The 57,671-nt window shown below is 49.3% G+C and carries 39 protein-coding genes and 3 pseudogenes (2 of these 42 cut by a window edge); 17 read left to right on the plus strand and 25 right to left on the minus strand.

Going from position 1 to position 57,671, the window contains the following annotated elements; all coding sequences use genetic code 11:
* Positions 1 to 163, minus strand: partial view of a hypothetical protein gene (locus ABXS88_RS00910; RefSeq protein WP_353673331.1) — the beginning only. 374 nt of this gene lie to the left of the window's left edge; only the first 163 of its 537 coding nucleotides appear in the window; it begins with the start codon at positions 161 to 163; the stop codon falls past the left edge of the window.
* A 33-nt stretch (positions 164 to 196) separates the two neighbouring features.
* Between ABXS88_RS00910 and ABXS88_RS00915 the strand changes: the two genes are divergently transcribed.
* A complete protein-coding gene (locus ABXS88_RS00915; protein ID WP_353674847.1) occupies positions 197 to 1,372 on the plus strand; it encodes an IS256 family transposase in 1,176 nt (391 codons plus the stop codon).
* A 46-nt stretch (positions 1,373 to 1,418) separates the two neighbouring features.
* Here the strand turns inward: ABXS88_RS00915 and ABXS88_RS00920 are convergent, their stop codons facing one another.
* Entirely contained in the window at positions 1,419 to 1,601 is a 183-nt protein-coding gene (locus tag ABXS88_RS00920) for a hypothetical protein (RefSeq protein WP_353673332.1), read from the minus strand.
* Positions 1,601 to 3,304: a protein adenylyltransferase SelO family protein gene (locus tag ABXS88_RS00925; protein ID WP_353673333.1), complete on the minus strand. Its 1,704-nt coding sequence runs from the start codon at positions 3,302 to 3,304 to the stop codon at positions 1,601 to 1,603. Before ABXS88_RS00925 ends, ABXS88_RS00920 begins: the two co-directional genes overlap by 1 nt.
* A 213-nt stretch (positions 3,305 to 3,517) precedes the next feature.
* On the opposite strand from ABXS88_RS00925, the gene ABXS88_RS00930 reads away from it, so the two are divergent.
* Together ABXS88_RS00930 and ABXS88_RS00935 are read left to right on the plus strand one after the other, a co-directional pair.
* Positions 3,518 to 3,826 carry a hypothetical protein gene (locus ABXS88_RS00930; protein WP_353673334.1) on the plus strand — a complete coding sequence of 103 codons (309 nt, stop codon included), beginning with the start codon at positions 3,518 to 3,520 and terminating at the stop codon, positions 3,824 to 3,826.
* A 21-nt stretch (positions 3,827 to 3,847) separates the two neighbouring features.
* Positions 3,848 to 4,804, plus strand: coding sequence for a nucleotide disphospho-sugar-binding domain-containing protein (locus tag ABXS88_RS00935; RefSeq protein WP_353673335.1), 957 nt, complete (start codon positions 3,848 to 3,850; stop codon positions 4,802 to 4,804).
* A 59-nt stretch (positions 4,805 to 4,863) separates the two neighbouring features.
* Here the strand turns inward: ABXS88_RS00935 and ABXS88_RS00940 are convergent.
* Both ABXS88_RS00940 and ABXS88_RS00945 read right to left on the minus strand, forming a co-directional pair.
* Positions 4,864 to 5,157: pseudogene (locus tag ABXS88_RS00940) on the minus strand (transposase); the annotation flags it as partial.
* 336 nt (positions 5,158 to 5,493) lie between these two features.
* Positions 5,494 to 6,339, minus strand: coding sequence for a M48 family metallopeptidase (locus ABXS88_RS00945; RefSeq protein WP_353674848.1), 846 nt, complete (start codon positions 6,337 to 6,339; stop codon positions 5,494 to 5,496).
* On the opposite strand from ABXS88_RS00945, the gene ABXS88_RS00950 reads away from it, so the two are divergent.
* The 3 genes from ABXS88_RS00950 (at position 6,262) to ABXS88_RS00960 (ending at position 11,656) form a co-directional block, all read left to right on the plus strand.
* Positions 6,262 to 6,465, plus strand: coding sequence for a hypothetical protein (locus ABXS88_RS00950; protein ID WP_353674849.1), 204 nt, complete (start codon positions 6,262 to 6,264; stop codon positions 6,463 to 6,465). The two genes, ABXS88_RS00945 and ABXS88_RS00950, sit on opposite strands and share 78 nt — an antisense overlap.
* 893 nt (positions 6,466 to 7,358) lie before the next feature.
* A complete protein-coding gene (locus tag ABXS88_RS00955; RefSeq protein WP_353673336.1) occupies positions 7,359 to 10,370 on the plus strand; it encodes a UvrD-helicase domain-containing protein in 3,012 nt (1,003 codons plus the stop codon).
* Between the two features lie 113 nt (positions 10,371 to 10,483).
* Positions 10,484 to 11,656, plus strand: a complete 1,173-nt coding sequence (locus ABXS88_RS00960; RefSeq protein ID WP_353673337.1) for a cysteine desulfurase family protein — start codon at positions 10,484 to 10,486, stop codon at positions 11,654 to 11,656.
* Between the two features lie 285 nt (positions 11,657 to 11,941).
* Here the strand turns inward: ABXS88_RS00960 and ABXS88_RS00965 are convergent, their stop codons facing one another.
* The 5 genes from ABXS88_RS00965 to ABXS88_RS00985 all read right to left on the minus strand — a co-directional run bounded on the left by ABXS88_RS00965 (position 11,942) and on the right by ABXS88_RS00985 (position 27,430).
* Positions 11,942 to 12,466: a YqeG family HAD IIIA-type phosphatase gene (locus tag ABXS88_RS00965; protein ID WP_353673338.1), complete on the minus strand. Its 525-nt coding sequence runs from the start codon at positions 12,464 to 12,466 to the stop codon at positions 11,942 to 11,944.
* Positions 12,467 to 12,469: 3 nt separating this feature from the next.
* Entirely contained in the window at positions 12,470 to 16,015 is a 3,546-nt protein-coding gene (gene smc / locus ABXS88_RS00970; RefSeq protein WP_353673339.1) for a chromosome segregation protein SMC, read from the minus strand.
* Between the two features lie 256 nt (positions 16,016 to 16,271).
* On the minus strand, positions 16,272 to 19,436 hold the full coding sequence (locus ABXS88_RS00975; RefSeq protein ID WP_353673340.1) for a choice-of-anchor I family protein: 3,165 nt from the start codon (positions 19,434 to 19,436) through the stop codon (positions 16,272 to 16,274).
* Between the two features lie 120 nt (positions 19,437 to 19,556).
* Positions 19,557 to 25,583, minus strand: coding sequence for an esterase-like activity of phytase family protein (locus tag ABXS88_RS00980; protein ID WP_353673341.1), 6,027 nt, complete (start codon positions 25,581 to 25,583; stop codon positions 19,557 to 19,559).
* A 167-nt stretch (positions 25,584 to 25,750) separates the two neighbouring features.
* Positions 25,751 to 27,430: an ABC transporter substrate-binding protein gene (locus tag ABXS88_RS00985; protein ID WP_353673342.1), complete on the minus strand. Its 1,680-nt coding sequence runs from the start codon at positions 27,428 to 27,430 to the stop codon at positions 25,751 to 25,753.
* A 133-nt stretch (positions 27,431 to 27,563) separates the two neighbouring features.
* Here ABXS88_RS00985 and ileS point away from each other — a divergent pair, with 133 nt between their 5' ends.
* The 8 genes and pseudogenes from ileS (at position 27,564) to ABXS88_RS01025 (ending at position 36,306) form a co-directional block, all read left to right on the plus strand.
* Positions 27,564 to 30,533 carry an isoleucine--tRNA ligase gene (gene ileS, locus ABXS88_RS00990; protein WP_353673343.1) on the plus strand — a complete coding sequence of 990 codons (2,970 nt, stop codon included), beginning with the start codon at positions 27,564 to 27,566 and terminating at the stop codon, positions 30,531 to 30,533.
* An 8-nt stretch (positions 30,534 to 30,541) separates the two neighbouring features.
* Positions 30,542 to 31,012, plus strand: a complete 471-nt coding sequence (locus ABXS88_RS00995) for a hypothetical protein (protein ID WP_353673344.1) — start codon at positions 30,542 to 30,544, stop codon at positions 31,010 to 31,012.
* 89 nt (positions 31,013 to 31,101) lie between these two features.
* Positions 31,102 to 31,218: pseudogene (locus ABXS88_RS01000) on the plus strand (IS5/IS1182 family transposase); the annotation flags it as partial.
* Positions 31,219 to 31,277: 59 nt separating this feature from the next.
* Complete coding sequence (locus ABXS88_RS01005; protein ID WP_353673345.1) at positions 31,278 to 32,201, plus strand: class I SAM-dependent methyltransferase; 924 nt, start codon at positions 31,278 to 31,280, stop codon at positions 32,199 to 32,201.
* A gap of 153 nt (positions 32,202 to 32,354) precedes the next feature.
* Positions 32,355 to 32,492: a hypothetical protein gene (locus ABXS88_RS01010; RefSeq protein WP_353673346.1), complete on the plus strand. Its 138-nt coding sequence runs from the start codon at positions 32,355 to 32,357 to the stop codon at positions 32,490 to 32,492.
* A 598-nt stretch (positions 32,493 to 33,090) separates the two neighbouring features.
* Positions 33,091 to 33,228, plus strand: coding sequence for a hypothetical protein (locus ABXS88_RS01015; RefSeq protein WP_353673347.1), 138 nt, complete (start codon positions 33,091 to 33,093; stop codon positions 33,226 to 33,228).
* Between the two features lie 290 nt (positions 33,229 to 33,518).
* The gene (locus tag ABXS88_RS01020; RefSeq protein WP_353673348.1) at positions 33,519 to 34,514 is read left to right on the plus strand and encodes an HEXXH motif-containing putative peptide modification protein; all 996 of its coding nucleotides are present in this window, start codon (positions 33,519 to 33,521) and stop codon (positions 34,512 to 34,514) included.
* A gap of 7 nt (positions 34,515 to 34,521) precedes the next feature.
* Complete coding sequence (locus ABXS88_RS01025) at positions 34,522 to 36,306, plus strand: hypothetical protein (RefSeq protein ID WP_353673349.1); 1,785 nt, start codon at positions 34,522 to 34,524, stop codon at positions 36,304 to 36,306.
* A gap of 152 nt (positions 36,307 to 36,458) precedes the next feature.
* Here ABXS88_RS01025 and ppc read toward each other — a convergent pair whose 3' ends face one another.
* Positions 36,459 to 39,485: a phosphoenolpyruvate carboxylase gene (gene ppc, locus ABXS88_RS01030; protein WP_353674850.1), complete on the minus strand. Its 3,027-nt coding sequence runs from the start codon at positions 39,483 to 39,485 to the stop codon at positions 36,459 to 36,461.
* Positions 39,486 to 39,962: 477 nt separating this feature from the next.
* Between ppc and ABXS88_RS01035 the strand changes: the two genes are divergently transcribed.
* Together ABXS88_RS01035 and ABXS88_RS01040 are read left to right on the plus strand one after the other, a co-directional pair.
* Positions 39,963 to 40,442 carry a TspO/MBR family protein gene (locus tag ABXS88_RS01035; protein WP_353674851.1) on the plus strand — a complete coding sequence of 160 codons (480 nt, stop codon included), beginning with the start codon at positions 39,963 to 39,965 and terminating at the stop codon, positions 40,440 to 40,442.
* 89 nt (positions 40,443 to 40,531) lie between these two features.
* Positions 40,532 to 41,506, plus strand: a complete 975-nt coding sequence (locus ABXS88_RS01040) for a LysR family transcriptional regulator (RefSeq protein ID WP_353673350.1) — start codon at positions 40,532 to 40,534, stop codon at positions 41,504 to 41,506.
* A gap of 1 nt (position 41,507) precedes the next feature.
* Here the strand turns inward: ABXS88_RS01040 and ABXS88_RS01045 are convergent, their stop codons facing one another.
* The 14 genes and pseudogenes from ABXS88_RS01045 to ABXS88_RS01110 form a co-directional block, all read right to left on the minus strand.
* A complete protein-coding gene (locus ABXS88_RS01045) occupies positions 41,508 to 42,935 on the minus strand; it encodes a Ni/Fe hydrogenase subunit alpha (protein ID WP_353673351.1) in 1,428 nt (475 codons plus the stop codon).
* A 39-nt stretch (positions 42,936 to 42,974) separates the two neighbouring features.
* Positions 42,975 to 43,598 carry a CBS domain-containing protein gene (locus tag ABXS88_RS01050; RefSeq protein WP_353673352.1) on the minus strand — a complete coding sequence of 208 codons (624 nt, stop codon included), beginning with the start codon at positions 43,596 to 43,598 and terminating at the stop codon, positions 42,975 to 42,977.
* A gap of 42 nt (positions 43,599 to 43,640) precedes the next feature.
* Positions 43,641 to 44,189 (minus strand): oxidoreductase, encoded by a 549-nt coding sequence (locus ABXS88_RS01055; RefSeq protein ID WP_353673353.1) that lies wholly within the window; start codon positions 44,187 to 44,189, stop codon positions 43,641 to 43,643.
* Positions 44,190 to 44,303: 114 nt separating this feature from the next.
* Positions 44,304 to 45,020 carry a bidirectional hydrogenase complex protein HoxU gene (gene hoxU, locus ABXS88_RS01060; RefSeq protein WP_353673354.1) on the minus strand — a complete coding sequence of 239 codons (717 nt, stop codon included), beginning with the start codon at positions 45,018 to 45,020 and terminating at the stop codon, positions 44,304 to 44,306.
* Positions 45,021 to 45,045: 25 nt separating this feature from the next.
* Positions 45,046 to 45,753, minus strand: a complete 708-nt coding sequence (locus ABXS88_RS01065; RefSeq protein ID WP_353673355.1) for a Uma2 family endonuclease — start codon at positions 45,751 to 45,753, stop codon at positions 45,046 to 45,048.
* A 32-nt stretch (positions 45,754 to 45,785) separates the two neighbouring features.
* Positions 45,786 to 47,390 (minus strand): NuoF family protein, encoded by a 1,605-nt coding sequence (locus tag ABXS88_RS01070; protein WP_353673356.1) that lies wholly within the window; start codon positions 47,388 to 47,390, stop codon positions 45,786 to 45,788.
* A gap of 22 nt (positions 47,391 to 47,412) precedes the next feature.
* Complete coding sequence (gene hoxE / locus ABXS88_RS01075; RefSeq protein WP_353673357.1) at positions 47,413 to 47,946, minus strand: bidirectional hydrogenase complex protein HoxE; 534 nt, start codon at positions 47,944 to 47,946, stop codon at positions 47,413 to 47,415.
* A 338-nt stretch (positions 47,947 to 48,284) separates the two neighbouring features.
* Positions 48,285 to 50,297 carry a magnesium chelatase ATPase subunit D gene (gene bchD, locus ABXS88_RS01080; protein WP_353673358.1) on the minus strand — a complete coding sequence of 671 codons (2,013 nt, stop codon included), beginning with the start codon at positions 50,295 to 50,297 and terminating at the stop codon, positions 48,285 to 48,287.
* 62 nt (positions 50,298 to 50,359) lie between these two features.
* Positions 50,360 to 50,530: a chlorophyll a/b-binding protein gene (locus ABXS88_RS01085; RefSeq protein ID WP_353674852.1), complete on the minus strand. Its 171-nt coding sequence runs from the start codon at positions 50,528 to 50,530 to the stop codon at positions 50,360 to 50,362.
* Between the two features lie 444 nt (positions 50,531 to 50,974).
* Positions 50,975 to 52,099, minus strand: a pseudogene (locus ABXS88_RS01090) (glycosyltransferase); the annotation flags it as partial.
* Positions 52,021 to 53,310, minus strand: a complete 1,290-nt coding sequence (locus tag ABXS88_RS01095; RefSeq protein ID WP_353673359.1) for a glycosyltransferase — start codon at positions 53,308 to 53,310, stop codon at positions 52,021 to 52,023. The gene ABXS88_RS01095 and the pseudogene ABXS88_RS01090, both read right to left, overlap by 79 nt.
* Positions 53,307 to 54,353 carry a glycosyltransferase family 4 protein gene (locus ABXS88_RS01100; protein ID WP_353673360.1) on the minus strand — a complete coding sequence of 349 codons (1,047 nt, stop codon included), beginning with the start codon at positions 54,351 to 54,353 and terminating at the stop codon, positions 53,307 to 53,309. Before ABXS88_RS01100 ends, ABXS88_RS01095 begins: the two co-directional genes overlap by 4 nt.
* Positions 54,354 to 54,369: 16 nt before the next feature.
* On the minus strand, positions 54,370 to 55,905 hold the full coding sequence (locus ABXS88_RS01105) for a methyltransferase domain-containing protein (protein ID WP_353673361.1): 1,536 nt from the start codon (positions 55,903 to 55,905) through the stop codon (positions 54,370 to 54,372).
* Between the two features lie 74 nt (positions 55,906 to 55,979).
* On the minus strand, positions 55,980 to 57,473 hold the full coding sequence (locus ABXS88_RS01110; RefSeq protein ID WP_353673362.1) for an FAD-dependent oxidoreductase: 1,494 nt from the start codon (positions 57,471 to 57,473) through the stop codon (positions 55,980 to 55,982).
* A 123-nt stretch (positions 57,474 to 57,596) separates the two neighbouring features.
* Between ABXS88_RS01110 and ABXS88_RS01115 the strand changes: the two genes are divergently transcribed.
* Positions 57,597 to 57,671 carry the beginning of a ferritin-like domain-containing protein gene (locus tag ABXS88_RS01115; RefSeq protein ID WP_353673363.1) on the plus strand. It continues 780 nt past the right edge of the window, so the window shows 75 of its 855 coding nt (coding positions 1-75); it begins with the start codon at positions 57,597 to 57,599; its stop codon lies off the right edge, out of view.

Genomic DNA, 57,671 nt, shown 5'->3' on the forward strand with positions numbered 1-57,671 from the left:
AAGCTGTGTTACTGCCTAACTGGAGATTGCTGGCATCGGTGAGGGGGGCCGAGTCAGTGGAAGCCAGCTTAAAGAAACCGCATTCATTAGCAGACTTTTTGACAATCTTGGGCAGGCCAGGGTAGGCGGCCTCTAGGGTTTGATAGCTACCGAGACCACTCAAGAACCGAATCGCGTCGATACTCTACTTGACGAGTTGCTAGAAGAACATCAAACCCCGGAAGAAATCCTGGGAGAATCAGGACTGCTAAAACAACTAACAAAACGCTTGATAGAGCGGGCCTTAGCCGGGGAACTGAGCCATCACTTAAAGCAGGAGGTGGAGGAAGAAAAAGGCAACAGTCGCAACGGCTATTCAAAGAAAACAGTGCAGTCCAACCATGGGGAAATGGAGCTATCCATCCCCCGAGACCGACAGGGAAATTTTGAGCCAGTGTTAGTGCCCAAACATGAACGTCGTATCGCGGGATTGGATGAGAAAATCCTAGCCCTGTACGCGAGGGGGATGAGTACTCGGGATATCAGCGCTCAACTAGAGGAACTCTATGGGGCGAAGGTGTCAGCGAGCTTGATTAGTGAAGTAACCGACGCAGTAATGGAGGAAGTCAAAGCCTGGCAAGCCCGTCCCTTGGAGGAAATCTATCCCATCGTTTACCTGGATGCGTTGTACGTCAACATCAAAGTCTCAGGACGAATCAGTAAACGAGCAGTCTATCTTGCATTGGGGGTGGACCGAGAGGGGGACAAACAACTCCTGGGTCTTTGGATTGGGGAAGCGGAAGCCGAGGGGGCCAAATTCTGGCTGCGTGTGCTGACGGAGCTGAAGAATCGGGGACTCAAGGATATCCTGATAGCCTGTTGTGATGGCTTGACGGGCTTTCCTGAGGCGATTGGGGCTGTTTACCCCCAAACCCAGGTTCAGTTGTGTATTGTCCATTTGATGCGTAATTGCCTGAATTATGTGCCTTGGAAAGATAAAAAGGCGGTGGCGGCGGATTTGAAGCCGATTTATCAAGCTACTACTATTGAGGAAGCGGAAACGGCTCTGGATGCTTGTTCCCAGAAATGGGATGGTTTATACCCGGCTATTAGCCAGATCTGGTTACGTCATTGGGAGCATATCATGCCGATTTTTGACTATCCCATGGAGATACGCCGCGTAATTTACACGACCAATGCGATTGAGTCATTGAATCGTTCTTTGCGTAAGGTTATAAAAACCAAAGCCGTTTTTACAGACGAAGATTCTGTTTTTAAGCTAATATATTTAGCAATGAGAAATATCACTCGGAAATGGCAACGTCCCATACGGGATTGGCGAGCCGCCGCATCTCATTTTACTATTCTTTTTCCCGACCGCTTTTCCCTTTAATTTTCCTCTTTACACAAAATTTAGATCACTCTCCTGATTGCTCAGCTCACTCAGCTTGATACTTGGATTCAGCAACCAATAGACACGGTTCCCGAATCGTAGCGAGTACTCGTGACGACCCACAATGCCCTGGATTGTCGATGCTGGAGTGGAGGCTATCATTACCACTAGGGGTACGAGGAGGGCTGGCAATCATGCGTTGGTCGGCAACCCAAGCCGGCGTCGTCATCAAGATGAACAGCTATAGTACGACACGCCACCAACGTTAGAAAACGCCTTGGGTTTTAGACGATAGTATTTATCTTCTACTTCTTGCGATTGCTCATCATAGGGATAGCTCAGTACTTCTTGCAACTCTTTAACTAACGTGTAGTTACCCTGCATAGCTTGTTGATAGGCAGGTACAATCAACCACTCTCGCCATGCGTATTTTGGGTTAGTCTGTTTCATATTTGTTGATATCTCAGCCAAATTGCCGTCGTTAATGACGAGGTCGCGCCAGCTTTTTAGCCAAGATTGCCATTGTTCATCGAGTTGGTGTGAAGTTTTAATATAGAAGCTCTTTTTCAATGCTGAGACATCGTCTGGTATATGGGATAACTCGCGAAAGAAAATGGTGTAATCTGCCTCTGAGTGGTTCATTAACTGCATTAATTTCGTAAATAGCTTTGGGTCAAATTCAGGCAAGCCAAGTTTGGCCGCCCACATTTGTTGGACTTGTTTCTGCATTGCTTCTGCAAAGCCACGGCGTACTTGGTCGAAATCTTCTAAAGCTTCAGTATCTTCTGCCAGTAGTGGTCTCACAGATTTCCAAAACATATGATAATTCGCTTCTGCTGCGATGGGCTGATTGAAGAATGAAAAGTGTTCGCCGCCGCCAGTCCAGGGTTGAAACCAAGGGTCAAAAATTTCACAAAACCCAAATGGTCCATAGTCGAGAGTAAAGCCACCAGCCGCGCAGTTGTCACTATTAAAATTGCCCTGGCAGTAACCAATACGTTGCCAATTGGCCACCAGTGAAGTGAGACGCTGACGAAATAACTTAGCCAACTCAACCAATTGCTCTGCAAAACCAAGGTTTTGATTAATGTCGCTTTTGTATTCTCGCTCAATTAAATATGAAACTATCATACTCAATTCTTCCAATGCTCTTGGATGAGCATGACTGCGAGCGCGGCGGGCAAATAACTCTAGCTGACCCACGCGCAAAAAGGATGGTGCGACGCGAGTTGAAATGGCCACAGGATTATCCACCAAAATATCAGGTTCGATGGAGTGGGAATCTTGAGAATACCAAGGCCGGGTAACGGTCTCAGATTTAGAAACATACAGTGTTAAAGAACGCGATGTCGGAACCCCTAAAGCCTGCATATATTCTTGCGCTAGAAACTCACGCACACTTGAACGTAGTACTGCGCGCCCGTCGGCACCACGGCAATAGGGCGTTGGGCCACCACCTTTTAATTGCATTTCCCAGCGCTGGCCATTGATGATTCCTTCAAACACAGATATTGCCCGACCATCGCCATAACCATTACCAGTACCGAATGGACATTGTTGGGTATATTCGGTGCCATAAATCGACAGGGCATAGCCCGTCGCCCAGCCGACCTGTCGCATTGGCTCATACGCGGCAGAGATATCACCAGAAAATACTTGGCGAAATTTTTCATTGAGCGCCAGCTCATCGCTCAACCCAAGTTCCTTAAAAAAAGTTCTGCTATGGGTTACATATTCTGGTTCTGCAAGCGGTGTGGGTGTCACAGGTACAAAATGACCAGAAAATACCTGGCGGGCACGGTGGTCATCACCATCGACCGTGGCATCAGGATCGGCATTTAAAGTATCCATCAGAGAATAATCCGCCAATTGCACAAACTCATCGAATGTTGTTACGCAGGGCTCAGTAGATGGTTTAGATGAATATGACATTGTTACTAGCGCCCGTATTGTCGGGAAAGATTCATGTTTAATTGAAGACCCTATAGAGGCTAACATATTCAATATCTAAAATATAGAGTCTATTTTAGATATTGAATATACTATTTTCCTCACTCTATAGACCTTTTCTCTTCTACTCGTTTTGACCCAACCATCGAGATCACCTCGACAAAATTAATAAGCCTATAGAAGCTTTAATTTATTATGACTCACTACGGTTTAATTTGTCCGGCAACAACTGGGCACCTGAATACAATGCTTCCCCTCGGTAAGGCGCTTCAGGAGCGGGGTCATACAGTCACCTCGATTGGAGTGGCAGATGCCCAGGGCAAAACCCTAGCGACGGGCTTGAATTTCCAGGCAACTGCCGAGGCAGAAATGCCTGCTGGCACTATGGCAGAATCTTTAGCCCAGTTAGGACGCTTAAGCGGTCGTGAAGCAATCAACTATACTGTCGATCTAGTCAGAAAAAGTACGGAAATTCTCTTAAAGGCAGCCCCGGCGTACATCTAGACCCTCGGCATTAACGCTTTGATGGTGGATCAAGTCTCGCCAGCGGGGGGAACGGTTGCGGACTATTTACAGCTTCCCTTTGTCAGTCTTTGTAGTGCCCTGGTCTTGAATCGAGAGATTAATATTCTACCCTATTTCACCACCTGGCCCTATCAGCCGAATCTATGGGGCCGACCCAGCAATCGCCTGGGTTATCGGGCTCAAGCCAAGATCGTCAAACCTGTCACCGAGGTTATTAATCGCTATCGCCAAGAGTGGCATCTCCCTGTACAAACCAGTCCTAATGATCGTTACTCTCGCCTCGCTCAAATTAGCCAACAGCCCTACAGTTTTGAATTTCCCCGTCAGGAATTGCCTGCTTGGTTTCATTTCACTGGCCCTTACCACAATGCCAGCAGCCGACCAACGACGGATTTTCCCTGGGAACAGTTAACGGGTCAACCGCTTATTTACGCTTCTTTGGGAACCATTCAACATGGCTTAATCGAGATTTTTCAACAAATTGCTGAGGCCTGTGTTAGCTTGGATGCTCAATTAGTCCTCTCTCTCGGCAGTGCGACGGGCATTGACCCTCTGCCCACCTTTCCAAGCGATCCTCTGGTTTGTTGGTATGTGCCCCAGCTAGAAATCCTCAAAAAAGCTTCCCTGGTGATCACCCATGCGGGACTGAAGACCACCCTCGAAGCCATCAGTAATGGTGTTCCGTTGGTAGCTTTACCCATTGCCAATGATCAACCAGGGGTTGCCGCTCGTATTGCCTGGTCGGGTTGTGGAGAATTCATTCCTGTCAAACAGGTGACGGTGGCCAAGCTCAAGGCGACTATCCACCAAGTCCTCACCAATCCCAGCTATCGACACCAGGCCCGAGGCCTCCAACAGGACATTCAACACAGTGGGTGCCTTTCCCAAGTCGTAGATATTATTGAGCAAGCTGTCAATACTCGCCAACCCGTGCTCAATCCACTTCTTCAGCCTTGATAGCAGATGAAAATAACCGTTTAGCTCTTTAAAGCAGACATGCTACCTATCACTTGTCGGCTCACCAGACCAATTCCCCGAATCACACGATGCTCATTACCGCTGTACTGTCGTCGGGTTAGCTCAATCGAATGGGAAAATCGCTTGTCCAGTACGGTGTCATCAAAGATAAGGTAAGCTCTAGCATCAGACACGACAGAGGACTTGACATTGTCCCACAGCAAACGCGGAGTTAGTTTCTCGCCCCGTAGATAACGATTGATAGTGTCGTGACTAACCCCAGCCAAATGCTCTGACAAGTTCGTCAGAGTGTAATTTACAGGACTGCTCAATAGGTATTGGCAATAGTCTATCTCATCCCTTCACCATATACCAACTTTGCGTAAGTCCTGACAGTGATGCTGCTGTTACTTCGTTCTGTAATTCCCAGCAGTGCTCTGTTGGGTTCCTTGATTATCTATCGAGCTGTGTATTATCTATTGCCACGTGGCATTAGAGTACTATTAATTGCAGGATATGAAGTTCATTCTCGTCAGATGAATTAATGGAAAGCGGCGATTTCCAAGAAAAAAAGTGCCTTCTTCACATCCCCCAATACTGGGGACTTACTGGTATAAACTTTGTGAGCAATCGCCTTAGAAATATTCATGGGCATAGAACAAGCATAAACAACTGAGGGGGTTCGTGCTCTAGAACATTTTGTCGATGGTGTTGGCCGTAGAGCCGCCGTAGCGAGAATTCACCCGCAGGGATTGGTCATCTCGAGAAACGGAATAGGTCAGAGGTTTACTCGTATCGAGCAAGAGTTTTCCTTCCTGGGCCAAGCTGGTAGCCGGTTTTTCCACCATCAGGGTTTCTAGTTGGCTAATTCGTTTGCGGGTAGCTGGATGGGTAGAATCCATCTCTGATCCGGGGAGACGGGCCATGACTTGCATCAAACGCAGACAGCCTTTTGGGTCAAAACCGGCCCGAGCCATATAGACGTAACCATGTTGATCCGCTTCAAATTCTTGGCGTCGGTCGTTTTCCGCCTGTTGTTGCTCAAAGGCCAATTGCTTTTCCTTAACAATTTGGGCCATGCGGATCTGGGCCTGTTCGATGCGTTGCTGGCCACTAATCGCCACGACTCCACCGACGGCTTCTGTTGCACTGCCCCCAATTCCTCCAATGACCCGGCCTAATCCCCCAAAAAGAGTGGCCCCGATGGCGGCCCCCACGGCATCGTTTTGGGCCGCTTGTTGTTCTTGTTCAACTTCAATGCGGGCCTCTTCCGTAAATTTTTGCAACAGGGCCTGTTTTTCCGCCTCGCCCATCGCAACATGACGCTGGGTATGGTGGGCCATCTCATGGCCGACGACGCAGGCCACCGCCGAGGGATCGCCTTCCACTTGGTCTAGTAGGCCAGTATAGAGGGCAATTAAATTGGTATCCGTCGCAAAGGCATTGACATCGTATTTATTGATAGTGACGACCCGCCAGGGCGTTTGATCCAAATTATTGGCCCGAGCAATGCGATCCACAATGCGATAGACCACATAAAAATCTTCGGGCAGTTCCCGTTTGGCCTTGTCGTAAATGCTTTCTGTTTTGGGGGGTGTTTTCGGTTTTTTCGGGGTCGCCTTAACAGCGGTCAACATCTGGCCGAGAAACAGAACTGTTAACAGGCCCGTTAGGAATAGTTTCGGTGTACGGAAGGCGTGTTTCAACATAGCGTTCAAGGATCGATAGATGGTGTGTCAGTCAAAGAGGTATGCTTCAAAATTCCCCAATTATTAGCGCATCTCCCGAGGTTATGAATGGTATACCCGTTTTTATTAGCACGAGAGGTTCTGTACAGATATTTTGAGATTATCTCAAGGCCGGAGAATCGATTGACGATTTTTTAGATGGATTCCCTACCGTGATCACAGAACAGGTTATTGCTCTTTTGGAAGAAATGGGAAAACAGCTTGTTGGACGATTGCATTGATCGCCATGGGTTAAAAGTGGAGTTATTTGAGGTGGTCGAGGGCTTGGGGAACCGAAGTCTGGCCGCAGGCCCTACTTTAAAAGCTTCCTGGAACGGAAACAGTCTTTCATAACTGTAGCGGATGTCCTGAAGCATTAGAGAGACTTAATGAAGCTAGATACCAGCCCCAAAATGAACAAAACTCAAAGTCTCATCATAAGAGCTGATGCTATACTTATGGCAAGCGCTTACCCAAAACTTCTATATGATTGCCAACAACTGGATAGCGTATGACAGAAAGTACTAATGCTCAAGAGAGATGTATTAAGGAAATCAAAATTTCTTCGAACTTCTTAAAAAATTATTTATCAAGAAGCCTAACCCAATGTGCAATTATTTGTTTGACATTAATTTATAAGACCTTCAGAAATCAGCAGGTTTAGATTTTAGATTGTCGCCTGAAAGCATTATTCTGCTGTTGTTCGTTATATATTTCGTCAACTCAAGTCTTCTATTCTTGTTTTATTTTCAAGCTAAAAATCCTATTTGCTGATGAATAAAATAGCTAGAAAAAAGATTTAATATACCTAAAGTTACAGAAGACTTTTGGCGGGTCAATGGTATCAACAAACAGGAGAAAATGAGATGCAGGAAGAAGAGCAAAAAAGAGAAGCTATTGACACATTTGAAAGGATTTTTGAAATTGTAGACCAACGATGGGGAACTGGAGATACATTCAGCGCCATAGAAACATTCCTTGTTGGTCGTAAAATTATTTTAAGATCTGATAACAAACAATATAAAATAGAAAAGTATTTCGGCTTTGGTAAATTTAATATTTGCAAAGATCATCGCCTTCCAAGATATTGTGTTTCAAAGGAATTTTTAATAAATGAGGTCAAGATCTTTTTCCCGCCAATTCCAATTAATATTGTTGAAAATTATAACAAAATTCCTGGAGAAGAAATACAGTGCAAACAAGAGAGAGAAAAAGGTATCTCTACCATTAACTATTTTCTTCGAAATAAGTATATATTGTCATTTGATTTGTATTTACAAAGCCTAAGAAAAGTTATTGATTACAATGAGTTTTTAAATGCAAGAATAAAGTTTGTAGAAGAATGGTTTATTGAGAGTCAAGGTGTCTCTCCTGATCAATTACAATTACATGCAATTAGTGAAGTCAATCACCATATTCAAGTTATTTCGAGGGCTGGAAGTGGTAAAACCTCAACTATTGTTAATCGTGCGTTATTTTTGCAAAAACATTGCGGTATTGAGCCTCAGGAGATGTTATTACTGGCATTTAACCGCAAGGCTGCCAATGAGATTCAGTCTAGGCTATCTGACAAATTAGGAAAACAACAAACACCTCATGTAATGACCTTCCATGCCCTGGCCTATGCATTAGTTCACCCAGAAGAAGAGCTACTTATCGATCAGTCTGATGGTCTGCAAAATAAGAGTCAAGTTTTACATTCTATTATTAATAATTACCTTGAAGATCCTATTTTTTATGACAAAATAAAATGGTTAATGCTAGACCGTTATCGCCAGGACTGGGAAAAAATTGAAGCAATTGGATTTAATAAAACGCCTGAAGAGCGCTTAAATTTAAAGCGTTCATTACCTCGGGAGGGGTTAGATGGTAATCGCTATAAATCCTACGGTGAAAAAATAATTGCCAATTTTCTGTTTGAAAGAGATATTCCCTATCGATATGAACGTAATTATGACTGGAATGGCATCAATTATCGACCTGATTTTACCATTTTTACAAATAAAAATTCTGGGATCATTATAGAGTATTTTGGGTTGGAAGGAGATCCGGATTATGATAAAATGTCTGATAAAAAGCGCGAATTCTGGAGGAATAAATCAGGGTGGAATTTTCTTGAATTTTCTCCCCAGGATATACTTAATGATAACCTTTTAACGGAACTCCAATATTGCCTTGAAGATCTTGGCGTAAGTTGCCAAAAGCTTTCTGAAGAAGAAATTTGGAAAAAGGTCAAGGATCGTGCAATTGATAACTTTACTAAGGCGATGGTTCAGTTTATCCAACGCTGTCGAAAACTATCTTTGACAACCGATGAACTGTCTAGAAAGATCCATAATCATCAATATGATAATGAAATCGAGAAACGGTTTCATGATTTAGGGCAAACTTTCTATAACTCATATTTAAAACGTCTAGTAGAAACGGGAGAAGATGATTTTGACGGGCTGATGCAACGAGCCGCAGATTCTATTCGAGCAGGCAATACTATTTTTAGACGTAAGTCAGGGGCGGGAGATCTCAAAGAATTAAAATATATATTCATAGATGAATATCAAGACTTCTCCCAACTGTTCTACAACTTAATTGATGCGATTCGCCAGTTTAATTCTAATGCTTTATTTTTCTGTGTCGGAGATGATTGGCAAGCAATTAATAGCTTTGCTGGCTCTGATTTAGTATTTTTTGAAAAATTTACTGACTATTTTCCAGATGCCAAGAAATTGTATCTTTCCAATAACTACCGCTCTAAGCAGTCAATCGTCAAAATTAGTAATTCTTTGATGCAAGGACGAGGTGTAGAAGGGAAGCCGAATACATCTGAGCAAGGAAATGTCCATTTGATTGATCTCAATGATTTTCATCCTGACGTGTTGGAAAACCATGATTACCCTGGGGATAAGATCACCCCTGCTTTGATCAGAATTATCAATACTAAACTACAAGCAGGAAAAGAGGTTGTTATTCTCAGTCGGAAATCAAGCATTCCTTGGTATGTTAATGGAAACAGAGAATTGGACGACTTCGTGAGGGTCGTTCACCAGCATTTTAAGCTAGACAATAAGCAAAAAGGAAAAATAACTATTTCCACAACGCATCAATATAAGGGACTAGAAAAAGCTGTTGTTATCATAATTGACGCAATTCAGGGCTGTTATCCTCTTATACATCCTGATTGGATTTTTATGAAAATCTTTGGTGATACCCAATCCAAGCTAATCGATGATGAGCGTCGTCTTTTTTATGTTGCTTTGAGCCGTGCTGTGGATGAACTATTTATTGTCACAGATACTTTAAACGGAAGATCTGAATTTCTTGAAAATTTAGATAAAAACCATTTTTCTACACTTGATTTCTCAAAATATCCTTATATTTCACACAAGTCTACTATTATTGTCAAGATTAAAAATCGACAAATATCGGGCAGCTCCGATAATGCAGGAACCTTTGCTATCAGAGATCAACTAAGAGCAGATGGCTACCGCTGGAATTCCCAAACTTACCTGTGGTCAAAATCTATCGAACCTCATAAATTCAGACTTTATGATCATTTTTCTAATTCTCCCTGGAAATCTTCTGCTAGCGGGATTGAAATAATTGTTTGTGACTCACAATGTCAAAAGCCTCTGGCCATTTTTCATGTGGATAATGGCAAAATTACACGCTTAAATTTTCAAGAATACCAGAATCAAACGGATCATGAAATACAACGACTGGGCTGGAGTCCGGATCAGTGCAGGGCTTATTTAAAAAACAAGTATGGCCAGAATAAACCCAGTCGCTCTTTACTGTCAGATGAGGAATTACAAGATTTTCTAAACTATTTAAAGTTACAATAAATTGGTACCAAAATCCTGTGATGATTATCATGATGTTTTAGGCTTCCTATTTCCGCTAGTTGTTCTTCAATGAGCCAAACTTATAATAATTCTGTACGTTTTCTCCAGGAGTTATGCCCATTTACCTCGACTACAGCGCCACCACGCCCCCCCGGCCCGAGGCCATCGCCATCGTGCAACAGATCCTACAAGACCAGTGGGGCAATCCCTCCAGTCTCCACTCCTGGGGGAGCCGCGCGGCCCTGGCCCTGGAAACGGCCCGTCTGCAAGTGGCCCAACTCTTAAATGTGGCTAACCCAGACTGCATTATCTTTACCTCCGGGGGAACGGAATCCAATAACCTGGCCATTTTTGGCGTGACCCAGCAATATGCCCAACCGCAACACCTGATCATTTCCAGTGTCGAGCATTCCGCCGTGAGTGAACCGGCCCGCTGGCTAGAAAGTCGGGGTTGGCAGGTGACGCGCTTAGCCGTTGACCACCAGGGCCGGATTGATCCCCAGGCCTTGGCCCAGGCGATGCAGGATAATACGGTGCTGGTTTCGATTATTTATGGCCAAAGCGAAGTGGGAACCCTACAACCCATTAGCGAACTGGGACGCATTGCTCAGGAACGAGGGGTTTTATTCCATACCGATGCAGTGCAATGTGCGGGCCGAGTTTCCCTGGATTTAGCCGAGTTGCCCGTGGATCTGCTTTCCCTTTCTAGCCATAAGCTCTACGGTATCCAAGGCAGTGGGGCCCTGTATCGACGGCAGGGGGTTTCCCTACATCCACTCCTCGGCGGAGGCGGCCAGGAACAGGGGTATCGCTCCGGTACTCAGGCCCTGCCGGCCATTGCGGCCTTTGGGATCGCGGCTGAATTGGCCCAACAGGAATTAAGCCAGGAAGCGGAACGTTTAACCCAACTCCGAGAACAGTTGTTTACAGGACTGGCCGATTGTCCCCTACTACAGCCCACCGGCAGTCGTCGGCACCGCTTGCCCCACCATGTCAGCTTTGTCGTGGTTGATCCCGGTGATCCCGGTCGGTCGTTACCGATCACGGGAAAAACTCTGGTACGGGCCTTAGATCGACGGGGGATCGCCATCAGCGCTGGGGCGGCCTGCCAGAGCGGCAAACTCAACCCCAGTCCCATTCTTTTGGCCCTGGGCTACTCTCCTGACCAGGCCCTGGGGGGCATCCGCTTAACCCTCGGCCGAGACACCACCCCAACAGACATTGAGGCTACAATCCAGGCCCTGCAAGCAGCCCTGGCAGAGGTAAAGATTTGTAAGTCAGTGTAAAGAACTGTAACCGCACTGGAGACTTTATTACAATACAGTCATGAAAAGAAGATATTTCAACGAGCTTTTGTCAAGCTTTGCCCAGGATTAAAAATTTAAAAGGGGCAGAAGACTGGTGATGACTTCTACCCCTGAAAGCTTTTTATGGTTAGGGTCTTTATATCGGCTGACCCCATTTGATTTGATTACTAATATCTCCGAAATTTCGGTGTTTTCCTTGATCCTTAATCTTTTTTTTAGATTTCTTTCTGTGTTCTTCTGTATGGCAATATGTTTTTTTGTAAACTAATGTTGCGAATGGTGTAAGGTTACACCGCAGAAAGAAGAAATCCAGACTTCAAAATTGCGAATCGAAAAACGAGGGTGTTGGACATCCCCCAGTACCATCGGTTCTACCAAGATGGTGAACATACCTAAACGATTACCGGCTAGGACATCGGTAAAGAGGCGATCCCCTACCATGGCCACGCGTGCCACCTCTAGGCCCATTTGGTCAATGGCCTGGCGGAGTTTACGGCGCGAGGGTTTAGCGGCCCCAAACAGAAAGGGTAAATCCAAGCTCTGGGCAATGCGACCAATGCGGGCCTCGCTCAAGTTATTACTCACCAGCCAAATCGGCATTTGGGGCCGGATTTCTGCTACCCACTGCTGAAGCTCTGGAGAAACATCGAGTTCACGAAAGGGAACGAGGGTTTCATCCACGTCCAACACCAGGCCCTTGAGCTGGTAGCGCTGAAGAATTTCAGGGTGTAGATGAGTAATGGTTTTCCCCAGGACAAAATCGGGTTGCAGGAGTTTGGCTTTGGTCATAGGTTAGAGTTTAATCCCCAGCACTTGAGTATGGGCCCCCCGAGCCTGAGTAACCCCAATAGTTCGCTCGGCGGCTTCGATCATCGGACGACGTAAACTTACCACAATAAACTGGGCCTGTTGGGCCTGTTTTTGCACCATCTTCGAGAGTTTTTCTACGTTGGCCCCGTCCAGGAACATATCCACCTCGTCAAAGCCGTAGAAGGGCGAGGGGCGGTAGCGTTGCAGGGCAAAAATAAAGCTCAGGGCCGTCAGGGACTTTTCTCCCCCGGACATGGAACTGAGGCGCTGGACAGGCTTGCCCTTGGGATGGGCCACCAGATTAAGACCGCCGCTAAAGGGGTCTTCGGGATTATCTAATTGTAGATAGCCGTCGCCATCGGAGAGTTCGGCAAAAATGGTCTGGAAATTTTCATTCACGGCCGTAAAGGCCTCCTGGAAGGAGCGCTGACGCAGGGTGGTAAAGTTTTCGATGCGAAGCAGGAGTTCTGTCCGTTCCCCTTCGATCGTCCGCAGTTTTTCCGTCAGTTCATCAAGGCGGGCCTGGGTTTTTTCGTGTTCCTCTAGGGCCAGCATGTTGACGGGTTCCATGGCCTCTAGGCGCTTTTGGGCCTGGCGGATTTCCTTTTGTAATTCTTCCAGTCGGGCCTCGTAGTTGATCGTCAGGGGATCGGTATCGGCCAGGTCGGGCATATCGGGCCAGGGATCGGGGAGTTCCGCCTGCAGGGCCTGGCCCTGGAGGACGAGTTGGGCCAAGGCCTCACGGTTGGCCTGCTGGCTTTGCTGGCGTTTTTCCTGTTGCCACAGTGCTTGCTGGTGCTGGTCTTGCAGGGCCTTGAGTTGGGCTTCCTTTTGGTCGCGGGCCTGCTTGGTACTGCCCAGGCGCTGGGCAATGGCCGCCAATTGTTGCTCGGTATCTTGGATGCGGAGTTGGAGAGCCTGCTGTTCGCTCTGGAGTTGAGCTTGACGTTCTTGGTAGTCATCGCCTTGTTGCTGATACTGGCGCAGAAGAGCCTGGGTTTCGCTGATTTTCTCCTCCAGGCGTTGGGCCTGATTTTGCCAATCCAGTCGTCGGGCCTCGCCGGCGTTTAACTGACTTTCCTTGTGACGGTAGACACCTTCCTGTTCCTGAATTTGGTTTTGTAGGGTCTGCCATTGGCGGTGGGTCTGGGAGGCTTCAAGAGCCGTGAGGTGGGCTTGCTCGACCTGGAGTTGTTGTTCAAGACTGGGAATTTCTGAGCCTAAAATCCGCAACCGGCCCTGGCCCTGGTCTAATTCTGCCTGGTAGCGCTGAATTTGATGACTTAGCTCCTGCTGGCGTTGCTGGAGGCGGGCTTGCTCCCGTTGGCCCTGTTGTTGGGTGAGTTCCCGTTCCCGCAACTGTTGCCGAGCCTCGTTCAAGCGTTGCCCCAGTTCCTTCAGATCCACCTTCAGGGTGAGGAGGCGTTCCTCCTGCCGGGCCAACACCCGTTGAATATCCCCCAATCGTTGTTTTAGGCCCTGTACCTCCGTGGAATCCTCGGCCGTGGTGGCCCCAAATCGTAATTCCGAACGTCGAGGCCGACTACCCCCACTCAAGGCCCCGCTGGTTTCCAACAAATCCCCCTCGAGCGTCACAATCCGTTGCCGACCCAAGTGGGGACGGGCCAAGTCCAGGTCTTCAAAGACAACGGTTTGGCCAAAGATAAAGTTAAAAATACCCTGGTAACGGGGATCGTAGCGGACGAGATTCACCGCCAAGTCAATATAACCGGGAACGTTTTGCAAGGGAGAGGACTGGGGCCGGCCCTGGGAGCGCATTTTAGACAGGGGTAAAAAGGTGGCCCGGCCCGCCCGGGATTGTTTTAACAGGGCAATGGCGGCGGCGGCCACACCATCATCTTCCACCACCACATAGCCCAAGCGGCCCCCGGCGGCAATTTCCAGGGCCAGTTGATAGGAGGTTTCGACCTGGCCCAGTTGGGCCACCAGGCCACAAATACCGGGGAGTTCAGACTGCAAGATCATCTGGGTGGCGTAGGTTCCCTGGGCCTCCTGCTGGGCCTGGCGCGTCGCTTCTAGTTTGTCCAATTGCCGTTGCTTTTCCCGTTGTTCCTGCAATAGCCGTTGCTGGGTTTCTTCCAACAGACTGCGTTCCTGCTCCCGTTGACTGATCTCGCCGGCCAAGGCCTGGACTTGCTGGGTTAGGTCTTGCCGGGCCTGTTCTCCTTGGCTCAGGAGAATCGTTTGCTGGGCCAATTCCCCCTGGACTTGTTGGGTCTGCTGTTCCGCCAGGGTCAGGTTGTTGTGTAATTGCTGGTATCGCTCCTGCAACTGGGCCAATTCACTGCGCTTGGGGGCTAGTTCCGCCTGGAGTTGACTGACGCTTTGGCTGAGGCGGGTTTGTTCTTCCACGCCGGTGGTGGCCCGTTCGGCCATGGCCAGGGATTGCTGGCGTAGGTGTTCCAGGTCGGCCCAGGCCTGGTTGCGCTCGGCCTGGAGTTGGGGCAGGGTCTGACGGCTAAAGTAGGAGGCCTCTTGAGTGAGGTCAAGGAATTGTTGTTGGAGTTGGGCCAGGCCCTGCTGGGCTTGCTGGAGGGCCGTCTGGGCTTGCTGTTCCTGCTGTTCCCATTGCTGTTGTTGTTGGCTTAACTGCTGCCCCTGGGCCCGTTGTTCGGCCAGTTGGGCCGCTACGGCTAAATGTTCTTCTTCCCCCAGGGCCTTGACCTGGGCGTTTAATTGCTCAAATTCTCCCTGCTGGCCCTGGATTTCGATTTGAATCTGCTGGATTTGTTGTCCTAGTTGGGCCAGGGCCGTTGTATCAGCTTCTAATTGCTGTTCTAAGCGTCGTTGCTGGGCCTGGTTGGCCTGGTAGTGCAAGACCTTTTCCCAACGTTGCTTTTCTTGAATCTGGCCCCGCAGCTTCTGATATTTTTCGGCTTTGATGCGGTCAGCAGCTAAACGCTCTAGGGAACGCAGAAGTTCTGTTTCAATGATGCGACAGCGCTCTTCCCGTTCCCGGACTTCCTCTAGGGTTTCCTTGGTTTTAACAATTTTGCGGTCAAATTCCGCCACCCCCGCCAGTTCATCAATAATTTCCCGACGCTCCTTGGGGTTCATGGTAATAATGCGAGTGACATCCCCCTGAAGCACCACGTTATAGCCTTCGGGATAGATGCGCAGTTGGCTCAGCTCTTCGTGGAGTTCCGCCACCGTTGCCGCTTCACCGTTGATGCTGTAGCTCGAAGAATAGTTCCCCCCTTTGGTTACTTTAAGGCGACGGGTGACGGTCCAGTCCTGGCCATTTTCCAAATCAAAGGTGACAGTCACCACGGCCTCAGCACTGCCCCGTTGTTGACTATGGTTATGGTTGACTAAATCCGGGAGACGTTCAGCCCGTAGGCCCTTGGAGGTGGCTAGGCCCAGACAAAATAACAGGGCATCAAGGATATTAGACTTGCCAGAGCCATTGGGCCCAGACACTACGGTAAAGCCAGGAAGCAGGGGGATGGCCGTTGTCCCGCCAAAGGATTTGAAGTGCGAAAGTTCAATACGCTTGATGTAGACCATTGCCCCTGTGGCTGTCCGAGTCCCAGTGAAGTAGCCCGAAGAACATACTCAGTGTATCAAACCTGAACTCAGCTTAACGACACAACTAACCCCACTGTCCCCTTGCCAAGGGGAGGTGCCGCAGGCGGAGGGGTAAAAATCTGTAGCCTTAATTGGGAGCACCGGTATTACTGGCCCCTAACGAAAAAAGCTGGGGAAGTCCCCAGCCGATTCAGCATTTCAGTATCAAAATTGAAAAAGTATCATCGAGGGCCATCTAGACCAAGGGAATATTATTCACCAAGGCATTCAGACCAGAATTCACCTGGATTTGGGTGCTAACCGCCAGTCCAAAGGGATCAAGCCATTGCCGGCTAAAGGGTTCATTGCGAGCCCCTTGATTGGCCGCCAACTCTTCGGGGGTGTCAATGGAGCTAGTAAATAGGCCAGCGCTGGCAATTTTGTTATTCAGCTGGTTGACATCGTCATTTTTGGCGTTGAGAGCAATCTGCAGGGCCAGTTCCGGTCGGGTGAGGTTGCCATTGGCTAACTGTTCCGCCCAGAAGGCCTTGCCCCCCGCTTCTGGAGTCCGATTGAAGGTCGCATTGTAAATGAAGTCAATCACTTCCCCGTCGGTTTTTCCAGCGTAGAGACGATTGGCCTCTTCGGAATTGCCAAAGGAGTTAACAAAATTGTTGTAGGTAGCCGCCTCATTACCCGTGAGAAAGTCGCCATTGACGGGAGCGTAGCTAAAGTTACTCTGGATCAGAATATTATTCCAGAAGTTTAGGCCCTGGACATCGCCGGGACGGCCATAGTAGGCAATATAGGCCACCTGAGCATTCGTGCTAATCGAGATAAACTCGGGTTGGTTATTGAGAGTGATAGAAGCCTGGGCTGGATTCGTGGCATAAACCGTGCCATCAAAACCATTCCAACTAAAGCTTGTCGTTCCCACAAAGTTGGGGCTGGGGGCAAAGGTCAGGGTTTCTACTGCCGCAGACGTAATTTCCTGGCCCACCGCAACATTAGTATCACCGAGGCGCAGAGTGCCATTGTTTGGCAGGCTTACAATTTTGACCTTGGTTAGAGGGTTGCCATCAACGTCCGTAAAACCTGCGGTAAAGTTGGCCAGGCTGAAGGGAATCAGACTATCTTCGTTCCCTGTAATTGCCACGTTGACCACCGTTGGGGGAGTGTTGACGGCGGCAGGGCCAGGAACGGCAATATCATAGAGGGTTGAGGTGCCACTGACTTCATTGGCCACTACCAGCATAGGCTTGCCGGTTGGACTCTCGACGGCGGGAACAAAAATCAGGCCTTCTGGCCCCAGGTCTCCGGCCTGCGAGGTATTAGTCGCGGTATTAAAGTCACGGTTATTGATGTACTGGAGGAATTGAGGAGTCACTGGATTAGTGACATCGTAAACCATCACTCCACCAATCCGCTCTAGGCCAATAAAGGCGTAGGTACGGTCATTGATTTTGCCCAGGACGACGCCCTCCGGCTCAGGGCCTTTGTTGTCACTACGGTCATCAAGGGTATTGTTGGTATTGCTCGCATTAAAGTTAGCGGGAAAATTAGCCGCCGTAATGAGTTCTAAGTCATCTCCGCTGTCAAAGACAAGATTACCATTGGCATCCCAGATTGAAAAAGAGCGAGAACCGAACATGACGATTTGATCAAAATCGCCGTCTCCATCCGTATCCCCGGATTTGTTCGTCACGGTTAAGCGACCAAGGTTTTGATTGAGCTTGAGTTCTGCTGCATTAGGAAAAACCGTCGGGTCAAGCACGTAACTACTGCTACCCACCCGCACTTCTTCGTTGAAAATACCGCCTTCATTAACCCCAGGAATGATGCCGTTGGCCGTTGGCCGAATCCGAGCATCTCCTTCGTTGGCTGTAATGTAATAAACCTGACCATTGACGCTATAACTGGCGATACCATCGGGTTGATACATGCCAAAAACCGGCCAATTCAGCAAATTAATGGCCCCCGTACTGCCTGCCAGGGGGAAGTTAACATCCCGGTCACTAGGGTCGAAAGTATTGCCAAACTGATTAAAGTCCTTTAAACCCAAGGGTTTGATGTTGGTAATTGTACCGGTTGCAAGATTGAGAAAAGCAAGGGCATTATTTTCTTGCAGGGTAATAGTTGCAGTTAAACCATCCGGCGATACCGCAATATATTCCGGTTCCAGGTCTTGGGCAACTGTAGCATTGGGGCCAATAATCCGAACACCTGCGGCTTGCAGGGCTGCTTTTTGGTCGTTGAAGGCCGTGAAACCTGCCGTGGTGACCTGGGCATTATTGACGCCATTACTCAGGTTAATAATACTAACCGAGCCTTCCGGGTCAATGGTGTAGGCTTCATTCGGTTCCCCTTCGTTCGCCGTCAAGACCTTCTTACCATCCGGTGTGAAGGTTAGCATATCGGGCAGGGCCCCGACGGTGACGTTTTTGAGGGGCAGTTGAAAATCCAGGCTACTGGCCTGGTAAAACACCACTTGGCCATTGGCCTGGGGATCTTTTGCCTGAACTGCAATCGCTACTAGACCATTTTTGACGGTCACACTATTGGGAGACCCTCCCTGCGTCACACGACTAATATCAATAGAAGTAATCAGCGTGGGATTGCTGGGGTTACTCGCATCTAGCACATCTATTTTGCTGTTTTGGGCATTTACCACAAACAGGCGGCGAGTCGCTGGGTCATAGGCCGGAATCTCCGCTGCCGATTCATTGTATCGACCCGTAGCATAGGTCCCCAAGACGCTGAGTTGGATGACGCTGTTATCGCTGGGGGTCGTTGGGGCGTTGGGGGTTTCAGGGTTGATTAAAACATTACCCGCATTCAACTGATTGGCATTCACACCTTTTAAGAGCGCCAGCACCTGGCCCCCATTGGTTAAGCTGACTTGGGTATCAGCGCCTTGCTGGCTAAAGGTCAAGTCACTCAGCTGGCTAACTCCCGTCAAGGCGATGGCGAGTTGATCGTTATTGGGGGTGAAATCCACGACGGTATTGAAAGGATTTGGTGCTTCAGCAACGGCCAACCAAAAGCGGTCTAGGCCAGTGCCTCCCCAAAAAGTACTACTTCCCAAGCCCGGAAAGAAGGTATCATTGCCCGGCCCGCCGTAGAGCTTGTCCCCTGTCCCAGCATATAAAACATCATTGCCCAGGCCCCCGTAGAGGGCATTATTGCCACTGCCATCCCCAGCATCGAGGACATCATCGCCCTCGTCACCATAGGCCCGGTCAGTGTTATTTACAAAAATAGTGTCATTACCCGGCCCGCCACTGAGGATATTGCGGCCGGTACCGCTGCCGGCATCGATCTCATCATTGCCACCTAGACCGAGTACTAAGTCCTGAAAGCCATCAAAATTAAGGCCTGCGATCAACAGGTCATTGCCGGGAGTTCCTTGCGTTGTGGTCATGTTTCCTAGATCCTAAAAAACTCAGTATATCTATCGAATTATCGAAAAAAACCTGAACTAAGCTACTCCCCTAGCTCAGGTTAACAGTTTTAATTCTGCATTGCCTTGCCCATTCGGGGATTAGACAAAGACAAAGCTGGCCGCTGTCAGGGTGTTGGTTTGAATACCCGTCAGGGTGGCAAAGGTCACGCCATTGAGGACAATGTTATTGCCAGAGAAGCTGAGGTCGCTAAAGTCAACGCTAGCCCCTTGGTTGGCAATGCCGATCACATCCGTACCGGGCGTAAAGTCAACAATAGTATTGGGGAAACTGGGTAAGCTATCCGTCAGCATCCAGAATTGGTCGGCCCCGGCGCCACCGGAGAGGATATTACCACCACCGGCCTGGACAAAGAAGCGGTCATTACCGTCACCCCCAATGACCTGGCCATTGGTACCGAGGAAAAAGTCATCGTTACCGGCCCCACCGGAGAGACGATAACCCGACGCATCCGTGGCATCTAAGACATCATTACCAGTGCTGCCAAAAGCACGGTCGCCGTTACTAACATCAATAGTATCGGCCCCACTACCAAGGTTGATTCGATTATTGCCCCGGCCTTGGCCACCAATGATCACATCTACCTGATCATTACCGGCCCCGGTAAACAGAATGTCCTTGATACCAACAAGATCTTGGCCAGCCAGAAGGACATCTGCATTGGGAGAGCCCGTGACCAAATTCCCTGTGGGGGCAACCACCGTATCTTCGCGGAAGTTCAAGTTTTGAATCCGTTGGTCTTGGGAAGCAGGGGTGTCAGCAACACCATAGGCAGTTCCTGGTGTTGCATAGAACTCCTGCAAGTAGTCTTGGAAAGATTTCTGTTCACCCAAAGCATTGACAGGCACATTAGCGGGAGCAGTGAAATCAAGCGCTTCATCAAGCGGAGCACTCAATGTTCCGTCTGTCAGTAGATAACGGAAGTTACTGCCATTTTCTTTGATCGGATAGCCATCCCCACCGTTGGCAGTGAAATTGAGAATAACCATTTGAATGGTATTGGGCGCATCTGGATTAAATGCTCCATCTTGATATATCACAGCCGTTTCATTGCCGCTCAGATTTATGAGGGCAATACTCTTAACTTTGCTGCCAGTGGGATTATCCGGATCGTAGGAGACGCGAATCCCTCCAATTTGCATATAGCCACCATTCTGCTGGCTGGGGCCACTGGAGAGGCCTGCGGCAAACTCAAGGATGTTCTTCAGTCCTTGGGGTGTGGTGTCGAACACTATCAGTTTGTTGTCAAATCGCAGAGCGTTTTCAATGTCCAGGGTCGAAATTCCGCCCACCGGTTTTACATTAGTGGCACTCGGTGGAACCTTTGTGCCATCTTCTGCAATGGAGCCAATGGAGGCCCGAATACCACCACCGTTCTTGAGGGAGGTAACAAACCCACCACCAAGGGCCTGTTGAGCGGCATAGAGGTTGGCATCAGCGGTGATGTTCCCCAGGTTGACTTCCTGAGTCCGGCCAAACACCCGATCACCTTCCAGATACACATTGGTATAGCCCCAAATCGTACCATCTTTGGTAATGATGACATTATCGATTGCATCCACAATTTGCTTCACTTGCGAGCCGATCGTACTAGAGGCGATGATCTGGCTAGCGCTATTAGTTGTTCCGTAAGCAGCTTGGAGAGTAGCCTCCGTAGAGGCATAGGCTCCATTGACGACCGGATCCAGGTTGTTAAAAATGATTTCACCATTGCTGTCGAAGTTCACTACTAAACGACCAAGGTAGGTGTATTCGGTGTCGGTGGTGACAATCAGTGTGGGTTTACCGTCAGACCCAGCGGTAACAATCGGGTAGGCATCGGCAATGAAGTCAGCGTCATGGCCGTTGAAGGCAGCAGGGGTATCGGTTGCATCGCCCATGCGCTCGTGGCCGCCACCAGCCACCATCACGTCAATCCCGGAAACCAGGGGAGCCAGGAGCTTATTGCGATCAAGTGTATCTAACTGATCCAGCATGACGATCTTGTTCACACCTTGAGCGGTAAGAGCGTTCACCGCCGCCTGGATGTAAACAGCTACTTCCTGAAGATCATCGGTAGAGGGATTGCCATCATCCTTAGGGACGGTGCCATTGGGAGAACTCTTGCTGAGTAGATCGTAGGTGGTCGCTCCCACAATCCCGATTTTTTCGCCGTTCTGGGTAACAACCGCGTAGGGCGCAATTTTGCCCTTGATGGCACTAGCTTCCTGTCCGGCAAAAGCATTGGTAGACGTACCGCCCAGACTTGCATCCGCTAGACCGCGTAGGGAGGAATCCGCTGCAAAGTTCAGATTGGCGGTGATCAAAGGGAACTGAGCGCCCACCCAAGTACCCGACGAGGCGATCGCGCCCTGCAACACCGGTGAACCGAGGTCAAACTCATGATTTCCCAGGGCCGAAGCATCAGTGCCAAAGATGTTCATGATGGCAATGTCGGGGCGACCTAGGGCCGTGCTACGAATGCTGGGAATTGCATTCAAGGAGGGATCGGCTCCTCCCACTAGCCAGGGGCCAGGAATGTAGCTATCTCCCTCTCCCAAGACAAGAGTGTTTGCGTACTGGTCATCAAATTTATCAATCAAGGCCCCCATAATAGGAGCCGTTTCGACACCGAGCAGCCCGCTCTCGCCGTAGTAGTGCAGGATTTGCAAGGTAAAGGACGAGGCATTATTATCATTGTCGGCAATCGTGATAGTCGCACTGCCAGCGCTACCAACATCGTAGCTTCCGGTATCACCCAGAGAGAGGGTGAGGGTTTCATCACCTTCTTGGAGTGCATCATCTACGGGAGTAATCGTAATGTCTGCAAAGGACTGACCAGCGGGAATCGTAATTACTCCTGTAAGGGCCGGGTTTGCAGTATAGTCATTTGTCGAAACTTGACCAACCCCTGTCCCGATAGTGTAGTTAATACTCAGTGGGGTAAGGGTGTTGAGGGTGCGAGAAACCCGAAACGTAGCGGTGTCGTTACCTGTTTCAGCCGCATCTGCATCGATAGCAATAATCGATACTAGAGGAATAGCACCGGTCCCGACTGTTCCCGGAGAGCCGATTTCGTCGGCAGCGTTTGCTGCCACAAACCCACCCTGAACACCAACACTACTTAACTGGGAGATGGCTTCATTATTCAAACCGATCGCATTATCAAAGGTGGAGAAGGGCCCGGTAGGGGAGGTCCCAAAGGCTACGTTGGCTCTGACTATTCCATTAGCATCGAACAGATTAACTACGTCTCCTCCTGTACTGAGACCAACCCCTGACCCCTGATAGGTTCCAATCTGTAAGTTGGCGGGGGGTGTATTACCAAACCAAACCGATTTAAAGTTAGTGATAGTCGTAGTAGGATCGGAGCTTTCAATAAAGATGACTGACTCCCCTGCTGCAATCGTAGTTACACCATTGAGAAGCACCGCGGAGTTAAAAGAATTGGAATTGTCATCCATCTTCCAACCCGTGATATTGACTGGACTGTTGCCAATATTCGTCACCTCAAACCAATCCGCCCCCACAGGGCTGTTGCCGCTACTCCAGGGAGCTACTTCGGAGATGATTAAAGACCCGCTACCCCCATTAACGTCCGTTAGCTGGAGTGTGAAATCAATACTGGCATCAGGCGTATTCGTTCCCACCGCAGGATCATCTACATTGACCTTGACACCGTAGCTGGATTGTTTGGCATAGTTGAGTTCAGTTCCTGCCTTGAGATACAAACCAGTACCAATAATTTCAAAAACATTGGCATCGGCTCCCGATAAGCTCAGATTATTGCTTCCAACTCCGTCTGCATCTGTAACTGCAATGGTAGCCAGCTTGATACGAGAAGCCACGGAAGTACTCTCTGGTATAGATACAACCGGACTGTTCAAGACTACGGCAGTGGGTGCTGTATTTGCTACGTCGGATGGCGCGTAAACCCAAAGCTGAGGATGATCGCTGTCCCCACCGCCATTTTCACTGACGACATAAAGATTACCATTCTTGTCCATGGTCAGCCCTTCATGGGTCTGATCAGCAATACTTAAGGGGTTATCTGTATCAGAGACAAGGGTTAAAGAACTAAGAATCTTTCCAGAACGGTCGACTTCAACAATTTTGCCTGATTCCTGGCTCAAGATTAAGATATTGCGATAATCAGCTTGACCATTCAAATTGGGCAAATTAGAAAGGGCAAAAACATCAGAGAAGTCTTCCAGATTACCTAAAGCTGGTGTGAACAGATTGGTAGAGTTTTCGACTGTTGCAGATCCATTTGTGGCGGTACCATTATTAAAATCAATGCCCGTCTGGAAAATCCCTTCCGGATCTGCCTCTTTGACAGCAATGTAATCATTTGTTAATGGATCATAAGAAATACCTTCAATACCGATATTGCCGATGTTTGTGCCGAGATCAACGGTTTTAACATCATTTCTGGTCAAGGTATTGCCAGCTACATAGGTAAACAAACTTACCTGCCGATATCGTTCCTCTACCAACACAAACTGACCATTACCCACATAAGTAATGCCCTCAGTGTCGTAAAATTCGGTACCCTGGGGGCTATTACCGAGGGCTAAAGTCATAGAGCTGATAAGTTGACCAGTCTTGCTGACCTCAACAATAGAAGTGCTGCCATCCCCAATGACAAATAACGTATCTGTATCCCAGTTGTAGGTAACAGCAGAAGCTTCTTGGGCCAGGAGACTAGTACTATCCGGTGGTGTGGTGCGAGTAGGTTCCGGTAAGTCATAGCGACCAATTCTTACGTATGTAGATAAATCAATGGATGATACACTGCCATCACTAGGAGTAGTGCTAATCACGCCAAGTAGAGCTGGTTCAGGGGTGTAGTTGTCGTTTAGGGTGAAGGTTCCCGTCGCATTATCAATTGTAATTCCTGCTACCCGGAAGTCGTTATCGTTGAGCACCGCTACTGTATTGGCATCAATGATAGTCAGACCTTCTACCTTCTCGACGGTGTTGTAACCGGCCTGGGCTAAGTCGATGTACAGGGCCTTGTTGACGAGGTTAATATCTTGGCTGGCTAATTCAGCGGGAGTCATCTGGTCGATAGTTTTAAGGGTGCCGCCACCAAGGTCAATGGGGGCGTCTTTACCAAGGATATTGGTAGCGTCGTCTAGGCTAAAGCGATAGACTTTTTTCTCAATGGTGGCAAGAGGATCGCTATCAATGGCATCGTCGTCACGTTCTACCACCAAAAATTGACCATTACCAATGTATACAGCATCACCGATCTTATCGGCCCGAGTATTATCACCGCCCCCTAGGTTGAGGTTATCCATGCGGTAGAGGTATTCTGCTGTCACTGTTTTAGTGGCCACGTCAAATTCGACAATGCGGATATTGTTCAGGCCATTGAGGGTTGCGTTAGAAAGAGTTGCGGGATTACGGAGCGGACTCTGGACAAAGGCGTAGAGCTTGCCGTTATCGGTATTCAGGGCCACGGCCTCAAAACCCCGGTTTTGACGACGCTGGGCTAGGACGGCTGGCAAGACTTCATCCCCAAAATCGCCAGGGGTTTGGCCCACCGCGGCGGCCGTACCGACGGGAACAAAGCGATCGATTAGTTTTCCTTCTGTGTCGAAGTGATAGATAGCAGGACGGTATTCATCCACCATCCAGAAGGTGCCATCCGTGGGATTGACCACAATACCTTCTAGGTCGCCCCCCAGATTGTCTAAGGGGGTAATTACATTACCAAACAGATCCACGGGCACTTCGTCGTTGTAGGGGGTATTACCGTTGCCTCCAGTAACGGATAAATTCGGCAAGCCGCTAATCGGCGTACCATCCGCTTGTTTGAGACTAAGGCGCTGAGTAATGGTAACGACTCCTGTTAAACGATTGAGCTCAAATCGCACAATTTCAGGACTGAAGTCAGGCAATAAAAAGGGTCGATTACTACCCGTTGGTTCCCCGTTGGGGCCCCGGTCAGTGTGGGTGACAAACTTTAGGTTGCCATTGGGGGCCGTCCCCTCATAGAACAGACCGGAAAAACCACCGAGGAAAAGTTCCTGCCCCGCCGTTGTTGTTCCGATGGTGGGCAAATTCTTAAATTCAAAGGTTTCTAAATTGGTAGTAAGGCTAGAACCACTATTAATAGTCATGATGTCCTGTGTGATAGTTGAGCCGGCCCTTATCCTGCCTTCTTGAAGAGCTGAGAATCAGGATAGGCACTAACACATTACAAGACTTTATTGTCAGTAAGATTTAGAGTTGATTAGGACTAGGTTAAGCTTGTCCTAAGCTTTTGTCGTTTTGCAGTGACTGATCTCTATGGAGGGCCTGAAGATGCTTGGGATCGCCGTTCAATCGTCCAAAAGGGGAAGGTTTGGCTAGGATTAATCACCACCCCTTGAATATCATTCTGGGCAAAGGCAAAGTCCTTGCTCTGCCAGAGGGGAATATAGGGGACATCCTCCGCCAAGCGGGTTTGAATTTTAGCAAAAATGGCCTGGCGTTCCGCTGGGTCTAGGGTCTGGCGCTCCTGGTCTAGGAGTTGATTCATTTCCTTGCTGTAGTAAAAAGAACCTTGATTCTGGGAGCCGCCTTCGAGACAGCCTTCCTGGGGAGACCCCTTAGCGCAGGAAAGAAAAGGATAGAGGTAATTATCGGGGTCAAGGAAATCCGGGTACCAATTGGAAATAGCACTTTCGTAGAGGCCACGACTGACGTTTTTAAAGTAAGCGGCGGCGGCAATGCTGTTGGGCTGAAATTCAATCATGCCCTCTAGATCTCGTTTAGCCAGGGCCTTGAGCAGAGCCGCCACAATACTGCTAGTGATGGAGCCGGAGGAATGCCAAATTTCCACCTTGGCGGGTTTTTCGGGGCTATAACCGGCCTGACGCAACCAAGCCTTGGCTTGCGCTAGGTTCTGCTGGGGATACTGTTGTTGGAAAACGGGCTGGTAGGCGGCAAAGCTGGTGGGAACTAAACTATAGACGGGTTCTCCCTGGCCCTGGAGTACCCGTTGGTTGAGAAATTGACGGTCGATCAGGGTCGCAACGGCCTGGCGGACTAGCTTGTTTTGCAAGGTTTCCCCCTGGAGGTTAAGGGTCAAGAAATTGACCACGGAACCCGGTGCTTCGATCACTTGGCCCTGGCCCTGTTGAGCATCAGCCTGGAGTTGCTTGACCTGTTGGGGAACCAGAGATTGGTAGGCCACATCCACGGCCCTGGTGCGAAAGGCATTAAATAGATTGGCCGGATTGCCGGGATAAAGCTGGAGATCAATGCCCTGATTTTTAGCGGGTGTCCCCCAGTAGTCAGCAAAGGCCGCCAGACGCAGACTGTCGTTGGTCATACTCACCAGGCGATAGGGGCCAGTCCCCACCAAGCCATCGGGCTTAAATTTCCCGGCCCCAATTTCGTAGGCCTGGGGGGAAAGGGCCGCCGTTCCCGGAAAGGCCAACAGGGCCGGAAAAGCCGCAAAGGGCTTTTTCAGCGTTATCACTAATTCCCCATCGCTAGTGGCTGCCACCTTGGCCACGGTATCTGTTAATAAAAAGGAGGGTTTGCCGCCATTCTCCATAAAGCGCTGCAGGGAAAAGGCCATGGCCTGGGCATCAAAGGGCGTTCCATCGTGGAATTTAACCCCCTGTCGGAGAGGAATGGTGTAGGTTAGGCCATCTTCACTCAAGCGGGGCAGGGCCTGGGCCAGGAGGGGTTGTAATTCCGTCGTACCGGGCTTGTAGGTATAAAGCGTTTCCCCCAGGTTATAGGCCAGAAGCAGGCTGGCGACCTCGTAGCTATCGGCGGGGTCTAGGGTACGGGGCTTAAGGGTGGTGCCAATGGTAATCATTTCAGGATTACGGGTCAGATTGGCCGGAGCATCGGCAGAACGCCCACAACTCCAGAGGGAAAGCCAAGTCAGTAGAAGGAGGAGAACCAAAAGGGCCCTGACCCCCCAACGGGAGGAGATTAGAGGAACAGCCCGAGACGACAACACAGCCATGGCACACACCCAAGCAAGATAGCCAGACATCTTAGCAAAATTAGGTTGGGGCCAGGGGAGAGGCCAGGGATTTCTGCGAGAGTTTGATAGAATCAGCCTTAATGCCCATCTCATTCAACGCCGCCCTAGACCCGTGACAGAAGCCAAAAGTTACAAAGATACGGTTAACCTGCCCCAGACCCGTTTTGAAATGCGGGCCAATGCCAGTCAACGGGAATTGGAAATTCAACAGTTTTGGCAAACCGCGGCCATTTACGAAACCCTTTCGGAACAGAATCCGGATCAGCTTTTTGTGCTCCACGATGGCCCTCCCTACGCCAATGGGTCTCTGCACATGGGCCATGCTTTGAACAAAATTTTGAAGGACATTATCAATAAGTACAAGCTTTTGCGTGGTTGCTCCGTGCATTATGTGCCGGGGTGGGATTGTCACGGTCTGCCCATTGAATTAAAAGTCCTGCAAAGCCTTAAGCAAGAAGAACGTCAGGCCTTAACCCCCTTGACCCTGCGTCACAAGGCCCGCGATTTTGCCATCAAGGCCCACGAAGAACAGTCCATAGCCTTCCAGCGTTACGGTATCTGGGGCAACTGGCAAGACCCCTATCTCACCCTCAAACCCGAGTACGAAGCGGCCCAGATCGGAGTTTTTGGCCAAATGGCTCTCAAAGGGTACATTTACCGGGGCCTAAAACCCGTCCATTGGAGTCCTAGTTCCCGCACGGCCCTGGCGGAAGCGGAATTGGAGTATCCCGAGGGCCATACCTCCCGCAGTATTTACGTGGCTTTTCCCATTACTCAAGTCGGTGCAAAGGCCCAAGCTGTTTTAGCCCCCTACCAAGCAGATCTCGGCGTCGCCATCTGGACAACCACGCCCTGGACGTTACCGGGCAATCTCGCCGTTGCGTTGAATCCAGAGCTGAATTATGCCGTCGTTGAAGCGGATCACCCCCTTTGTCAACAGCGTTACTTAATTGTGGCGGCGGATCTGGTGGAACGCCTCAGCCAGACCTTCGAGGCGGTTTTGCAAGTGAAAGCGACGATCCGAGGCGAAGACCTAGAACATACTCTCTACCGTCATCCCCTCTTTGAGCGGGAAAGTGCCATTGTCATTGGTGGTGATTACGTCACGACCGAATCCGGGACGGGCCTGGTTCATACGGCCCCCGGCCATGGTCAGGAAGACTTTATTGTAGGTCAACGCTACGGCCTGCCGATCTTGTCTCCAGTGGATGCGGCGGGGAATTTCACCGAAGAAGCGGGCCAATTTGCAGGCCTGAACGTACTTAAAGATGCCAACGAAGCCATTATTCAAGCCTTGGTGGGCGCCCAGGCCCTGCTCAAGGAAGAGGCCTATCAGCACAAATATCCCTACGACTGGCGTACTAAAAAACCAACCATTTTCCGGGCCACAGAACAGTGGTTTGCCTCGGTGGCTGGTTTCCGGGAAGCGGCCCTTGCAGCAATTAAAAGCGTGAAGTGGTTTCCGGCCCAGGGGGAAAATCGGATTACGCCCATGGTGGGAGAACGTAGCGATTGGTGCATTTCTCGGCAACGGGCCTGGGGAGTACCGATCCCCGTCTTCTATGACGAGGAAACGAATGAGCCTCTGCTAACTGCCGAAACTATCGACCACGTCCAGCAGATTATTGCCGAAAAAGGTTCCGATGCCTGGTGGGAACTCTCGGTGGAGGAACTCCTGCCCCCCAGTTACCGCAATAATGGCCGCACCTACCGCAAGGGGGAAGACACCATGGATGTCTGGTTCGACTCCGGTTCCTCCTGGGCCGCCGTGGCCAAGGCCCGGCCAGAATTGAAGTATCCCGTAGATATGTACCTGGAAGGTTCCGACCAGCACCGGGGTTGGTTCCAGTCCAGTCTGCTGACCAGCGTGGCGGTGAATGGTATTGCGCCCTATCAAACCGTTTTGACCCATGGCTTTGTGTTGGATGAAAAGGGCCACAAAATGAGCAAATCCCTGGGCAACGTGGTCGATCCCTACCAAATTATCAACGGTGGCAAGAATCAAAAACAGGAACCGGCCTACGGGGCCGATATTCTGCGGCTTTGGGTGGCGTCCGTGGACTATGCCAACGATGTTCCCATCGGCCAAAATATCCTCAAGCAATTGGTGGATGTCCGCAATAAAATTCGTAATACGGCCCGCTTTTTGTTGGGGAATTTGCACGATTTCAATCCCGAAATTGATGCTGTGGCCTACGAAGATTTACCGGAATTGGATCGCTATCTTTTGCACCGGATGACAGAAGTTTTTGAGGAAGTTACCGAGGCCTACGAGAGTTTCCAATTCTTTAAATTTTTCCAAACTATCCAGAATTTCTGTGTGGTGGATCTCTCCAATTTCTACCTCGATATTGCCAAAGACCGGCTCTATATTTCGGCCCCCAATTCTCCCCGTCGTCGGAGTTGCCAAACGATTTTGCACCTGGCCCTAGAGAACCTCGCCAAGGCCATTGCGCCGGTGTTATCCCACTTAGCAGAAGATATTTGGCAATTTCTGCCCTATCCCACCCCCTACAAATCCGTGTTCCAAGCCGGTTGGGTACATTGTGATGAGAAGTGGAAGCTTGTTCCTGGCACACCAGTAGATGCCGAAAAAGTTACATCAGATTTAGCTCGTCAATGGGAAGCACTCAGGGAACTACGAGATGGTATTAATAAAATCTTGGAAAAGGCTCGTTTGGATAAAATGATTGGTTCGTCACTAGAAGCTAAAGTTCTAATTTATGATTCTCGTGATGGAGATCCTGACTCAGACAACTATGTTGATAAAGGCTTAAGAGCTAGACTAGAGTACTTCAATGAAACAAGTACTGAAATTCAATTACGTTATTTCTTCCTTGTTTCTCAAGTAGAACTCATTACCAATATCGGGCTTTACGAGCAGGCAGTTTACAAGGACATTGTAAAAATTAATTGGCCTCGTGGCTACACAGAACGACCTGTTTCTCTCAAGGTTGCCATCGTCGAAGCTGCTGGCCAGAAGTGTGAACGCTGTTGGAATTATTCCGAGCAAGTAGGAACTTTTTCAGAGGATCCGACTCTATGTGAACGCTGTGAAGCGGCCCTGCAAGGTAATTTTTGAGGTTGACTATGAGCGACTTACGCCCTCTTTTGATAACTACTGTACTTATCAGTTTTAGTCTGAATCCTACTGTCCAAGCAGATACTTGTATTCCCTTGAATTTAGTGGGTGGTCAAGGAAGTTCCGTCACCAAAACCGTCTCTCAACCCACCATTCCTGCCCCCTTTGGCTTTAATATTACGCGCAACAATTGGAATACCGATTGGGCTGTGCCGGGGGATCGTCGTTTCAATCGTTTTGTGGCCACCGTTTCCTCCGATAATGGCGGCACCTTTGACATCCGCATGTACCTCAAATACAGCGATCAAACGGCGGGGGAATTTTTTAATCAGGAGGGCGTCAAAATTGTCCCAAATAAACCTCTGGTGATTACGGCCCAACCCCGCCCCGACGATGAACCCTACCAAGTTAATCTTTTTGTTAATGGCATCGCCAATATTGGTAATACCTACACGGCTAACGTTGTGGGGTGTCAGTAAGAGGCTACTTATAAAGTGTTGTAAAACATAGAAATTGGAAGAAGAAAGGAAAGGGCAATTAAGGGTAAGAGCAGAAGAGGGAAAAGAGTATGAGGAGTCTGACAACCGATGAAACCGACCTGAACGACGCAGAATGGGCAATAATTGAACCTATGATGCCCTCTGCAAAACCCGGAGGCCCTCGAACAATGGATATACGGACTATCCATAAACAATTTTTGTTAAAATTTGCCTCAATACTTCGCTTAATATTCGATTGATTAAAATGACGGCTACTGCCCCTTCCTCCACCGCTACCCTTGCTACCCAAGTCGTTAACGGCCTCCTAGGGATTAAACCCCTCTGGGCTATTGCTAAGGGGCAAGCCCGTACCATGATGATTAAACGAGCCGAACGTCTTGGGATTCCCTGGCGCGAGACGGTACAAAGCCTGGAAAAGCAAGACTGGCAAGCGTCCTGGCAACGTATCCATAATCCCGACCTTCAGTACCCCGACTACTACCAAGCTTCTTTCCATGGCTATGACCAAGGGCATCTCTGTTGGCAGGCGGCCTTTGAGTTTGAAGTAGCAGCCAATGCCGTGCATTCGAGTCTGTATCCCGAGGCAGGTTCCCAAGGGGATGCTAAATTACGCCAGAGTTACCATGATGTCCTCTTGGCCCAACTGCCCCAGTCCCCGCAACGCATTCTGGATCTGCACTGCACGGTAGGCCTGAGTAGCTTTACCTTGCAATCTATCTATCCCCAGACCCAGTTGACCGGTCTGGATTTTTCTCCCTATTATTTAGCTGTAGCTGCCTACAATGGACAGCAAAGACAAAGCAGTATTGATTGGATCCATGCTCTTCCCGAAGCCACAGGACTAGCCGCACAAGGTTTTGATCTGGTTTCTGCCTTTTTGCTCTTCCACGAAATGCCCCAGGATGCCACCCGCAAGATCTTCCGGGAGGCCCGTCGTCTGGTGAAAAGCGGTGGTCATTTTACCTTTATGGATATGAATCCCCGTTCCCAGGCCTATTTGACCATGCCTCCCTACGTTATGACCTTACTCAAAAGCACGGAACCCTATATGGATCAGTATTTCGCGCTGGATATTGAGCAGGAGTTATTGGAAGCCGGCTTTGATGCGGTGAGTATTACCCCCAACAGTCCTCGTCACCGGACGATTATTGCTCAGGTTCAGGCCTAGGCCCAAGAGACGGCACTAAATCATAGTTCGTTTTTATAAACTCTGCATTTTTGTTGAGTCAAGCCAAAAACGAGAAAGCAGTGGGTTGAAATCTTTGTTGTCGAGAAGTATAGTAGAGCGTAATTTGATCCCATTCTCCTGGAGCGTTCTATTATGTTAGACAATCAAAAACTATTGGGCTTTAAAGCTTTAAGCAATCAACAATACAATCAACTGGTTGTCGCAAAGGCCCTGGTCACGGAAGTCCAAGCCAAAATTGGTTCTACTAAACCAAAGCACTCCGCCCAGTAATGAAAGACTACCGCTCAGTCCCGCTAAACCAAGAACTGAGGGCAGCTCAAATAGGCTTTTTTATAGGCTAAAAATCATAATTTGCAACCTTAAGAGCTTTTTTCTATGTTCAATAATCGCAAACTGTTGGGCTTTAATACCTTGAATCCCTGTCAGTACAATTGTCTAGTTTTGGCAAAAAAATTAGCATCAGAAGCTCAGGCAAAAATTGGTATTACTAAGGGAAGTTATCCTACCAAGTAGTGCAGGATTCCTATCGAAGTAATCTAGCAAGGGAACCAAGAAAGATTAAGACCCGTCTTTCCATTCGTTCAACATCTTACTTTAAGAACTTGGAGTTTTTCACTATGTTCAAAAATCATAAATTGCTCGGTTTTCGCTCCCTAACCTCCAAACAATATAGTCAGCTGGTTGCGGAGAAAATCTTGACCACGGAAATCCAAGCCAAAATTGGCGGAGAAAAAAGCGACGCCCCTGCAAAATAGGGAATCAGTCCCCTCTGCTTATACTGAGAGAGCTAGGAACTGAGGCTGATTAAAATTAGCTCTTTCAAAGCCTCCTAGAAAACTTTAGTTTGCAAAATTTGGAGCTTTTCACCATGTTCAACAACCACAAACTACTCGGCTTTAACGCTTTAAGTAATCAGCAATACAATAGACTGGTTTTAGAGAAAACCTTTGCTATGGAAGTTCAAGCCAAAATTGGCAATGGTAAGAGCACTTCTCCTGCCAAGTAGTAAAAGATTCTCGTCAAAGTCTTCTAACAAAGATGATGGCGGGGATAATTTTTTTGCAGTCTCAAAACTAAACTTTGAAACATCAGAACTTTTTTATCTTCAATCACCACAGACTCCTAGGATTTAAAACCCTAAACTTGGGTCAATATCATCAACGGCTTCTAACTCAAGCCCTCACCAGTGAAGTACAAGCTAAAATTAGTAGCCCCAAACCCGTTAGTCCAGCCAATTAGTTAATTAATTGTTCTGATAGTTGGGCCTTTACTAAGGCCTTTATTTTTTATAAATGTATGGATTATATTTTTGTCCCTAATGTCGAGCTAGCAATTCAATTCAATCAAGGTTTTAAGACTGCTTTAGTTTCCAGTTTAGAATATATTGCGGATGAACTGAAAGATAATCCAGAGTTTGGAATAGTTTTACGGACAATAACTAGCAAAATTAAGAAAAGCACCTGGATTCATCCCGCTGTCTATGGTTATTATTATGAACTAGTATTTGCTGCTGAGGCGCAGGCCTGGGATACCTTTGCTAATACCTTACAAGCGTTGCAAAGTCTAAATATTGATCTTGATATTAAACCTCAAGACATTGAAATACTAGATTTATTTGATTCTTCTCTCGACTCCCATAGGCAACTCTATCTTTCCCATTTAAATAACGAGTCTGCAAATCAGATTGACTGTGATCCGCTTACGAAAAATCAGTTCCAACAGTTTCAAGAACTCTGGCAATCATCTCAAGAATCTCTGATCCATTTCTTCCCAGAATTATTAGCAGAAATTCAACAGCTTATCCGGCAACTTGTTTTAGCAGTTCCATCCCAGTCCTCTGGCCTCCATTTCCACGGCGCCTCTTTCTTTTCGTTGTGGGGCTTGCTTTTTCTAAATCCTGAACCTCTTACAACCCAATTTGATCTACTACTTACCCTGGCTCACGAGGCTGGCCACAGTGTTTTGTTTGGCTATTCTATGAATGAGCCTCTTCTACGAAATCAAGATACAGAGTTGTACGAATCACCCCTTAGACAAGAACGAAGACCCATGGCCGGCGTCTATCATGCAACCTTTGTGACAGCTCGGATGCATTTATTAGCAAGCCGAGTTTTAAAAACCGGCTGGGCTGAGTCATTAGGAAGCTCTAACACAGCAGTAAAAGAAACCTGCCAAGACCTATTTCATACTTTTGAAGAGGGTCTTAATACCGTTAAAAGGTTTGCCCAATTAACAGACTCTGGGGCCTCCATTTTGGCTAGAGCTGAATCTTATATGTATCAAAAAAAATAAATTAGTGATGACTGCTCACATCAAAATCCTAAAACAATATCAAGGTTTTATTTTAGGTCTCAAATATCCTTCGGTACTTCTATCAGTATCAACACTTAATATAGCTGAATTTATTTGTACTCAACTCGATCCAGGAATTGATCAATTATTAAGCATATCTACTGCGAATGAACTAAGGTCTTGTAATTTCCAGGAGGTTCATAGCATTAACCGGGCGTTGATTTGGTTACAAAAATTATTAGAGTGGTCACGTATCCCTATTTTTGATAGAGGTAAAGTTTTAGGAGGAAAAGTAAATCCGCAAAAAATTGATTGTAATATTATTTTTCCTGTCTATGATTCTCAGGCTCATGGATTAATTAATTTATTGATTTGGTTTCTAAACAAAATTAATTCCTTAAAACTTAATAATTCTCTAAAAGTAGTCGAAGAAATTTTAAATGAACTCAAAAATGATGTTTATCCCAAGCTCTTGTTAGAACAAGGAATCAATTCTATTCACTTTGCACACGCCGCTTATCAAACTAATATTCCATTTTGTTCCTATCCTCTGGCTCATAAAATAGGCCCCTTTTGGCAATTTGGTTTAGGAAATCAGCAGGTAATTTTTCAAAGTAGTCTCTGTGATAGCGAATCCTATCTCAGTGTTATAAGTGCCTGCGATAAGTCCTTATGTTCTGCAATTCTTCGTCAGGCTGGTTTTCCTGCCCCAACCCATTGCCTAGTCTATAGTTTGCAACAAGCAGAACAGGCTTTTCAAATAATTGGGACTCCCTGTGTGGTTAAGCCCAGTGATTCAGAACGAGGACTTGGTGTCTCTAAAGATATTAATACTTTAGATACCCTGCGTGAGGCTTATAATTTAGCTAATCAATATTCTCGACAAATTCTGGTGGAAAAACAGGTAGAAGGAACGTGTCATCGGTTATTAGTTATTAACCATAAATTAGTCTTGGCGTTTAAGCGCTCTCTCCAGTATCTGAAAGGTAATGGTCATCAAACAATTTCTGAATTAATAGAACAAGAAAATCGCCATCCTTTTCGTTGTCAAATTAGGCCAATTTTAGATACGTTTAAAATTGATGATTTTCTCATCAATATCTTACAAGCTCAAGGCCTTTCGCTTGATTCAGTGCTAGCTCCAGAGCAAACTATTACGATACATCCACCAGGGGGATCTTCTATTCCCGAGCTAGTATTAGAGCAAGTTCATCCAGATAATATCAAACTTGCAGAAGATGTTACTAAGCTCATTAACTTAAAGATAGCAGGCATCGATTTTATTACTACTGATATTAGTCAACCTTGGCATGAAAATGATTCTATTATCAATGAAGTGAACTCTTGTCCACAAATTACGATGCATTTTGGCCGGGAAATTTATAGCACTATACTTAGACAGTTTGTAAAAGGAGACGGACGAATTCCAACCTATGCTTTTATTGGCCATAAGTTAGCGAAACAATCTGCTATTCAGTGGGTTGATCAATTGCAAAAAAGCCAGCCGCATTGCGCTTTTATTTCTGCTGATAACGTCTCTATTCCTCAGCGTTTTTTTAGAAATCTACCCAAAAAAATGATTGATCGTGTGGCCCTGGTTTTAGCAGACAAATCCGTGGGATCATTAGTAGTCCATCTCACGCCAGAGGAACTGATCAATGCTGGTCTGCCTCTAGATCGTTTGACGGAAATGCGCTTGTTTGCATCTGAATTTAAAGCATCGAGTAATCTTTCTATTAGCTCGGCACAATCAACCTTTGCAACAGCCTGTGAATCTCTCATCATTCTTTAGACTGGATGGGTTTCTTTTAGAAACAACCTCAAAACAGTGCCCATGTTCGAATTGAGTTTATTTCCCGTCTATGAGTCCTTGTTTTTTTAAGTATCGAAGAGACCAGGATACTTCCAGTCAGCAACGCTGGTCAGTGGCAATTGGCCCTGACCTCAACCGGTATTGCGCATGCCGGCCGCGATGCCATTGATAGTAAGCAGGGCCCCCCGCAGTAACTCTTCCTTGGAATAACGACGGTAACGAATGCCGCTGGCCTCGGCTTCTTGGGTCACTTGGCGCAGGCGCTTGAGCAGGGATACCTGAAGAAATCCAAGTGGAACAATTGTGCGATTTCGCAGATGAACAGATTGTTGGAGACTGCGGTCACCATCCAAAAGATGTTGGTGGCCGGTGATTTGCAGAGTCAGTTCCCTGGTTAGATTGTATTCATCAGAGATCTGTTGAAAAATGCGGCCGAAACGCTGGCGGTCTTCCGGTTTAGACAATTCTTGGACGTAGTGAGAAGCAATGGTCAAATCTACCTTGGAAAGAGTCATTTCTACCTTGGAGATCACCATATTAAAGAAGGGCCATTTGTAGTAGAAATAGCGCAATAATTTCAGGTTTTTAACCGGGTCTTGGTCAATAAAGCCCTGAAGGGCCGAACCGACACCGTACCAGGCCGGCAACAGAAAGCGGCTTTGAGTCCAACTAAAGACCCAGGGAATGGCCCGCAGAGTACTTAGATCTCGTTTACCGCTACTACGCCGTGCTGGACGAGAGCTAATTTGCAGTTCACTAATTTCGGGAATGGGGGTAACAGAGAGGAAGAAATCCAGAAAATCCGGATCTTCATAGATCAGACTCCGGTAAACCTGGCGAGAGGAGGCGGCTAACTCCTCCATGATGCGGTTCCAGGGTTCGATGTAGTCAAAACTACTCTTGAGCAGGCTGGATTGGATCACAGCAGTGGTGAGAGTTTCTAGGTTGTACAGGGCCAGTTCCGGCAGGGAGTACTTCGAGGCCAGGACTTCCCCCTGCTCCGTAATTTTGATGCGGCCATCTACGGTTCCTGCTGGTTGGGCCAAAATAGCCTTGTAGGCCGGGCCGCCTCCCCGTCCCACGGAGCCACCACGACCATGGAAGAGACGCAGGATCAAACCATACTGCTGGGCCACCTGCTGGAGGGCCTTTTGGGCCTTGTGAATTTCCCAGTTACTGCTTAAAAAGCCCGAATCCTTATTGCTATCGGAGTAGCCCACCATCACTTCCTGGAGATTGGCCGGTTGCAGCAAGGCTACCGGAGGATGAGACGGCCCCGGTTCTAAGGCTCTGTAGCCACCGGCCACCGCTGCCCGATAGAAGAGTCGGTCAAATAAGGCCGCCATGATCCCCGGCGCATTTTTGAGGTCTTCTACCGTTTCAAAGAGAGGCACAATGCGTACAGAGGCAATGCCCGTACCAGGGTCGTAGAGGCCCCCTTCCTTGGCTAGCAGGAGAACTTCTAGCACATCACTAGCATCGTTGGTCATGCTGATAATGTAGGTTTGGCAGATATCTGTCCCAAACTCCTGTTGAAGATGACGCAACGTCCGCAGGGTTTCGATGGTTTCGCGGGTTCGCTCTGAAAAGGGCATTTCCAGGGGAATTAGGGGACGACGGGTTTGTAGTTCCGTTCCCAGCCAGGTCAGTTTTTCGGTCTCCGTTAGTTGGTCGTAGGGCCGGGGCAACACGCCCAGATAATCGGCAATTTCGGTAATGGCCTCGGCATGACGGGAGGACTCTTGGCGGAAATCTAGCTGGGCCAGGTTAAAGCCGTACACTTCAACTTGGGTAATCAAATTCTCTAGCTCTAGACAACTCAGGCCGGTTTCGATCAGGTTGCGTTGAATGAGTTGTAGCTCCTCCAAAAAGGCCTGGCCGGTGCGGTAGTGCTGGAGGGAAGGGGTTTTGGCTAAATTTTGCCGCTCCTCTGGATTGGCCAAGCGTTTATTGCGTTGCAGGGTATTTTCGAGACGCTGTTGAATATAAGCCAGTTTCATGCGGTAGGGTTCCTGGCGGTAGCGCAGGGATACCTCTTCATAGATCTTGGGCAATTCCAGACGGTCTCGCTCTAGGGAATCCAGCAATTCCTGGGAAACCTTACACCAGTGCAGGGAAGGACTCAGAATAGCGGTTAATTCACCGAGAGAATGGAGGTACTTATTAATTACCAGGCCCCGCTGGTAGCAGGCCGTTTGCCAGGTAACTTCAGGGGTCACGGAGGGGTTACCATCCCGGTCACCGCCGACCCAAGAACCAAAGTGGCAAAAGTTGGCACTGGGGGCCTTTAACCAGGGGAAATTATCGCGCAGGGCCTGGCGTAGACGCTTAGAGAGCTCTGGAATGGCATTGAACAGGACTTCATCGAAATAGTGCAGGGAGTAATCTACTTCGTCCAGAACTGTAGGCTTGAACTGGTGCAATTCATCAGTACGCCACCAGAAACGAATCTCCTCCATTAACTGCTCGGTTACAGCCTTGGCCTCCCAGGTATTCAGCCAATCAGGGTTGGGTACGGACACCTGGAGTTGATCCAGTTTCCGCAGAACCCGGTCAATGCGGCGTTGTTTGCGGCGAATGGTGTGGCGGACGATTTCCGTGGGGTGGGCCGTAATCACCAGACGCACATCCAATTGATCCAGTAGGCGCTGGATTTGTTGGGGCGGCACATTTAACCGCTTCAGTTCCCCAAACAACCAGTGAAACGTCCCCACCTGAATGGCCCCGTCTTCCTGCCAAAGGCTCTTTTTCAGGAGGCTGAGTTCCAGGGGCGGAATAATTTCTTCCTCGCTACCGGCTTCATCGTAAAAGGCCGTTTCCTGGGTGGATTCCCAACGATTGCGTTCCTGCTCCCGTTGCTCGTAGTGCTGTTCCACAATATTGATCAGTTGGAAATAGAGCGCAAAGGCCCGAGCGGCACGGATGGCTTCATTCAGTTCTAATTTTTCGATGCGTTCCGTGATTTCTAATTGCAGGGAAGCGGTGATTTCGGCATCCCGGATTTCTGGGGAATTTTGTAGTCGCAGTTCCTTTAATAGATCAACCAGTTCCTGGCCGCACTCACTGCGGAGTACCCGCTCCCAAAGGTCTTCCATCAGGCGGAGGCGGTGGTAAAGGACCGATTCTTCCCCTCCTTGGCTCCCCGGTGTAACCGTCATCCCATCCTGTTGGTTGGGGGGAGTCTGATTAGAAAGATTAGAAGGGGATTGGATGATCGGACTCATAGGAACCTCAGGGTCTATCAACAAGGCACAAGGAGGAGATGGCACCAAACCTGACACCAATGGAGCAGATTTGAGGAGGAAGAATTAAGCCTAGACAATCGCGGCTCATGACAAATTAACGTTTGGCCTAAGTTATTGTATCGGTTCTAGTCAAGCTTGGGCATGTTCCTCCTGTCCAACATCAAGAAATAGGGATATCCCGCCCACCGGCCGAATCCCCCACTTTAAAATCTCTGAAGGACGACACAACTGACCCCACTGTCCCCTTGCTAAGGGGAGGTGCCGAAGGCAGAGGGGTAAAAATCCGTAGCCCTAATTGGGCGGATTGGTAACATGCCAGATGCCATGTTACTAGGCCCTCGACCATCTACCCTAGAATCAGCGCTCAAGCTCCTGTTATTTCTGTGAGGCCTGATGATGATTCCTGCTTGGCTTTGCATTGGTGTGGTCGCTTTTGCCGTGGCCTTTGTGCTCAACCGCCTTTCCCCCAAGGATTTGCGTTGGTTTAATCGCCTCCAGCGGCCGGCCTGGTTAACCTTTGAAGGGGCCATTCCCTGGATCTGGATCACGATTTTTATCTGTGGGGCCCTGTCCGCGACCTTGACTTGGCAAGCGGTTGCGCCTCGCCAATCGGCCTGGCCCTGGATGGCTGGCTACCTGGTCTTGGAAGTAGCGGTGATGGCCTATACGCCGGTGATGTGTAAGCTTCGTAGTCTACGGGTCGGAACTGCCATTGGAGCCTTGGGATTTTTCATTGGCTTGGCCCTGGCCCTAGCGGTGTTTCCCATATCTGCCTCGGCAGGCTTGTTCCTGGTGCCCTACCTCCTCTGGAGTCCTATCGGTACCTACGTCACCTGGGCCATGATTCCCCTCAATCCCTGGGATGCCTAGGGCCCCTGAGCTGTAGCAATCTCTACCGAACCTTCTAGAAAAATTGGGTATCGTCAAAAAACCTTAACGAGAGGGAATGACGATTTTTCATGCGGATTGAGCAGTTACAGGCTTTTTTGGCCGTCGCCGATAGCGGCAATTTTGGCCAGGCCGCCCGTCAATTTGGTATTACCCAATCAACGGTAAGTCGTCAAATCCAATCTTTGGAACAGGCCTTAGGCTTACCTCTCTTCCATCGCACCGCCCAGGCTAAGCTGACTATTGCTGGCGAGAAGTTAGTGCCCCGCGCTCGGCGCATTTGCCAAGAATGGAGTCAGGCCAGTGAAGAAATTGCCGATCTCCAGGCCGGTAAGCAACGAGAATTGTGTGTAGCGGCAGTGCATTCCGTCTGCTCCCATTACCTGCCATCAGTACTGCAACAATTTTGCCAGGATTATCCCCAGGTACAATTGCGGGTGACGGCCCTGGGGAGTGACCGGGCCCTCAAGGTGCTCCGCGATGGCTTGGTGGACATTGCCGTGGTGATGAATAATCGCTATCTAACGTCGAGCGCCGATCTGGTCGTGGAATTACTCTACGAAGAGATGATCGAAGTACTTATGGCCGCTGACCATCCCTTAGCTCAGTATGAGCAAGTGTCGTGGGATAGTTTATTGGCCTATCCCCAGGTGGTTTTTAAAGATGGCTACGGCATGCAACGCCTGGTGCAAGATTGGTTCAACCAACAGAATGCAGAACCCAAGGTGGTGATGGAACTCAATACCCTCGATGCCTTTCGCGGGGTAGTGCGTCAGGGAAAAATGTTGGCCCTGCTCCCGAAAACGGCCCTGCTCGAAGCCCATCACGATCCCAGTCTAGCGGTGCGCCCCCTGGCCCCGATTCCAGGTTCCACACAACAATTGAGTCGCCAAATCGTATTGGTGACAACCGGCGACCGCCTTAAAATTCCGCCCATTGCCCACTTTTGCCAATTAGTGCGGGATTGGAATCAGTCCTTTGTTACCGCTCGTCCTGGCCTCGCGGGAGCAAAAGTTCGCTCCCCTTCAATCCCGGTTCGTCCTTGAGCTAGGGATCGCGCTGGAGGGTGCGCTGGACAGAGCCATCAGCCCCGATGATTTCAATCTGCATAGGCATCTGGCCAATGGCATGGGTAGAACAACTTAAACAGGGGTCATAGCAACGAATCCCGGCCTCTACTCGATTGAGAAAACCTTCCCGAACATCATGGTTGTGGATGTAGTGCTTGGCAATCTGGGCCACGGTTTTATTCATGGCCAGGTTATTGTTCCCCGTGGCAATGATTAAGTTCACCTTTTGGATTAGGCCATTTTCATCCACGTTGTAGTGGTGGAAGAGAGTTCCCCGGGGGGCCTCACTGACGCCAACGGCTTCCAACTGGTTAATGCCTGCTTTCGCTCGACAGTTTTTCGAGAGAATATCGGGGTCATCCATTAATCGTTCAATGGCCTCTAGGCAGGCCAGAATTTCCAGCAACCGCGCATAGTGATAGAAGAAGGAAGAGGTCGCGACCCCACCGGCCCGTTGACGATATTCCGTCAGTTCTCGATTGGCCTCGGGGGTTCCGATATGGCTACAGACATTAAGCCGGGCTAGGGGGCCAACTCGATAGATACCGTCGGGATAGCCCAGGGGTTTGTAGTAGGGAAATTTCAAATAAGACCATTTTTCGACGGATTCGCCAATAAAGTCCCGATAATTGTCTTCACTGAGGTTATCTGCCACAATATGGCCTTCGCTATCGGTAAAGCGGAGATGACCGCCGTAGTGTTCCCATTCTCCTTGTTTTCCCACTAAGCTCATGAAGAGAGATGGGAATTTACCAAACTGCTCTACCTCCGTTGTAAGTTTGTCAAGCAGGCCTTTGAATAGGTTCAGGGCCAGGTAAATGGTTTGTTTCGATTCCGGCAGACGGTCAATGATCCACTGACGGCCTTCTTCGGATAACGGCGATCGAACTCCCCCCGGCACCGACCAAGCGGCATGGATTTTCTTAGCCCCTAGGAGTTCAATCACGGTTTGGCCGAACTGACGCAGACGAATGCCGGCCCGGGCCAGATCCAGATCAGCGGCAATCAGGCCAAAAACATTGCGTTGGGCCGGGTCACTATCCCAACCGAGGAGAAAGTCGGGGCTACTGAGGTGGAAAAAGCTAAGGGCATGGGACTGGGTAATTTGGCCCAGATTCATAAGGCGACGGAGTTTTTCCCCGGCCGGTGGGACTTGAACGGCCAAAATTTTATCCCCGGTTTTGGCGGCACAGAGGAGATGACTCACCGGACAAATGCCGCAGATGCGAGCCGTAATTCCCGCCATTTCCCACATGGGACGGCCCTCGCAGAACTTTTCAAAGCCCCGGTACTCCACCACATGAAAGCGAACATCATCAACTTCGCCTTGGTCATTGAGAAAGACAGAGATTTTAGCGTGGCCCTCAATGCGGGTAACGGGATCAATAACAATGGTTTTAGACATTTTTACTCCAAAATATTTTTAAGTATTTAGATTAATCAGTTAACCACTACACCACTCTTCCAGGTTAATCAGGATTGAGGCTTCGGGATATTCCTCCACATATTCTTCTAGGGCCGTTTTTTCTAGACTTTGAGCCCGTTGGTGGGCGGCTTCGGCTTGGAGTTCTTCGACAATATCCCAAGCGACCCGGCAGTCGGCTGAGGCATGACCTTTTTCTGCACAAATTTGTCGAGCTTCTTGAATGGCTTTTTGAATGGCTTGCTCAAAATATTGTTCCTTAGGGCTTTCTAGAAAATCCCCCTTGAGCAGAATATCTGTGGCAGTAATCATTCCCAATAATTTTTCCCGGATCACTGGAGCACACCGAATCCCCGTATTGGCAAACAAACGGGCTGCATACTCAATCGACAGATCGGGATTCACCACGATACAAGGCTTTTGCATGACTTCATAGACCCGCAGTTTTTTCGGATCGCGACCGTAGGCGGTTACCTTGCTGATAATATCCAATTCAGTAATCATGCCGTAGGCATCTTCGTCGTGGCGGCGTTCTACAATCACCGCAAAGATATGATGCGCTTTCATCAAGCGAACGGCTTCAGCGACGGATTGATGGCCCCTTACCGTGACGACCTGGGTTGTCATAATATCGGCAACTTTCATGGGTTTTCTCCTTGGGAAATGCTAAATGCTTAAAGATAGAAATTAGCCAAACTTGATCATGGCTCGGCCCTGCATTAAGGGATGTTCACCGTTGACGAGGGGTTCTAGGGTGGCTCGAATGCGGTGGGCATCAGGGGGACAACCCGGCATAAAAATATCCACAGGGATGACTTCGTGCAGAGGTATCACTTTATCCAATAGCGGTGGTACGATCCCCGGCTCATCGGGCAGTTGGGGCGTGGTATCTCCCAGTTCTAGGTAGGAACGACGCAAAACCGGATCGGCTCCTTTGAGCATATTGCGCATAGCCGGGACATTGGCGGTGACGGCACAATCACCAAAGGAGATAACGATTTTTGTTTTTTGACGCAGTTCCAGGGCCAATTCAAGATTTTCCTCATTAGCAATGGCCCCTTCTACCAAACAAACATCGACATTATCGGGGTATTCCTTGAGGTCGGAACCAACGGGACTAAAGACCACCTCTACTTTTTGGGCTAAGTCAATTAGCCATTCATCCATATCCAGGAAGGACATGTGGCAACCAGAACAACCAGCCAGCCAAACAGTGGCAAAGCGAATTTTACTCATCGGTTTTTATTAATCCTCAATTAAGAAATTACTAGAGCGGAAGGAGGCAATAGAGGCAGTAAATCAATCCCTTGCCAATCCTTAAGAAAATCACAGATAACTTCAGGGGTTAGATCATCGAGTCCATTGATGATGCTCCCGAGCTTGGGCCAGAAATTCAAGTTTTTCCCGGTCACGGTGTTCTTCAGAAACAGTAACCCCCTTATGGAAAATAGAACCCGTAGGACAGGCATCCACACATTTACCGCAGGAAGTACAGGCTTCGACTTCACCCCAGGGTTGATTTAGGCCGGAGATGATTTTGCAGGTCGTTCCTCGGTAAGAAACATCCCAAACGTGAGCTCCTTCAATTTCATCGCAGACCCGCACACAACGGGTACAGAGAATACAACGGTTGTGGTCAATGCCAAAGAGGGGATGGGACAGATCGACTTCGCGCTTAGGAAATTGGTAAGTAAACCGAGTATGGTCCATGCCGACTTGGATAGCCATATCTTGCAATTCACAGTTGCCATTGGCAACACAGACGGCACAAACGTGATTCCCTTCGGCAAAGAGGAGTTCCACGGTCATGCGTCGGTAATCCTGGAGTTTTTGAGTTTTGGTATGAACTACCATTTCTTCGGTCACGGTGGTGACACAGGCTGGTAAGAGTTTATTAATTCCCTGGATTTCGACAACGCAAAGGCGACAAGCTGCGGCCTCGGAAACGCCTTCGAGATGGCAAAGGGTGGGAATGGCGATACCAGCTTCTTTGGCCGCCTGGAGAATCGTGGCTCCTTCTTCGATGGCAATGGCCTGGTCATCAATGGTTAGGGTAATGACGGACATGGATAAAGCTCCTCAGTCGTGGGCATTAAACAGATGGATTCAATGGATTCAATGTATTCATTAGCCATTTCATAACGTGGCTATGACTTTGGTTTCGGGTCATTCGTAAGGCCTCTTCGAGAATAGATAATTTTAAATTCGGCAATATTTGAGATTCTTGAATACGGTAACTTCCTTGATTTTCCATCCTAAAAGCGAGAATATTTCCCGTTTTGACATTGACAATCCAATATTCCTGAATCCCCAATTCCTCGTAGAGTAATCGTTTGATTTCTTGATCATCAACCAAAGAAGTATTCGCAATTTCAACAACCAAGGAAGGGGCAGGAAATTCTTCTAAATTAACCACTCCTGTACCGTAGGGAATTGCGTTTGTATTCTCTCCTAAATAGCCGGAAATATCGGGTTGGGCTTCCTGATAGCCAGGTTTACGATAACTACAATTATCTTTGAGATTGAGAGGGATGTCTTGGAGACAGGCATAGAGATGCAGGGCACTGATGATAATTGAGTGGTCGCTGGCATGATCGTTTCCAATAGGAGGCATTTCAATTCTGAGATGACTTTGGTAGTAATAAAATTTGCCTTTGCTGTAATCAGACTGCTCCGTTGCTTGCAGGAAGTCAGACCAGCTTGCTTCTACCCAAGTCTCTCCCGGAAAACGATGGGATACCTCTGTTGTTATTCCTATATCTTGAGAAGGGATAGTTTGTGCTTCCAGATTAAGGGTCATCGCTGATGCTCCTGAGGGTGAGGTGGAATCCATTACCGTGTTTGCAAGAGCGATTCATACTCCTGGCGGAAATAGCGCAGGGTACTCAAGACCGGATTCGGCGCACTTTGGCCCAGGCCACAGAGACTGGTTTCCTTGACCATATGACACAGGGCCTCTAATTTTTGTAGATCCTCTGCCGTGGCTTGATGTTCTAAGAGACGAGTCAACAGGCCATGGAGTTGTACTGTTCCCGCCCGACAGGGAACACATTTCCCGCAGGATTCACTCTGGCAAAAGTCCATATAGAACTGGGCCACATCCACCATGTTGGTGTGCTCATCCATCACGATCATGCCACCGGATCCCATCATCGTGCCCAGGGCCAGCAGGGTATCGTACTCAATCGGCGTATCCAGTTTGTCGGCCGGAATACAGCCACCGGAGGGACCACCGGTTTGAACGGCTTTGACCTTCCCACCATCGGGAACGCCACCGCCCATGACTTCCACCACTTGCCGCACAGTTGTTCCCATGGGAACCTCCACCAGACCCGCATTTTCGACCTTGCCGGTGAGGGCAAACACTTTCGTGCCCTTACTCTTGGCTGTACCAATGCTGGCATACCAATCCCCGCCGTTACGAATAATCGGCACAATGTTGGCGTAGGTCTCCACGTTATTAATCAGCGTAGGACAACCCCAGAGACCTGCTTGGGCCGGATAGGGGGGCCGTGGTTTGGGATTACCCCGTTTTCCTTCGATAGAGGCAATCAGGGCTGTTTCTTCTCCGCAGACAAAGGCTCCGGCCCCGACCCGAATATCGATCTTGAAGTCAAAGGGAGATTCAAAGATCTGAGAACCCATAAGACCATATTTTTTGGCCTGTTGGATGGCTTTCTGGAGGCGTTTAATGGCCAAGGGATATTCTGCCCGGACGTAGATAAACCCATGGTTGGCCCCCACGGCCCGAGCCGCGATGGCCATACCTTCAAGAACACGATGGGGATCACTTTCCAGAACACTACGATCCATAAAGGCCCCAGGGTCGCCTTCGTCGGCGTTACAGATTACATACTTTTGTTTGCCGGGCATTTTGGCAACCGTCGCCCACTTCAGGCCTGTAGGATAACCGCCACCGCCCCGGCCCCGCAGACCGCTCTTGGTGATTTCCGCAATCACCCCCTCGGGAGACAGTTCGTATAAACTGCGATGAAGCTGTTCGTAGCCACTGACGGCAATATATTCATCAATGCTATCAGGGTCAATCTGGCCGGAATTTTCCAGCACAATGGGGAGTTGGCCGCTGAAAAAGGGATGATTTAGGTCGCCGATTTGAGGGACATTTTCCGGTAGGGCCTGGGGATTTTGCAGACGTTCAATAATGGCCGGTACCTGTTCCGGCGTAACTAATTCGTAGAGACTTCCCTGGGGATCAACGGCTACCAAGGGGCCCCGACCACAGAACTTCATACAGCCGACCCCGCAGACTTCCACCTGGCCCTGTAATCCCGCCTCGGCAATCGCCGTTTCCAGACTATCCTTAACCTCTTGTCCTTGGGAGGAGAGACATCCCGCCGCATTACAGCAACGAATACGAATTTTAGCTTGCTGTTCCTGGGTTTTTTGGGCAATTTCGCGCAGTTCTAGTAAATCCATCGTCTTAAACCAAAGTAAAGGATTAGCTTTGGGCTGGGGCTGTCAGCCAGGGTTGAATGCCTTCTAATAAACTGTGGGAATCCTGTTTACCCAAGACCTTACCGTCATAGACCACCGCTGGCGCGATACCACAGGCCCCAATACAGCGGGCCGTCACCAAGGATATCTGGCCATCTTCGGTCGTTTCCCCCGGTTGCAAATGAATTTCCTGCTTGAGAGTATCCAATAAGGCCCCGGCCCCCTTCACATAACAAGCGGTTCCCAAACAAACCACACAAGTATGAGCCCCACTCGGTTTGAGAGAGAATAAATGATAAAAGGTCGCTACCCCATAAACTCGACTGAGGGGAAGTTTAAGGGCCCTAGCAACATACTGCAGCACGTCTTCTTCCAAATAGCCAAAGACTTCCTGGGCTTTGTGCAAGATTTCAATCAGTGCATCCTGGCTATACTGATTGCGCTTCATCGTGGCGTCCAATACTTTAAAGCGCTTGTCCTCCTTGCCAGGGGAAGCAAGCCCAGTTTTTGGGGATGTTGGACTGGCTATGGTTTGCATAGAAGCATTTCCTCGGAATTAAGTATTCGATTGCGAGCTTTTTTTGTTATAAATAATTCTTCCCCCAAAATATGGCTAACACCGGTAACTATCCCTACAGGGGCTGACTCTCATATTCTATTTCTCCCACCTAAAAGCGCTCGAAATGCTCCAATTTTATTTAGAATTCTTAATCTAGTTAGCCTGTTAAAGCAACTTGGATATTGTTTATATCCAAGAATAAAAATGAATAGGAGAGTAGTCTGAGACGGAGATCGGGCTTCAACAAAGCTCTGCCCTCAAGCTATCTTTTGAGTCTTCAAGGTGTCTTGCTTGTTATTAATTAAGCTTTTTAGGGCCTATTTCATATCAGCAATGGCCTGACGGGCCATCATGGCAATACCCTGATCCGTGGCCTTGGGTAACTGGTAGTATTTACCCCCCGCTTTTTGGGCCAATTCCCGCCCGAAGCCAGTGGAGACAAATTTTTTCTCGGTATCAATCACCAATAGTTGCATCCCAACACCGCGTATCTTCGTCGCAATGTCTAGCAGCTCGGCTTTGATGTCGGGTTTGTCTCCCTCCGGGTTCGTTTCTCCCAAAGAACGGGCTAGGGGAATGTTCCCTCGGCCATCGGTAATAGCAATAATCACGACTTGGCCAATGTCTCCCGACAGTTTGGCATTCATTCCTACATGGACGGCTTGAGTTAGACCATGGGATAAAGGAGACCCCCCCCCACAGGGGAGAGTTTCTAATCGTTTTTTGGCCATGGCAATGGAGCGTGTGGGCGGGAGAAGAACTTCAGCCTGCTCGCCCCGGAACGGAATTAAGGCTACTTGGTCACGGTTTTCGTAGGCTTCGGTGAGGAGTCGCATGACGGCCCCCTTGGCGGCCTGCATCCGGTTTAAGGCCATGGAACCCGAGGCATCTACCACAAAGACAATCAGGGCCCCGGCCTTGCGCACTAAACGTTTAGAACGAATATCCCCCTGCTCAACAATCACTTTGCGGTCGGGCTGGCGTAAGCGGCGGGCCTTTTGGTAGGGCGAGGCGGCCCGGAGGGTGGCATCCACAGCAATGCGGCGGACTTTACCGCGGGGGAGCATTGGTTTAAGATACCGGCCTCGGTCTTCGGAAAAAATTTTGGCCCGACTGCCCGACTTGCCTTGGCGCTGGGCCATTTGGGCAAAGTAAAGCACACTGGGGTCTAGGCTCACCCCTTCCACGTCAAAAATGAATTCTTCGGGAATACTGGGCGGTTCTTGGTCGGGTTCTTCGGGGTTTTCCTCCTCTTCCTCTTGATCCTGTTCCGTTTCATCCTGCGGGGATTCCGGCGGAGGCGGAGGGGCCGGTTGCTCTGGCGGTGGGGGTTGATCCACCAGCACACTCCGGGGCACGATCACCAACTGCACGGCTTGGCGTAGATCGTCGGCATTGACCACATTACGACCATCCAGGGCCGCAATGGCCCTTGCCACTCGTAGAGCGTAAAGTTCTCCCCGATGGCCCTGGAGGCCACCCCGAATGGCTTCTTCTACGAGGTAGGCGACTTGTTCCGGCGTTAGGCTGACTTCCTTGAGCCATTCTCGGGCCAAAATAATGGTGGTTTTCAGATCATCCAGTTCCGTGTCGTACTGCTGTAGAAAGGCACGGGGGCTATTAGCATAGCTTAAAACTTGTTCCACCGCCGCCACCCGTTGATCCAGGCCCAGAACCCCATCAGCCGAAAGGGCAATGGCAATGCGATCTAGTAGATGGGGCCGGAGGGGGCCTTCCTCAGGATTGTAGGTGGCAATGAGCAGCGGCCGGCAGGGATGCTGAAAACTAATACCTTCCCGTTCAATCTGGTTACGGCCCTCGGTTAGTACCGTGAGGAGTTGGTTGGCAATTTCGTCATCGAGGAGATTGATTTCGTCAATGTAGAGAATCCCTCGGTGGGCCTGGGCCAACAGACCGGGTTGAAAAATAGCTTCCCCCTGCTGGACAGACGCTTCTACATCCACTGAACCCAAGAGTCGGTCTTCCGTCACGCCCAAGGGAATTTGGACAAAGGGGGCAGGAATAACTTCCGTGGGTAGGGTGTCTAAGGCCTGGCCCGCAGATTGGGCCAAGGTCTGGTCATCCCACTGGTCAGGGTGTTGGGGATCACAGTGGAAACGATTGCCCTTGAGAATTTCAATGGGGGGGAGCAGAGCATGAAGGGCCCGGGCCATCACAGATTTTGCCGTTCCCCGTCGTCCGGCAATCACAACGCCCCCTAGGCCGGGATCAATGGCCCCCAGGAGTAGAGCTAGCTTAATAGCTTCCTGGCCAATAATCGCCGTCAGGGGAAAATTTAGGGGAGCGAGGGACGACAATTGAGAGGCCATGGGAGCGACGAAGAAAGAGGGGTTAGGGCGTTCCTGATTGTATCATTGCGCCTTGTCCTTGACTATTTCAGGCCCAGCCAGGCTAAAACGCCTTTGCCAGTGAGATACTCAATCACTAAAATCAGCAAAAAGCCGATCATCGCCGCCCGACCATTCAGGCGCTCAGCATAATCATTAAAGCCAAACTTGGGGTCTTCGGTTTGGGGAACTTTGGTCGGTTGCAGGTCAGCCATGGTTGTGGAGGGTTTGTAAAAGATAGGTTTACATTTCTTTACTATAGTCACTCCCGTCCCTACGTCAATGCCAGCGTCACTTCTGGCCCCCAAGCATCGGGTCTTAATTTGCCCGTAGGCCTCACGCAGTTGCCACCAGCGACTCTCTTTAATCGCCGTCAACTCTCCTTGGGCTTGTTGGCATTGAGCCTGGAGTTGTTGGCATTGGGTCTGGACTTGCTGGAGGGCCTGTTCGCTTTGCTGGAGGCGGGCCTGGCTCTGGGCCAATTGCTGGGTCAAGCTCTGGAGATGGTGTTGTTGTTGACGAAAAGCGGGCCAAAATTGAGGTGGAGCAGAAAATTGGCCTTGTTTAAGGCCCTGGTGGGTTTCAAGCAAACAGTGACTAATGCTATCAGCCATGGCAACCCAACTAAATTTTTGGGACTGGCGAAAACCTGCTTGAATTAAGGCCTGACGGACTTCCGTCTTTTGAATATCTGTAAGGGCCTGGCACCAAGCCTGCGGATTGAGGACATCAAGATAGTACACAGCGGCTCCCCCGGCCTCAGGAATCGAGGAATGACAACCCGCAATGACCGGACAGCCGCAGGCCATCGCTTCTAAGATCGGCAGGCCAAAGCCTTCGTAGCAAGAAGGATAAATCAGGGCCAAGGCGGCCGAATAGGCAATGCCAAGCTCTGCATCAGCAAGGGCTAGAACTTGTACTGGCAGATGGGGAACTAACGCCGCCAATTCCGGCTCCAATTCCGGCTTCCCCCCCACACAAACGATCCCGACAGGAAAGTCAAAGCCTGGCGTGGCCAGGGCCGAAAAAAAAGTAATGGCATTTTTATAGTGATTGATACCAATGCGCTCCCCCACCAGCACCACAAAAGGGCCTGTTAGGTTGTACCGCTGTCGAAAGTCAGCAATGGCTTCGGGGCTAGCCGGCCGGAAACGAGGCTCTAAGCCACAGGGGGTTACCAGAACATCCGCTAGGGATAGGTGAGGAAAATGGGCAACTAGGTCGCGGGCGGTATTGTGAGAAACCGCCAAATGGCGACTAGCGTGCAAAATACTGTAGGCCTTTTCCCGCCAACAGGGCAGACTCAGATCCATCCCCAGGACTTCGGGGATCATATCGTGGGCTAAGAACAGAGAAGGGGTTGTGAGGGGAGTGGTGTAGTAGGTGGATATAAAGCAATCCGCTCCAACCTGGTCACAAATGGCCTGGATCTGGGCCGAATCCTGGGGGGCCTGTTGGTAATCGTAGGCTGCTAAAGAATAATACTCAAAACCTGGTATGCGAGGCATGCTTCCCTCACGGTCTAGGATGACAAACCGTTCGCCTTTTCCCTGCTGGGCCCAGACCTGTAGGAGAGACCGCCAAACCCGGGCAATGCCCGACTGCTGATTAATTTGGAAAAAAACCCCATCAATGACAACTTTCGGTAGTACAGCATCAGGGGGGATAGGCATCACAGCGGGCGCAATAACGTCAAGATGGGAGGTCAGTGGGTCAAGAAATGGAGGGCGGCTGCCAGGGAGTCTTGGTTGAGAGGGGTTTCCTGGGGGTTTAACCAGGGCCATTGGGTCTCAATAATCTTTTCCGTCAAGTATTGCACCGTCGGATAGAGAGGGCCTTGATGAACACCTTTAGCAAAGGCCAATATCGCCTCAGCGCATTGACGGGGATCATGGTGTTCGACTAGCCAGGCCTGACCTGCTACTCCCATGGATTGGTAAGTTTCCGGATGATCTAGATAGGACTGGAGATGGTAGTGAATATCTTCGATTTCCTGGCCCAAGCGGACATTGCCGACGGTCTGCTCCGGAAGTTGGCCGTACCAACCGATGGGAGTCACTAAACTAGGAAGGCCATGGCTCCAGATGCGGAGTTGACTGGCCGACGCCTCTCCCATGGTGGGATAGCGTAAATTCAAGGCCAATGCCGCCTTTGCCAGGGCCGCTTCGAGATCGACTTCCGGGACAAAGCCTCGTACCGTCACAAAATCTTCTAGGCTGAGGGCCTTGATCTGGTCTTGAATCCCCTGAGTATCCCACAGTTCACCGTAGATATCGAGCCGAAAAGCCTGGCGCTGGGGGAACTGGGCCAAGGCCTCAAGAATTCGATCCAGGTGACGATTCTTACTAATGAAGCCAAAAATAATCAAGGAGTAGGGGGGAGATAACTGGGGCTTAGGGACGGACGAAGCCGGGGCCGCGTAGGGTAAGGGCACATAACCTGTCAGGGAAGGATTTTGATCCAACAGTCTTTGGTAGGCATAGCGACTATGACTAATCACTCCCTTGGCACTCCTCAGGGCCAAAGCCGTGAGAGGAAATTGCTCCACTTGCTCCGGAGTGGGGACGACCTTGCCGTCAAAGCAGTCTAGAGTTGCTGGAGCCTCTGCCTCATAATAGTACAAAAGCTGACGAAAATAGTCCCTCAAATCGGGGTGAGCCTTGTAAATTTCACTAAAGAGACCGTATAAATTCCAATCGTGGAGAATAACAATTCCCGGACAATACTGGCTTATTTGCCAAATACTTTGGTGAAATTGCCGATTATTGCCGATATTGTAAAAATTAATATCCCCTAGGTGAATTTTCCGCCAGGGAAGATCGTCAGGACGATAGACCTCCACCGATGCCAGGCCTTCAAGCGGGGGCTCATAATCAGGATCCGTCGTCCAGAGCGTGACCTCACTATGTTCCTGTAGAGAGGGAAGGAGTCGAAGGCTGTAGTTCGCAATGTCTGTCTTGGCGGGTGGTAGGGGCGAAAACCAGTTTATTTTCATGCGAGCAGTTTCTGAATAACGTTAGACCAAGTGATGTTTAATTCCTGATAGCGAGCTCGAGCGGCTTGCCCCAACTGGGTGGCCCAAGTTCGATTTTCCCAAAGTTCATCCATCGCCTTGGCGAGAGCAAGGGGATTCGCCTCCACCACTAGGCCAGTCTGACGGTCTTCAATAAACTCTAAGGGGCCTCCGGAATCCTGGCAGGTGAGTACGGGTTTAGCGGCCAGCATCCCCTCCAGGGTCACGTAGCCATAATCTTCCTCAAAGGGCGGATAGATCACTCCCAGGGCCTTGGCATAGTACTCCAGTTTTTGCTGTTCAGTGATGGAGCCCACAAACAGGGCCCGTTCTCCAAGACCGAGTTGCTCCACTTTTTGTTTAAGAATGGCATTAAAATTGCCTTCTGCTTTTCCCGCAAAAACGACCTTGACAGGATGACTGGTTTTGCCCAGAGCCTCAAGGATCAAATCCTGACGCTTCATCGAGTTCATGCGGCTAGGAAAGAAAAAGTAACCCTCCTCGGGTTCACAGTAGAAACGGTCGGCATCCTTGGGAGGATGGTAGAGGGGTTGTGAGTCCACCTGATTAAAGGCCTTGAGGCGCTTGGCTACATTGCGGGAATTGCTAAAAATGGCATGGGCCTCGGCACAGGCGTGGTTATCGGCCCGAACTACACTGTCCCGAATTTGATCTCCCAAGGGGCCACTTTCCAAAGCTTCAAAGATCGGGTTATCCCAAAGTTCATAGGCCTGGCGGTACTGGTGTAAAATCCAGAGCACCTTGCAGGGATGGGAAACGAGATAAGCAGGAAATTTCAAGGCAATCACGCGGTCAATTGTCTTACCGTAGGAGCTGGATAGGTCGAGGAGACGACACATCAGCATACTGTCGAGAATTCGCTCCGGGGGATAGTCAAAGAAGGGAATCGCAACAATTTCCGCCTCATGGCCGGCCTGCCCGAGGGCCTGGCATAATTCTTCAGCGTGGATTTCTGCTCCCCCCCGGATGAAGGGGGCTTGGGTTGTCGCAATAATCAGTCGCATATGTGTCAATTAGTAATCATTTAGAAGCAATAATGGCGTAATCCATTGGCCCATAAAAATACTGATTAAAGCGACGAGCTAGGTCACTCTCCTCAGAAAGGCGCCGGTTGCTGGAAGGGTTCAAGGGCAGAATTTGGACAGCAGAAAAACCGGCCTGTTCGACTAGAAATTGAGTTGTGAGGGAGGGAAGAGGCTGACGATGGGTGGGATCCAGATAAAAATCACGACTGCCGACTAGCAGATTATCCGGATTAGGGGTTTCCAAGATTAACAGGCCGCCGGGCCGTAAAACCCGATGGATTTCTTGAAGCAACTGCACCAAGGTCGGAAACGGAAGATGCTCAATGACATGAAAGCTGGTAATGACAGCTATCTCAGAATTTTCTAAGGTTTGAAGGTAGGCCAGGGCCTCCCCGGTGATAACGTTGAAGCCTTGTTTTTGGCAGTGTTTAACGGCCTGATGGTTCAGATCAATACCCCGGCCCTGATAGCCTTGAGCGTTGACGAGGGCCAGCCATTCCCCCCGGCCACAACCCAAGTCTAGGATGATATCTTCTCCTGTCCCCAATCCAGGAACCTGGGCCAAAAAGGGGAGATAGATCGAAAGGCGCTGGCGAATTTCAGCGGGATTACCCCGAAAACGGTCTTCGAGGGCCAGATAGAGAGCATCTAGATCCAAAGCCTGCGGTAGAGAGGATTCCCCTGCTGAAGAGACTGGGTTCTGAATCCGTTGGAGTTCCTGACGGAGAAGTTGAATTTCTTGGCCATATCGTTCTTCTTGGGCCTGGAGTTGTTGGCTTAGGGCCTCCACCTGATTCTGGAGCAGATCCAGGCGGTACTGGCTCTGGTCTGCCAGCATTTCTCCCCCTGCTACTTGTTGCTCCAGTTGCTTAACTTGACCGGTTAACTCTGTTAATTGTCGTCCCTGCTTTTGTTGACGAGTGTCTGCCTCGTAGAGATGCCACTTGTGGAGATCAAAATTACGATTCTGGAGTTGACTCAGGTAATTAATCTGGCCAATCAAATCCTGAAAAACATTGCCTACATGGGTCAGATCGCGGTGGGTTTGTTGGCGTAGGGATTGCAATTGCTCCGTCGTTCTCTGTACGAGGCCCAGGGCCTCCTGTAGGGCCGCTAGTAGGTTGGCATTGACCTCCCGCTGATCCCGGAAAATCAGATTAAACGCCTTCAGCAGAGATGTCTGGAAGAGCTTCAGGGAATTGTAGGGAAATTGTTCAAAGCGTTGGGCCAAACGCTCTCGGACTTGGGCGCGGGCGGCCGCATTCTGAAGAAAGCCGGTAATATAGGTGATTCTGTCTTGGAGTTCATTAACGGGGGGAACCGGCGTAGTGAGGAATTCTCCAACCGTGAGCCGGAGCGGTGGTAGGGTGGTGAGTTGGGAGGTCGGCGCTTGAACGGGCAGGGATAGACTGGTGACGAGCAATGGGGGAATGGGGGACTGGCCCAATCGTTGGCGACGCTCCTGGGCTATCTGGAGCCGAGAAAGTAGTTGAGTTGAGGTGAAGGGCGGAGCAGATTGTTCCAGTACCATGGCCAAGAAATAGTCGATCTTGTTAAGCACCCCGTTAGTATAACCTTCTTGCTGTCTTCACTGAAAATAGGGGACTAAAGCACTGACGTTAGCGGTAAAAACTTGGCGAGAATTTGCTGGGGGTAAGGAAGCGCTACCAGGGCCGCGGCTTGGGCCAAGGTCTCTGATGAAGTCCTAAAGGTGGTTTGGGAAGGACGTTCTTGCAGAGAAACCAGTGTTTTGAGTTGTCGAAAAGCCTGCAGGGCCACTGTGGGAAAAAAAGAAAATTTACCTGGTAAAACGCAAAGATAGTTGCTCTGGGGATCGGCTTCAATCCAATAACTGTAGCGACGCTTTTGCTCATCATCACTAACAAATTCCGTCTTAATGCAGTCGTAACTGTAGAGGTGGCGGCGGTAGAGGTTTTCTCTGCCAAAATAGCGCTCTGCCGCATCCAACAGGGGTTCAATATCCATTGCCTCTAGGTTATCACCGTTGGTATAGCCGGAGTTGGCCAGCATGGAATAGCTCAGGGTCATTTCCTCCCGTTGGGGGGATTGGACAAAATGGTTGAAGTGGAAGCGGTTTTTGGTGGACATCCGTACAAAATTGAGATCACTCAGAGCCGGATAGGCCACGATCATGGCACTACGGCTTTGTTTAAGGCGGGCCCGCACCTGCAATTCCCCTAAAATTGACCCGAAACCGGCCCCAACTGCAAAAATAAAGGCCTGGGCCTTGAGATGTTTACGTTGTCCTGTTCCGGTACGATACACCAGACTTTTGAGGCGCACCGGGCCATAGCGGTCGCTATTCAAGGTTTCGAGCTGAATGCCCGTTTCAATCGTTACCCCCAGGGCCAGGGCGCTAGCTACACAGTCCCGCAAAATGGCGTAGGTATCCATCGCGCAATCCAGACTGCGAATCAGAGCGTAGTCCCCTGGCCCAAAACCAAAGGATTGGTCAAACGCTTGGCAAAGTTGCTGGAGAGGTGCCGGATTAGCTAGTAGGGTACAGGCAAGACCTTCATAATTTTCCACCTGGGCATAGCTCGGAGCCTGGCATTGGTCTTGATGCAACCAGTTGTGACCCCGGCCGTAGGCCATTTCTAAACGGCCCAGAACTCGCTTGAGTTGGAGTTGCATCTGCACCTGTTCCCCCTTCAGGCCGGAGAGGTGAAGTTCGGGGGCCTGCTGGCGGGGATGGATTAAATAAACTGGATTGGGATTAAACCAGCCTTCCGGATGGGCCTGAATTTGGGGCTGAAAATAACCGGTGGCCGCCTCCACTAAACCAACATTGCAGCGGTGGCCAAAATAGGGGCTATAGCCGTTAATCAAGTCTTCTAAACTGTTAACGCAGTTCATAAAGGTTTGGCCGTCATCCTGCCCCGAATAGAGAGCCCCACTGTGGAACCAGCCCTCTAATTTGCCGGAAGAACCCGCTCCGAGTTGGTCTTGTTGTTCGAGGAGTCTTATGGACAACGTACTATGGCGGGCTATGTATTCACTAATGGCTACCCCAGCAATGCCTCCCCCTACAACGGCAACATCTACGGATTCAATCGCTGAGGCTTGGATTTCCGGCATAGCAGTCTAGACAATTGGAGATCGGTTAAAATTTGAAAATTTCAATCTCAAAATTAGCACCAATCCTTTTAATACAGGGCCTTTTGGGCTAACTTTTGTCCCCATTTCCCTTGCCAATTCCCTATGCGCCTCGGTAGTGAAGACCACAAGCTGTTATTTTGTCGTAGCTTCCTCGACAGTTACCTAGACTACGAACCC

Origin of the sequence: Synechocystis sp. LKSZ1 (assembly GCF_040436315.1) — a bacterium.
Classification (GTDB): Bacteria; Cyanobacteriota; Cyanobacteriia; order Cyanobacteriales; family Microcystaceae; genus Synechocystis.

What these genes read in the sequence shown, in the direction of transcription:
- hoxU (WP_353673354.1), bottom strand. Translation starts at nt 45,020, where the DNA reads ATGTCCGTCATTACCCTAACCATTGATGACCAGGCCATTGCCATCGAA.
- ABXS88_RS01005 (WP_353673345.1), top strand. Translation starts at nt 31,278, where the DNA reads ATGACGGCTACTGCCCCTTCCTCCACCGCTACCCTTGCTACCCAAGTC.
- ABXS88_RS01050 (WP_353673352.1), bottom strand. Translation starts at nt 43,598, where the DNA reads ATGAAAGTTGCCGATATTATGACAACCCAGGTCGTCACGGTAAGGGGC.
- ABXS88_RS00975 (WP_353673340.1), bottom strand. Translation starts at nt 19,436, where the DNA reads ATGACCACAACGCAAGGAACTCCCGGCAATGACCTGTTGATCGCAGGC.
- ABXS88_RS01015 (WP_353673347.1), top strand. Translation starts at nt 33,091, where the DNA reads ATGTTCAACAACCACAAACTACTCGGCTTTAACGCTTTAAGTAATCAG.
- ABXS88_RS01105 (WP_353673361.1), bottom strand. Translation starts at nt 55,905, where the DNA reads ATGGTACTGGAACAATCTGCTCCGCCCTTCACCTCAACTCAACTACTT.
- ABXS88_RS01095 (WP_353673359.1), bottom strand. Translation starts at nt 53,310, where the DNA reads ATGAAAATAAACTGGTTTTCGCCCCTACCACCCGCCAAGACAGACATT.
- ABXS88_RS00925 (WP_353673333.1), bottom strand. Translation starts at nt 3,304, where the DNA reads ATGTCATATTCATCTAAACCATCTACTGAGCCCTGCGTAACAACATTC.
- ABXS88_RS01055 (WP_353673353.1), bottom strand. Translation starts at nt 44,189, where the DNA reads ATGAGTAAAATTCGCTTTGCCACTGTTTGGCTGGCTGGTTGTTCTGGT.
- ABXS88_RS00985 (WP_353673342.1), bottom strand. Translation starts at nt 27,430, where the DNA reads ATGGCTGTGTTGTCGTCTCGGGCTGTTCCTCTAATCTCCTCCCGTTGG.
- ABXS88_RS01045 (WP_353673351.1), bottom strand. Translation starts at nt 42,935, where the DNA reads ATGTCTAAAACCATTGTTATTGATCCCGTTACCCGCATTGAGGGCCAC.
- ABXS88_RS00930 (WP_353673334.1), top strand. Translation starts at nt 3,518, where the DNA reads ATGACTCACTACGGTTTAATTTGTCCGGCAACAACTGGGCACCTGAAT.
- bchD (WP_353673358.1), bottom strand. Translation starts at nt 50,297, where the DNA reads ATGGCCTCTCAATTGTCGTCCCTCGCTCCCCTAAATTTTCCCCTGACG.
- ABXS88_RS01020 (WP_353673348.1), top strand. Translation starts at nt 33,519, where the DNA reads ATGGATTATATTTTTGTCCCTAATGTCGAGCTAGCAATTCAATTCAAT.
- ppc (WP_353674850.1), bottom strand. Translation starts at nt 39,485, where the DNA reads ATGACGGTTACACCGGGGAGCCAAGGAGGGGAAGAATCGGTCCTTTAC.
- smc (WP_353673339.1), bottom strand. Translation starts at nt 16,015, where the DNA reads ATGGTCTACATCAAGCGTATTGAACTTTCGCACTTCAAATCCTTTGGC.
- ABXS88_RS00960 (WP_353673337.1), top strand. Translation starts at nt 10,484, where the DNA reads ATGCCCATTTACCTCGACTACAGCGCCACCACGCCCCCCCGGCCCGAG.
- hoxE (WP_353673357.1), bottom strand. Translation starts at nt 47,946, where the DNA reads ATGCAAACCATAGCCAGTCCAACATCCCCAAAAACTGGGCTTGCTTCC.
- ABXS88_RS01010 (WP_353673346.1), top strand. Translation starts at nt 32,355, where the DNA reads ATGTTAGACAATCAAAAACTATTGGGCTTTAAAGCTTTAAGCAATCAA.
- ABXS88_RS01040 (WP_353673350.1), top strand. Translation starts at nt 40,532, where the DNA reads ATGCGGATTGAGCAGTTACAGGCTTTTTTGGCCGTCGCCGATAGCGGC.
- ABXS88_RS00965 (WP_353673338.1), bottom strand. Translation starts at nt 12,466, where the DNA reads ATGACCAAAGCCAAACTCCTGCAACCCGATTTTGTCCTGGGGAAAACC.
- ABXS88_RS01085 (WP_353674852.1), bottom strand. Translation starts at nt 50,530, where the DNA reads ATGGCTGACCTGCAACCGACCAAAGTTCCCCAAACCGAAGACCCCAAG.
- ABXS88_RS01070 (WP_353673356.1), bottom strand. Translation starts at nt 47,390, where the DNA reads ATGGATTTACTAGAACTGCGCGAAATTGCCCAAAAAACCCAGGAACAG.
- ABXS88_RS01100 (WP_353673360.1), bottom strand. Translation starts at nt 54,353, where the DNA reads ATGCGACTGATTATTGCGACAACCCAAGCCCCCTTCATCCGGGGGGGA.
- ABXS88_RS00920 (WP_353673332.1), bottom strand. Translation starts at nt 1,601, where the DNA reads ATGACGACGCCGGCTTGGGTTGCCGACCAACGCATGATTGCCAGCCCT.
- ABXS88_RS01025 (WP_353673349.1), top strand. Translation starts at nt 34,522, where the DNA reads ATGACTGCTCACATCAAAATCCTAAAACAATATCAAGGTTTTATTTTA.
- ABXS88_RS01065 (WP_353673355.1), bottom strand. Translation starts at nt 45,753, where the DNA reads ATGACCCTTAATCTGGAAGCACAAACTATCCCTTCTCAAGATATAGGA.
- ABXS88_RS00935 (WP_353673335.1), top strand. Translation starts at nt 3,848, where the DNA reads ATGGTGGATCAAGTCTCGCCAGCGGGGGGAACGGTTGCGGACTATTTA.
- ABXS88_RS00995 (WP_353673344.1), top strand. Translation starts at nt 30,542, where the DNA reads ATGAGCGACTTACGCCCTCTTTTGATAACTACTGTACTTATCAGTTTT.
- ABXS88_RS00980 (WP_353673341.1), bottom strand. Translation starts at nt 25,583, where the DNA reads ATGACTATTAATAGTGGTTCTAGCCTTACTACCAATTTAGAAACCTTT.
- ABXS88_RS01110 (WP_353673362.1), bottom strand. Translation starts at nt 57,473, where the DNA reads ATGCCGGAAATCCAAGCCTCAGCGATTGAATCCGTAGATGTTGCCGTT.